General features: G+C 62.4%; 55 protein-coding genes and 1 tRNA gene (1 of these 56 only partly in view). 39 read left to right on the forward strand and 17 right to left on the reverse strand.

Annotated features, from left to right (window positions below):
• Nucleotides 1-279: 279 nt before the first annotated feature.
• The gene (aspS, locus tag NKI15_RS26920) at nt 280-2,067 is read right to left on the reverse strand and encodes an aspartate--tRNA ligase (protein WP_023682421.1); all 1,788 of its coding nucleotides are present in this window, start codon (nt 2,065-2,067) and stop codon (nt 280-282) included.
• A gap of 130 nt (nt 2,068-2,197) precedes the next feature.
• Complete coding sequence (locus tag NKI15_RS26925; RefSeq protein ID WP_023708788.1) at nt 2,198-2,956, reverse strand: DeoR/GlpR family DNA-binding transcription regulator; 759 nt, start codon at nt 2,954-2,956, stop codon at nt 2,198-2,200.
• Between the two features lie 112 nt (nt 2,957-3,068).
• On the opposite strand from NKI15_RS26925, the gene NKI15_RS26930 reads away from it, so the two are divergent.
• The 3 genes from NKI15_RS26930 (at nt 3,069) to rnd (ending at nt 6,850) form a co-directional block, all read left to right on the forward strand.
• Nucleotides 3,069-4,274 carry an MFS transporter gene (locus NKI15_RS26930; RefSeq protein ID WP_023708787.1) on the forward strand — a complete coding sequence of 402 codons (1,206 nt, stop codon included), beginning with the start codon at nt 3,069-3,071 and terminating at the stop codon, nt 4,272-4,274.
• A gap of 104 nt (nt 4,275-4,378) precedes the next feature.
• Nucleotides 4,379-5,623: an MFS transporter gene (locus tag NKI15_RS26935; protein WP_023673030.1), complete on the forward strand. Its 1,245-nt coding sequence runs from the start codon at nt 4,379-4,381 to the stop codon at nt 5,621-5,623.
• A gap of 75 nt (nt 5,624-5,698) precedes the next feature.
• Nucleotides 5,699-6,850, forward strand: a complete 1,152-nt coding sequence (gene rnd, locus NKI15_RS26940) for a ribonuclease D (RefSeq protein ID WP_023708785.1) — start codon at nt 5,699-5,701, stop codon at nt 6,848-6,850.
• Between the two features lie 63 nt (nt 6,851-6,913).
• Here the strand turns inward: rnd and NKI15_RS26945 are convergent, their stop codons facing one another.
• The 3 genes from NKI15_RS26945 to guaB are packed head-to-tail and all read right to left on the reverse strand — an operon-like array spanning nt 6,914 to nt 9,447.
• A complete protein-coding gene (locus NKI15_RS26945) occupies nt 6,914-7,333 on the reverse strand; it encodes an MAPEG family protein (protein ID WP_023708784.1) in 420 nt (139 codons plus the stop codon).
• Between the two features lie 22 nt (nt 7,334-7,355).
• On the reverse strand, nt 7,356-7,925 hold the full coding sequence (locus NKI15_RS26950; RefSeq protein ID WP_352515430.1) for a hypothetical protein: 570 nt from the start codon (nt 7,923-7,925) through the stop codon (nt 7,356-7,358).
• Nucleotides 7,926-7,944: 19 nt separating this feature from the next.
• The gene (gene guaB, locus NKI15_RS26955; RefSeq protein WP_023709518.1) at nt 7,945-9,447 is read right to left on the reverse strand and encodes an IMP dehydrogenase; all 1,503 of its coding nucleotides are present in this window, start codon (nt 9,445-9,447) and stop codon (nt 7,945-7,947) included.
• 680 nt (nt 9,448-10,127) lie between these two features.
• Between guaB and NKI15_RS26960 the strand changes: the two genes are divergently transcribed.
• The 3 genes from NKI15_RS26960 (at nt 10,128) to NKI15_RS26970 (ending at nt 11,044) form a co-directional block, all read left to right on the forward strand.
• Entirely contained in the window at nt 10,128-10,259 is a 132-nt protein-coding gene (locus NKI15_RS26960) for a hypothetical protein (protein WP_023705814.1), read from the forward strand.
• On the forward strand, nt 10,256-10,588 hold the full coding sequence (locus NKI15_RS26965) for a hypothetical protein (RefSeq protein ID WP_023705813.1): 333 nt from the start codon (nt 10,256-10,258) through the stop codon (nt 10,586-10,588). Before NKI15_RS26960 ends, NKI15_RS26965 begins: the two co-directional genes overlap by 4 nt.
• A 216-nt stretch (nt 10,589-10,804) precedes the next feature.
• On the forward strand, nt 10,805-11,044 hold the full coding sequence (locus tag NKI15_RS26970; protein WP_348524497.1) for a sunset domain-containing protein: 240 nt from the start codon (nt 10,805-10,807) through the stop codon (nt 11,042-11,044).
• Nucleotides 11,045-11,130: 86 nt separating this feature from the next.
• On the opposite strand, the gene NKI15_RS26975 is transcribed toward NKI15_RS26970, so the two are convergent.
• Complete coding sequence (locus tag NKI15_RS26975; RefSeq protein ID WP_352515432.1) at nt 11,131-12,159, reverse strand: DUF4238 domain-containing protein; 1,029 nt, start codon at nt 12,157-12,159, stop codon at nt 11,131-11,133.
• Between the two features lie 138 nt (nt 12,160-12,297).
• Here NKI15_RS26975 and NKI15_RS26980 point away from each other — a divergent pair, with 138 nt between their 5' ends.
• From NKI15_RS26980 to NKI15_RS27000, 5 genes are all read left to right on the forward strand, one after another.
• Nucleotides 12,298-13,059: a hypothetical protein gene (locus tag NKI15_RS26980; RefSeq protein ID WP_023724339.1), complete on the forward strand. Its 762-nt coding sequence runs from the start codon at nt 12,298-12,300 to the stop codon at nt 13,057-13,059.
• Between the two features lie 87 nt (nt 13,060-13,146).
• Nucleotides 13,147-14,148, forward strand: coding sequence for a hypothetical protein (locus tag NKI15_RS26985; protein ID WP_023705809.1), 1,002 nt, complete (start codon nt 13,147-13,149; stop codon nt 14,146-14,148).
• 473 nt (nt 14,149-14,621) lie between these two features.
• Nucleotides 14,622-16,043 (forward strand): MFS transporter, encoded by a 1,422-nt coding sequence (locus NKI15_RS26990; protein WP_023708778.1) that lies wholly within the window; start codon nt 14,622-14,624, stop codon nt 16,041-16,043.
• A gap of 250 nt (nt 16,044-16,293) precedes the next feature.
• Nucleotides 16,294-16,719: an IS110 family transposase gene (locus tag NKI15_RS26995; RefSeq protein WP_352887564.1), complete on the forward strand. Its 426-nt coding sequence runs from the start codon at nt 16,294-16,296 to the stop codon at nt 16,717-16,719.
• 30 nt (nt 16,720-16,749) lie between these two features.
• Nucleotides 16,750-17,220: an IS110 family transposase gene (locus NKI15_RS27000; protein WP_023709514.1), complete on the forward strand. Its 471-nt coding sequence runs from the start codon at nt 16,750-16,752 to the stop codon at nt 17,218-17,220.
• A 129-nt stretch (nt 17,221-17,349) separates the two neighbouring features.
• On the opposite strand, the gene NKI15_RS27005 is transcribed toward NKI15_RS27000, so the two are convergent.
• Nucleotides 17,350-18,072, reverse strand: coding sequence for an RlmE family RNA methyltransferase (locus NKI15_RS27005; RefSeq protein ID WP_023705807.1), 723 nt, complete (start codon nt 18,070-18,072; stop codon nt 17,350-17,352).
• The gene (locus NKI15_RS27010) at nt 18,069-19,412 is read right to left on the reverse strand and encodes a Ppx/GppA phosphatase family protein (protein WP_023705806.1); all 1,344 of its coding nucleotides are present in this window, start codon (nt 19,410-19,412) and stop codon (nt 18,069-18,071) included. The genes NKI15_RS27005 and NKI15_RS27010 overlap by 4 nt, the downstream gene beginning before the upstream one ends.
• Nucleotides 19,413-19,761: 349 nt before the next feature.
• Here NKI15_RS27010 and NKI15_RS27015 point away from each other — a divergent pair, with 349 nt between their 5' ends.
• From NKI15_RS27015 to NKI15_RS27050, 8 genes are all read left to right on the forward strand, one after another.
• Nucleotides 19,762-20,709 (forward strand): lysylphosphatidylglycerol synthase domain-containing protein, encoded by a 948-nt coding sequence (locus NKI15_RS27015; RefSeq protein ID WP_023705805.1) that lies wholly within the window; start codon nt 19,762-19,764, stop codon nt 20,707-20,709.
• A gap of 147 nt (nt 20,710-20,856) precedes the next feature.
• Nucleotides 20,857-20,930, forward strand: a tRNA-Gln gene (locus tag NKI15_RS27020).
• Nucleotides 20,931-20,939: 9 nt separating this feature from the next.
• Nucleotides 20,940-21,566: a hypothetical protein gene (locus NKI15_RS27025; RefSeq protein WP_031196890.1), complete on the forward strand. Its 627-nt coding sequence runs from the start codon at nt 20,940-20,942 to the stop codon at nt 21,564-21,566.
• A gap of 404 nt (nt 21,567-21,970) precedes the next feature.
• Nucleotides 21,971-22,474: a hypothetical protein gene (locus NKI15_RS27030; protein ID WP_023705804.1), complete on the forward strand. Its 504-nt coding sequence runs from the start codon at nt 21,971-21,973 to the stop codon at nt 22,472-22,474.
• Nucleotides 22,475-22,763: 289 nt separating this feature from the next.
• On the forward strand, nt 22,764-26,105 hold the full coding sequence (locus NKI15_RS27035) for a M10 family metallopeptidase C-terminal domain-containing protein (protein WP_352515338.1): 3,342 nt from the start codon (nt 22,764-22,766) through the stop codon (nt 26,103-26,105).
• Between the two features lie 74 nt (nt 26,106-26,179).
• Entirely contained in the window at nt 26,180-26,602 is a 423-nt protein-coding gene (locus NKI15_RS27040) for a hypothetical protein (protein WP_023682883.1), read from the forward strand.
• 35 nt (nt 26,603-26,637) lie between these two features.
• Nucleotides 26,638-28,374 carry a type I secretion system permease/ATPase gene (locus tag NKI15_RS27045; RefSeq protein WP_023698050.1) on the forward strand — a complete coding sequence of 579 codons (1,737 nt, stop codon included), beginning with the start codon at nt 26,638-26,640 and terminating at the stop codon, nt 28,372-28,374.
• Entirely contained in the window at nt 28,371-29,681 is a 1,311-nt protein-coding gene (locus NKI15_RS27050) for an HlyD family type I secretion periplasmic adaptor subunit (protein ID WP_023689671.1), read from the forward strand. The genes NKI15_RS27045 and NKI15_RS27050 overlap by 4 nt, the downstream gene beginning before the upstream one ends.
• A gap of 63 nt (nt 29,682-29,744) precedes the next feature.
• On the opposite strand, the gene NKI15_RS27055 is transcribed toward NKI15_RS27050, so the two are convergent.
• From NKI15_RS27055 to NKI15_RS27065, 3 genes are all read right to left on the reverse strand, one after another.
• Complete coding sequence (locus tag NKI15_RS27055) at nt 29,745-31,178, reverse strand: aldehyde dehydrogenase family protein (RefSeq protein WP_023705799.1); 1,434 nt, start codon at nt 31,176-31,178, stop codon at nt 29,745-29,747.
• A gap of 115 nt (nt 31,179-31,293) precedes the next feature.
• Nucleotides 31,294-31,677: an ACT domain-containing protein gene (locus NKI15_RS27060; RefSeq protein WP_023736418.1), complete on the reverse strand. Its 384-nt coding sequence runs from the start codon at nt 31,675-31,677 to the stop codon at nt 31,294-31,296.
• Between the two features lie 13 nt (nt 31,678-31,690).
• A complete protein-coding gene (locus tag NKI15_RS27065) occupies nt 31,691-32,158 on the reverse strand; it encodes a GNAT family N-acetyltransferase (RefSeq protein ID WP_352515336.1) in 468 nt (155 codons plus the stop codon).
• A 537-nt stretch (nt 32,159-32,695) separates the two neighbouring features.
• Here NKI15_RS27065 and NKI15_RS27070 point away from each other — a divergent pair.
• Nucleotides 32,696-35,626: an autotransporter domain-containing protein gene (locus tag NKI15_RS27070; protein ID WP_352515335.1), complete on the forward strand. Its 2,931-nt coding sequence runs from the start codon at nt 32,696-32,698 to the stop codon at nt 35,624-35,626.
• 246 nt (nt 35,627-35,872) lie between these two features.
• A complete protein-coding gene (locus tag NKI15_RS27075; RefSeq protein WP_502898724.1) occupies nt 35,873-36,907 on the forward strand; it encodes a YeiH family protein in 1,035 nt (344 codons plus the stop codon).
• On the opposite strand, the gene msrC is transcribed toward NKI15_RS27075, so the two are convergent.
• Nucleotides 36,904-37,401, reverse strand: coding sequence for a free L-methionine (R)-S-oxide reductase MsrC (msrC, locus tag NKI15_RS27080; RefSeq protein WP_352515333.1), 498 nt, complete (start codon nt 37,399-37,401; stop codon nt 36,904-36,906). The two genes, NKI15_RS27075 and msrC, sit on opposite strands and share 4 nt — an antisense overlap.
• A gap of 183 nt (nt 37,402-37,584) precedes the next feature.
• On the opposite strand from msrC, the gene NKI15_RS27085 reads away from it, so the two are divergent.
• The 7 genes from NKI15_RS27085 to NKI15_RS27115 all read left to right on the forward strand — a co-directional run bounded on the left by NKI15_RS27085 (nt 37,585) and on the right by NKI15_RS27115 (nt 45,240).
• Nucleotides 37,585-38,481, forward strand: coding sequence for a GlxA family transcriptional regulator (locus NKI15_RS27085; RefSeq protein ID WP_352515340.1), 897 nt, complete (start codon nt 37,585-37,587; stop codon nt 38,479-38,481).
• A 301-nt stretch (nt 38,482-38,782) separates the two neighbouring features.
• Nucleotides 38,783-40,087, forward strand: a complete 1,305-nt coding sequence (locus tag NKI15_RS27090) for a M24 family metallopeptidase (RefSeq protein WP_352515332.1) — start codon at nt 38,783-38,785, stop codon at nt 40,085-40,087.
• Nucleotides 40,088-40,469: 382 nt separating this feature from the next.
• The gene (locus tag NKI15_RS27095) at nt 40,470-41,147 is read left to right on the forward strand and encodes an isochorismatase family protein (RefSeq protein ID WP_023705793.1); all 678 of its coding nucleotides are present in this window, start codon (nt 40,470-40,472) and stop codon (nt 41,145-41,147) included.
• A gap of 3 nt (nt 41,148-41,150) precedes the next feature.
• Nucleotides 41,151-42,137 (forward strand): alpha/beta hydrolase, encoded by a 987-nt coding sequence (locus NKI15_RS27100; RefSeq protein ID WP_031196895.1) that lies wholly within the window; start codon nt 41,151-41,153, stop codon nt 42,135-42,137.
• Nucleotides 42,138-42,562: 425 nt separating this feature from the next.
• Nucleotides 42,563-44,203 (forward strand): ABC transporter substrate-binding protein, encoded by a 1,641-nt coding sequence (locus NKI15_RS27105; RefSeq protein ID WP_352887553.1) that lies wholly within the window; start codon nt 42,563-42,565, stop codon nt 44,201-44,203.
• A gap of 173 nt (nt 44,204-44,376) precedes the next feature.
• Nucleotides 44,377-44,781 (forward strand): hypothetical protein, encoded by a 405-nt coding sequence (locus tag NKI15_RS27110; RefSeq protein WP_023705790.1) that lies wholly within the window; start codon nt 44,377-44,379, stop codon nt 44,779-44,781.
• Nucleotides 44,782-44,847: 66 nt separating this feature from the next.
• A complete protein-coding gene (locus NKI15_RS27115) occupies nt 44,848-45,240 on the forward strand; it encodes a tetratricopeptide repeat protein (protein ID WP_023694387.1) in 393 nt (130 codons plus the stop codon).
• On the opposite strand, the gene NKI15_RS27120 is transcribed toward NKI15_RS27115, so the two are convergent.
• From NKI15_RS27120 to NKI15_RS27130, 3 genes are all read right to left on the reverse strand, one after another.
• Nucleotides 45,237-45,749 (reverse strand): hypothetical protein, encoded by a 513-nt coding sequence (locus NKI15_RS27120; RefSeq protein WP_050587714.1) that lies wholly within the window; start codon nt 45,747-45,749, stop codon nt 45,237-45,239. The two genes, NKI15_RS27115 and NKI15_RS27120, sit on opposite strands and share 4 nt — an antisense overlap.
• A 2-nt stretch (nt 45,750-45,751) precedes the next feature.
• Nucleotides 45,752-46,105: a hypothetical protein gene (locus NKI15_RS27125; RefSeq protein ID WP_023694389.1), complete on the reverse strand. Its 354-nt coding sequence runs from the start codon at nt 46,103-46,105 to the stop codon at nt 45,752-45,754.
• A gap of 77 nt (nt 46,106-46,182) precedes the next feature.
• Nucleotides 46,183-47,040, reverse strand: coding sequence for a hypothetical protein (locus NKI15_RS27130; RefSeq protein WP_023694390.1), 858 nt, complete (start codon nt 47,038-47,040; stop codon nt 46,183-46,185).
• Between the two features lie 143 nt (nt 47,041-47,183).
• Here NKI15_RS27130 and NKI15_RS27135 point away from each other — a divergent pair, with 143 nt between their 5' ends.
• The 8 genes from NKI15_RS27135 (at nt 47,184) to NKI15_RS27170 (ending at nt 53,898) form a co-directional block, all read left to right on the forward strand.
• Nucleotides 47,184-47,816 (forward strand): DUF4129 domain-containing protein, encoded by a 633-nt coding sequence (locus NKI15_RS27135; RefSeq protein WP_023734197.1) that lies wholly within the window; start codon nt 47,184-47,186, stop codon nt 47,814-47,816.
• Nucleotides 47,813-49,018, forward strand: a complete 1,206-nt coding sequence (locus NKI15_RS27140) for a DUF4350 domain-containing protein (protein ID WP_352515330.1) — start codon at nt 47,813-47,815, stop codon at nt 49,016-49,018. The genes NKI15_RS27135 and NKI15_RS27140 overlap by 4 nt, the downstream gene beginning before the upstream one ends.
• The gene (locus NKI15_RS27145; protein WP_023689653.1) at nt 49,005-49,961 is read left to right on the forward strand and encodes an AAA family ATPase; all 957 of its coding nucleotides are present in this window, start codon (nt 49,005-49,007) and stop codon (nt 49,959-49,961) included. The genes NKI15_RS27140 and NKI15_RS27145 overlap by 14 nt, the downstream gene beginning before the upstream one ends.
• Nucleotides 49,958-51,268 (forward strand): DUF58 domain-containing protein, encoded by a 1,311-nt coding sequence (locus NKI15_RS27150; RefSeq protein WP_023753709.1) that lies wholly within the window; start codon nt 49,958-49,960, stop codon nt 51,266-51,268. Before NKI15_RS27145 ends, NKI15_RS27150 begins: the two co-directional genes overlap by 4 nt.
• Nucleotides 51,265-52,284: a stage II sporulation protein M gene (locus tag NKI15_RS27155; RefSeq protein ID WP_023715249.1), complete on the forward strand. Its 1,020-nt coding sequence runs from the start codon at nt 51,265-51,267 to the stop codon at nt 52,282-52,284. Before NKI15_RS27150 ends, NKI15_RS27155 begins: the two co-directional genes overlap by 4 nt.
• On the forward strand, nt 52,271-53,137 hold the full coding sequence (locus tag NKI15_RS27160) for an RDD family protein (protein ID WP_023715248.1): 867 nt from the start codon (nt 52,271-52,273) through the stop codon (nt 53,135-53,137). The genes NKI15_RS27155 and NKI15_RS27160 overlap by 14 nt, the downstream gene beginning before the upstream one ends.
• A gap of 26 nt (nt 53,138-53,163) precedes the next feature.
• Complete coding sequence (locus NKI15_RS27165; RefSeq protein WP_155921574.1) at nt 53,164-53,598, forward strand: hypothetical protein; 435 nt, start codon at nt 53,164-53,166, stop codon at nt 53,596-53,598.
• 123 nt (nt 53,599-53,721) lie between these two features.
• A complete protein-coding gene (locus NKI15_RS27170) occupies nt 53,722-53,898 on the forward strand; it encodes a hypothetical protein (protein WP_023689648.1) in 177 nt (58 codons plus the stop codon).
• A 15-nt stretch (nt 53,899-53,913) separates the two neighbouring features.
• Here the strand turns inward: NKI15_RS27170 and NKI15_RS27175 are convergent, their stop codons facing one another.
• A complete protein-coding gene (locus NKI15_RS27175) occupies nt 53,914-54,600 on the reverse strand; it encodes a D-lyxose/D-mannose family sugar isomerase (protein WP_023689647.1) in 687 nt (228 codons plus the stop codon).
• A gap of 150 nt (nt 54,601-54,750) precedes the next feature.
• Between NKI15_RS27175 and NKI15_RS27180 the strand changes: the two genes are divergently transcribed.
• From NKI15_RS27180 to NKI15_RS27190, 3 genes are all read left to right on the forward strand, one after another.
• Nucleotides 54,751-55,809 (forward strand): D-TA family PLP-dependent enzyme, encoded by a 1,059-nt coding sequence (locus NKI15_RS27180; RefSeq protein WP_352515329.1) that lies wholly within the window; start codon nt 54,751-54,753, stop codon nt 55,807-55,809.
• 69 nt (nt 55,810-55,878) lie between these two features.
• Nucleotides 55,879-56,169: a type II toxin-antitoxin system RelE/ParE family toxin gene (locus NKI15_RS27185; protein ID WP_502898722.1), complete on the forward strand. Its 291-nt coding sequence runs from the start codon at nt 55,879-55,881 to the stop codon at nt 56,167-56,169.
• Nucleotides 56,170-56,174: 5 nt separating this feature from the next.
• Nucleotides 56,175-56,471: an addiction module antidote protein gene (locus NKI15_RS27190; protein ID WP_023672893.1), complete on the forward strand. Its 297-nt coding sequence runs from the start codon at nt 56,175-56,177 to the stop codon at nt 56,469-56,471.
• 1 nt (nt 56,472) lies between these two features.
• On the opposite strand, the gene NKI15_RS27195 is transcribed toward NKI15_RS27190, so the two are convergent.
• Nucleotides 56,473-57,171, reverse strand: partial view of a tetratricopeptide repeat-containing sulfotransferase family protein gene (locus tag NKI15_RS27195; RefSeq protein WP_352515328.1) — the 3' end only. It continues 936 nt past the right edge of the window; only the last 699 of its 1,635 coding nucleotides appear in the window; its start codon lies beyond the right edge, outside the window — the gene reads right to left on this strand; the stop codon is at nt 56,473-56,475.

Raw genomic sequence — 57,171 nt, forward strand, 5'->3', positions numbered from 1 at the left:
AACCAATCCGCTTGGCGCTGCGGCGGACGCATAGGGGGAGAGAAGTGTCACCTATGTATCCGGTTCAAAGTGTTACCCATCTATCGGCTGGACACCGGCAGGCGGATGAGGGGCGGCGCCAACGCCTGCAAATTGTAGTTCGATGCTGAACCGATTGTCAGAAGGCGCCAACTGCTAAGGCCGTTCGCCAATCGCCTGCATGCGTGCTGCCCCTCATTGTCCTGCCGGACATTTCTCCCCGTATAGAGACGGGGAGAAAGGGCAGCTTCAACGCTGCCGTCAGTCCTTCTTCACTGCCGCGACACGCAGCGACAGATCACGCAACTGCTGCGGCGAGGCTTCCGAAGGCGCGTTCATCAACAAATCGTAGGCCTGCTGGTTCATCGGGAACATGGTGATCTCTCGCAGGTTCTTGGCGCCGACCAGCAGCATGACGACACGGTCGACGCCGGCCGCCATGCCGCCATGCGGCGGGGCGCCATACTGGAAGGCGCGGTAAAGGCCACCAAAGCGTTCTTCCACCGTGGCGCGGTCGAGGCCAACCGTCTCGAACGCCTTGACCATGGTTTCCGGCAAATGGTTGCGGATACCGCCAGAGGCGATCTCGAAGCCGTTGCAGACCATGTCGTACTGGAAGGCCTTGATGCCGAGCAGGTCGTCGCCGTTGAGCGCGTCGATACCGCCTTGCGGCATCGAGAACGGGTTGTGGGCGAAGTCGATCTTCTTCTCCTCCTCGCTCCATTCGAAGAACGGGAAGTCGACGATCCAGCACAATTCGAAGCGCTCGCGGTCGACAAGGTTCAGTTCTTCGCCGGCACGCGTACGCGCGGCACCGGCGAAGGTGACGAACTTCTTCGGATCGCCGGCGACGAAGAAGGCGGCGTCGCCATCGGCAAGGCCGAGCTGCTGACGGATCGCCTCGGTGCGCTCCTCGCCGATGTTCTTGGCCAGCGGACCGGCGCCTTCAAGCTTGTCGCCTTCCTTGCGCCAGAAGATGTAACCCAGTCCCGGCTGGCCCTCGCCCTGCGCCCACGAGTTCATGCGGTCGCAGAAGGCGCGGCTGCCGCCGGTCTTGGCCGGAATGCCCCATACTTCGGCCTTCGGATCGTTGGCCAGGATGTTGGCGAAGACCTTGAAGCCGGAATCGCGGAAATGGTCGGAGACGGCCTGCATCTCGATCGGGTTGCGCAGGTCCGGCTTGTCGGAGCCGTATTTGCGCATCGCGACATCGTACGGGATGCGCTGGAATGTCTGCGTCACCGGCTTGCCGTTGGCGAAAGTCTCGAAGACGCCCCGCATCACCGGTTCCATGGTCGACAGCACGTCGTCCTGCTCGACGAAGCTCATTTCGAGGTCGAGTTGGTAGAATTCGCCGGGCAGACGGTCGGCGCGCGGGTCCTCGTCGCGGAAGCAGGGCGCGATCTGGAAATAGCGGTCGAAGCCCGAAACCATGATCAGCTGCTTGTACTGCTGCGGCGCCTGCGGCAGCGCGTAAAAGGTGCCGGGATGGATGCGCGACGGCACCAGGAAGTCGCGCGCACCTTCCGGCGACGAGGCCGTCAGGATCGGCGTCGAGAATTCGGTGAAGCCGACATCGGTCATACGCTTGCGCATCTCGGCGATGATTTTCGTGCGCGCCACGATGTTCCTGTGCAGCGTCTCGCGGCGCAGGTCCAGGAAACGGTACTTCAGGCGGATGTCTTCGGGATAGTCGGGCTCGCCGAACACCGGCAGCGGCAATTCCTTGGCTGCCGACAGCACCTCGATCTCGCGCGCAAAAATCTCGATCTCGCCGGTCGGCAGGTTGGCGTTGGTGGTGTCCGGCAGGCGCGCCTTGACCTCGCCGTCGACGCGGATCACCCATTCGCCACGCAGCGTCTCGGCCACCTTGAAGGCGGGCGAATCCGGATCGGCGACGATCTGGGTCAGGCCGTAATGGTCGCGCAGATCGATGAACAGCAGGCCGCCATGATCGCGCACGCGATGCACCCAGCCCGACAGGCGAACCGAAGAGCCGACATCGCTCTTTCTCAACTGGGCACAGGTGTGGCTGCGGTAACGATGCATTGTCATGTCAAAATTCCGGGGTGCTGGGTTGTGGCCCGAGCATCAAAGCACGGTCCAAAATTTGCGCGAAAAGCGCATGGGAGGCCGGATTTGTCAAGGCAAGCCGGGCGATCGGGCGCAGGCCCATTGTTCAAGCGAAGTGGATTTCGGCGCCCTGGCGTTCGAAGTCGGCGAGGATCGCGGCCGGCGCGGTCTTTTCGACCACGAGGTGGCGGATCGCCTCTGGCCTGGCGACCCGGTAGGGTGCGGCTGTGGCTAGCTTGTCGTTGGTTACAGCGATGACGATGCCTGCGCTGTTCTTGGCCATCGCCCGCTTTACCTCGGCCTCAGCCGAATCGAAGGCCGTGACGCCGCGCGACGCATCGAGGCCGCAGGATCCGAGAACAAACAGGTCCGCGCCAAGTTGCGCGACAGCGGCAAGCGTGTCGGCGCCGACGCAGGCGCCGAGATGGCGGTCGAACCGCCCGCCCAGCACAATCAGTTCGACCAAAGCGTGGTCTGACAGGACGGAGGCAATTTCGAGCGAATTGGTGGCGACGGTCAGATCGATGTCGCGCGGGATGGCCCTGGCGACCGCGGCATTGGTCGAGCCGCTGTCGATGAACAGGGTCTGTCCGCGCGAAAGCAGTGCCGCGGTCGCGCGGGCCAGCCGCGTCTTTTCTTCGACCGCATGGCCGGCGCGCAGGCCGACCGGCGTGGCCGCGAAGGGTGCGGCCGCGACCGCGCCGCCATAGACGCGGCGGCACTGCCCGGCCTTGGCCAACTCCCTGAGGTCGCGCCGAACCGTGTCTTCCGAAACGCCGAAGCGGCCTGCCAGCTCGCCGGCCAGCACCCTTCCCTCGACGGCCAGGCGATCGCGAATAATTTGATGCCGCTCATCGGTCAGCATTGCATGATCCCGTTTTTTTCCATGCACGTTCTTGCACGATTTGCATGTTTGTGCAAGATGTAGGCATATCAAACAGTGACAACCGTCGACTCTCTTCCCCGAAAGCATCGTCATGACCTTTGGCCTCCGCCTCGCTCCGCAACACCGGGTCTACGCCGGCTTTGCGATCTATTCGTTCGCCATGGGCCAAATCTTCCCGCGGCTGCCCGACATCAAGCACGCCATGGGCATCGGGGACGGCACGCTCGGGCTAAGCCTGATCGGGACGCCGATCGGCACCTTGACCGCGCTGACGCTGGCGGCGCCGATCCTGGAGCGCATCGGCTTCCGCCGCGCGCTGCTCGGGCTGGTGCCGCTTTTGTCGGTTGTCTTTGCCATTGCCGTGCATGCGCCTGGGCCGCTTGCGCTGTTCCTGATGCTGTTTCCGGTCGGCCTGATGATCGGCAGCGTCGAGATCATTCTCAATGTCGAGGCCGATAGAACCGAATTCCTGCTCAAGCGCCGGATCATGAACCGGGCGCATTCGTTCTGGAGCATCGGCTTTTTCGGCGCCGGCCTGTTCGGCGCCGCGCTTGCGCATCTCGGCATTTCGCCGCAACTGCACCTGGCGATTGTCGTACCGATGGTGGCGACAGGAATCGCGCTGTTTCTCGGCGGTTACGAACCGGCGCCGAGCCGCTTCGCTGGCAATGACGAGACGGCGCCAAGGCTGGCGCGGCCGACGCTGCCGATCCTCGTCCTCGTCGCGGTGACACTGTCGGCGATGCTGATGGAAGGCGCCAGCATCGACTGGTCGGCAATCTACATGCGCACCGTGTTCGATGCGGGCCCTTTCGTCGCCGGCTTCACCGTGGCGCTGTTTGCATTCTCGCAAGCGAGCACGCGCTTCTTTGCCGACTCCTTTGTCGACCGCCACTCGCCGAGCGTCGTGGCGCGGGTGCTGCTGGCGACGATGGCGGTGGGCGTGCTGCTCGTCTTCTTCTCGCCTGCCCCGCTCGTATCGATGCTGGGCTTTGCGCTACTTGGCATCGGCAGCAGCGTGCTCTTTCCGCTGGCGATCTCGGCGGCAGCCCAGCGGACGGACCGCTCCGCGACGATCAATGTCGCGGCGCTGTCGCAGATTTCCTTCGTCGCCTTCCTGCTCGGCCCGCCGCTGCTCGGTTTCGTCTCCGACCATTGGGGCATCCGCTCGGCCTTCGGTATCGGCATCCCGTTCATCATGCTCAGCCTGCTGACCGCCGGCTCGCTTGGCCGAAGGGCTGCCCGGGGCGAGCCTGCGCCGGCGAGCGAAGCTTTGGCGAGGGCCGACGGAGCTTGAACGGCCGCACTTGAAGCCACACACCTGTTGGCGGCGGGACAAGCCACTGGCATTGGCCACACCGATGGTTCAGAACTGTGGAGCCACCTAAGCAACGGTTCCGTATGTCCTCCATCCGCCCGCTGATCCCGCTCCTCATCGCCGCCGGCATCCTGCTTGGCGGCAACGGGCTGCAGGGCACGCTGATCGCGTTGCGCGGCGCGCAGGAAGGGTTTTCGGCCTCCGACATCGGCCTGATGGGCACGTTCTATTTCGCCGGCTTCCTGTTGGGGTGCCTGGCCGTCACCCGTATCCTCAAGGCAGTCGGCCATGTCCGGACGTTTTCAGCGCTCGCCGCCATCGCCGCTGCCAGTACGCTGCTCCTGGTGCTGGTGATCGATCCGGTGATGTGGTGCGCGGTGCGCTTTGCCGGCGGTTTCTGTTTTGCCGGCCTGTTCACCGTCATGGAAGCCTGGCTGAACTCCGGCGTCGAAAACAAGGATCGTGCGCGGGTGCTCGCCGTCTACCGCATGGTCGATATCGGCTCGGTAACCGGCGCGCAGTTCCTGATCCCGATCTTCGGCCCCGGCGGCTTTGCCATCTTCGCCATCATGTCGATGATGATCACGCTGTCGCTGGTTCCGGTGTCGCTCGGCGACCGCTCCAACCCGACGCCGCCGGAAGACGTCAAGCTCGATCTCGCCCGCGTCTGGCGGATTTCGCCGCTCGGCTGCTTCGGCTGCATCTGCGTCGGCGTCACCAACAGCGCGTTCCGCACGCTGTCGCCAGTCTATGCCGAGCAGATCGGCATGTCGGTGGCCGATGTCGTCACCTTCGTCAGCGTCGGCATCTTCGGCGGCGCCCTCATCCAGTATCCGCTGGGCTACCTCTCCGACCGCTGGGATCGGCGCGCGGTGCTTTTGGCCACGACATGCGGCGCCATGTTCGCCGCGCTGGCGCTGGTCTTCGTCGCCGGCGCCGATCCGACCCTCAATTTGATTATCGTCTTCATCTTCGGCAGCTTCGCCATGCCGCTCTATTCGCTGTCGGCGGCGCATTCCAACGACCGCGCCGACAAGGGCGAGTTCGTGCTGATCAACGCCGCCTTGATGCTGTTCTATTCCTTCGGCGCCATTGGTGGCCCCTTCGCGGCGTCCGCAGTGATGCAACATTTCGGACCGGGCGCCCTGTTTGTCTTCAGCGCAGTCGTCTACGCCACCCTCATCGCCGTCATTCTCTACCGCATGCAGGTGCGCGGCAGCGTGCCGGCGGGCAAGCGCAGCCGCTTCACGGCGCTGCTGCGCACATCAACCGTCTTCGCGCGGCTGGCGCGCAGGAATGGCGATTCCGACGGATCGGCTGATACTTGACCGAAGGGCGGCTTGACGAAAGCGCCCATGGCTGAAATTGAAAGAGAACCTTACCCGTTACTAAAAAGCGATTTGATGCACGTCATCACCACCCAAAATGAGCTCGAGTCCGTTCTCGCCGCTTTTGAAAAGTCGGATTTCGTCACCGTCGACACCGAATTCATCCGCGAAACGACATTCTGGCCGATTCTGTGCCTGATCCAGATGGCGGCGCCAGGCGTCACCGCGCTGATCGACCCGCTGGCGCCCGACATCAACCTCGCCCCGTTCTTCCGGCTGATGGCCAATGAAGCGGTGGTCAAGGTTTTCCATGCCGCGCGCCAGGACATTGAAATCATCGTCCATCTCGGCGATCTGGTGCCGCATCCGGTGTTCGACACCCAGGTCGCGGCCATGGTCTGCGGCTTCGGCGACAGCGTCTCCTACGATCAGCTGGTGCAGCGCATCACCGGCGCACGGCTCGACAAATCCTCGCGTTTCACCGACTGGCGCCACCGGCCGCTGTCGGACAAGCAGCTCGATTATGCGCTGGCCGACGTCACCCATCTGATCGACGTCTACAAGCACCTCAGCGCCGAACTGGAGCGGGAAAACCGCGCCCATTGGCTGAACGAGGAAATGGAGGTGCTGACTTCGCGCGAGACCTACGATCCGCACCCCGAGGATGCCTGGAAGCGGCTGAAGATGCGGCTGCGCAAGCCGCAGGAGCTGGCGATCGTGCAGACGGTGGCGGCATGGCGCGAACGCGAGGCGCGCGAGCGTGACGTGCCGCGCGGCCGGGTGCTCAAGGACGACGCCATATACGAGGTCGCCCAGCAGGCGCCGCGCGATGCGGCAGCCCTTGGCAAGCTGCGCACCACGCCGAAAGGCTGGGAACGGTCATCGACGGCAACGGCGCTGCTCGGCGCGGTCAACACGGCGCTCGCTTTGCCCCGCGAAGAAATGCCGAAGCTGCCCAAGAGCTTTCAGCCGCCCGAGGGCTCCAATGCCGCCTCCGAGCTGTTGAAAGTGCTGTTGCGGATCGTCGCCGAGAAGGAAGGCGTCGCCTCGAAAGTGCTGGCGTCCAGCGACGACATCGACCGCATCGCCGCCGAAGGCGAAGCCGCAGACGTGCCGGCGCTGCAGGGATGGCGGCGTACGGTGTTCGGCGAAGCCGCGCTGAAGCTGGTGCGCGGCGAAATCGGCATCAAGTTCGACAAGCGCAAGATCGCGGTGTTCGATTTGTAGACCCCCACCCCGCTCCGCTCCGCGGAGCGACCCTCCCCACAAGGGGGAGGGTAAACAACTGCCCTACACCGCTCCGAGCAGGTGTAGCGCGAACCAGATCCATGCCAGCAAGAGAATGATCGCGCCGACGTAGAAGGCGCAGCTGCGAAACCGCAGATTGTTGCTGGTGAGGTGGACCCAGGCGTGGCCATAGCGGGAAATCACGAAAATCCACATCAAGGCCAGGGTCAGATAATTGACGCCATTGGTCGCGTGCAGCGCCAGACACAGCACATAGAACAGCACCGGCAGTTCGAACTGGTTGATGAGATTGTTGGCAACCGTGACGCTCGACCCGGGCTCGGTCGTGCGCACCTTGTATTGACCGACCTTGGCCTCGCCCGATTTGACCGCGCCGTAGCGGCGCCGGCCCATCACGACATAGACGATATAGACGAGCAACACCTGCGCCAGCATCGGCCAGAAAATCGCGGTCTGGCTCATGGCGTTGCCCCTGCTCTGTCGTTCATGCCTGTGGACGCCGCTGGGCGGCAAGGATCAAAAACGCGATGACGATGACGGGGATCGCCAGCAGCGCGAATTTGGTGACGATCAGCGACGAGGCGAAAGACAGAGAATCCGGGTTGGCCGACAGCGCATCGGACAGAAGCCGCGCCACCGCAATGTTCTGGGCGTAGTCGGCGCATGTGTAAGGCAGCACGATGACCAGCGCGAACAGCGCCTGAAGCTGCACCGGCATGGCACGAAAATTCTTCAGCCGCCGCCCGGTTGCCAGGATCAGGCTGACCATGGTCAGCGACAGCAGCGCCGGGAAGAGAAGGTCGAAAGTCAAATAGTGCCAGACCAGGATGATCTCACTGCCGCGTCGGCCGAGTGCCGTCAGCCAGGCCATGCCCTCGTCGGGCGTGAACCCGCCAAGGCGCACGTCGAGCGACGGCAGGCCGCCGCTCAGCCGGCGGAAATAGAAGAATTCCAGCAGCGTCATGGTCATGAAAACCGCCGCGGCGGCAAAGCACAGCGCGCCGGCATGGCGCGCCAGCCGCAGCACGATCGTCGCCTGGTGGCGCCAGAGCATGTACCGCTCTGGCTGCCGGTCAGGCTCCGCCAGGATAGTTCGGGCTTTCGCGGGTAATCGTGACGTCATGGGCGTGGCTTTCACGAAGTCCGGCGTTGGATATGCGCACAAAGGTGGCGCGTTCGCGAAAATCGGCAAGGTCGCGGCCACCGACATAACCCATAGCGGCTTTTAGCCCGCCCGCAAGCTGGTGCAGCACGCCAGACACAGGTCCCTTGTAGGGCACCTGCCCTTCAATGCCTTCCGGGACCAGTTTCAGCGTGTCGCGAACCTCGGCCTGGAAGTAGCGATCGGCCGAGCCGCGCGCCATGGCGCCGACAGAGCCCATGCCGCGATAGGCCTTGAAGGAGCGGCCCTGATGCAGATAGACCTCGCCCGGGCTTTCGTCGGTGCCGGCCAGCAGCGAACCGATCATGGCCGCACTGGCGCCGGCGGCAAGCGCCTTGGCCAGGTCACCCGAATATTTGATGCCGCCGTCGGCGATGACCGACACGCCTGATCTATGCGCCGTCTCGACCGCCGACATGATCGCCGAAAGCTGCGGCACGCCGACGCCGGCGACGATGCGCGTGGTGCAGATCGAGCCCGGGCCGATGCCGACCTTGACGGCATCGGCGCCGGCGTCGATCAGCGCCTGCGTGCCTTCGGCGGTGGCGACGTTGCCGGCCAGGATGCGGACGGAATTGGAAAGCTTCTTGGCCCGCGTCACCGCATCGAGCACGCGCTGCGAATGGCCATGCGCGGTGTCGATGACCAGGAGGTCGACACCGGCATCGATCAACCGCTCGGCGCGCTCGAAGCCGTCATCGCCGACGCTGGTGGCGGCCGCCGCCCGCAGGCGCCCCTGCGCATCCTTGGTGGCGTGCGGGTTGAGCTGCGACTTCTCGATGTCCTTGACGGTGATCAGGCCGACGCAATTGCCTTGCTTGTCCACGACGACGAGCTTTTCGATGCGGTGCTGGTGCAGCAGCCGCTTGGCCTCGTCCTGGTCGACATTCTCCTTGACCGTGATCAGGTTCTCACGGGTCATCAATTCGTAGACTTTCTGCCCCGGATCGGAGGCGAAGCGCACGTCACGGTTGGTCAGGATGCCGACCAGGCGGCCGATCTTCTGGCCGCCGGTGCCGCCATTCTCGACCACCGGAATGCCCGAGATGGAATAGGTGCGCATCAGCGCCAGCGCGTCGGCGAGCGTGGCGTCGGGGCCGATGGTGACCGGATTGATGACCATGCCCGATTCGAACTTCTTGACCTGACGCACCTGCTCGGCCTGTTCGGCCGGCGAGAAATTGCGGTGGATGACGCCGATGCCGCCGGCCTGCGCCATGGCGATGGCGAGCCGCGCCTCGGTGACGGTGTCCATGGCGGCCGACAGGATCGGCACGTTGAGGTCGATGTCGGTGGCGATGCGGGTGCGGATGTCGGTCTCACCGGGCATGACCTCGGAATGACCGGGCTGCAACAGCACGTCGTCAAAGGTCAGCGCCAGCGCGCCGGTGGACGTTTCGATGATTTTTGCCATGGCCAGTCCTCGGATACGAAAAGCGCTGGGGGAATACAAAAAAGCGCTGGACCGAAATGGACAGCGCCGACTCGTTTCTTCCCTTTCAGGATTGGCGCTGGCTGGTAACACGTCGCGGCGCCGATGAAAAGCCGGTGATTGCATGTCACCGCAAAGTGTTGGGGTTGCCCCGGAACGCCGTGTTAAGTCAGCGCATTAAAGCTGGCCAGCGTGACCCGAATGCCATCCATCCTCCTACGACCTCGCCTATCGCGCAGGGCGAACCCCTGGCCTCGCCGACGGTCTCGAAGGGTATCGCCGCCCCCCTGCCGCCTTATGTGCCCGCCGCCCCTCGCCGGTCGCCGTAACTTATGGCCCGGCATTATGAACTGTGCCCTACCGGCGCGCAAAGCCTAGCAAATGCGCCTGAGTATATGTTTGCGATAAACGTGTCTCGCGCTCTGCCGCAGTAACGGAAACGTGATCGAAGCAATTGGCGTCTGTTCATGCGAGTTCGTTCAGCTCGTTCGGCCGGAGTGGTTTCGGAGCAGTTCGTGCCTGTGCATGACGGGGTTTGATTATTGTAGCCGGGTATCACGGCAGTTTCCCTGTTGACATGTCGTAAGGGCTCAGCGTCTATCTTAGCAGTTCCTTTTAGAACTTTTCTCAATGGCGAGATCTGTCTTGAAAGGAGCGCTCCCATGATAATCACCCTCGACCTAGGCCAGGTGCTCACCCTGACCGCAAGCGCGTTCGGCGTCGTTGCCGGCGTGATCGCTTTTGCCCGCTTCATCAAATGGTGGTGGCACAAACCGCTGGACCCGGGCGAATGATCGATCTCTTCACAGGCTCCGGCGGGCTGCTTGACCGGGTCGCCGTTCCGGACCGCAAAATTCGCCAAACACATGGTTGCAGGGTTTCGATGGCGCGCCTATGTCCCCTTAGGCAGGCGCCGCTTAGCGAGGTACACGCCAAAATGACGATTATGAAGGACGTTCCAGCTTATCCCAAGAAGACATTCGAAGACGGCTATGTCGATGGATTCCAGTCGTTGAAGCCCGACGTCGTTCCCACAGTCCCAAGGCCCTACGAAGCTCCACTCGGCACTACTCCGTATCAATGGGGCTTCAGGCTTGGGCAGGACGGTGCGCGCGCAGCTTAAGTCTGCGCCCCGCTGTGATGAATGAACCCCACCCGTATGGTAGGCGCGAAGCAGTGGACTTCGATCCCCGTTAGTCGCATTCTGCCCGTGGGGAAAGGGTTATGGGGCTCCACCGTCACACGGCTTCTCGGCCTACGAAGGCATAGACGCTCGTTGCTGGAACAGCGGGCGCTAATCCCGGTCCTGTTGTGCGGTGTTGCCGCTGCCAGCTATTTCATGCCGCAGAGCGAACAGCATCCCCTTCCGACCGTGCATCGGCAGGGGGATTCCAGGGCGCTTGCCCCGGCCGGTTGCAACATCAACGGCAATATCAGCGCCGTGACTGGCGAACGCATCTACCACATGCCAGGGCAGCGATATTACAACGAGACGGTCGTCAACTCGGCAAAGGGCGAGCGCTGGTTCTGCTCTCAATGGGAAGCGTGGTGGGCCGGCTGGCGGAAGTCAAAGGTGTGACGGGAAACTGACTTAAGGCACCGAGGAAAAATCGCTTCACAACGAATCTGAGCGATCTCGTCACGGCGAACATCACACCTGGCGATTTATTTTTCCTGCCACACACTAGTTGTTATTTCAGCCACATCTGCGTCGCCAATCAATTCACCTGCGCTATTGATTTCCTTCAAGGCACGATCAGCGAGAGCAGCCGAGAAAACGTCTGCATAGAACTGTCGTCCGGAAGTCGATATCGAAGCCGTTACGATCTCTTCCGGGGTCATCGTAGGGACAGCTATCCCTCGCATTCCAACAACCGCCAACGATGGACTTATTGGAAGATAAGCCTCTCGCCAGTCGTTTGAGGCGCCGACAAAAGTGGAGATCTTTTTTTCTCGATCTACGCAGAAAACGCCGGCGTCACCTAACACAAAATTCTTATCAGGATTTTGAACGATAGCCCAAGATTCCGGCCTTCTGGGTTCGGGACACACCCCACCTGAGTCAAGGAATCTTTGCAAGCTCGTGTTGTGGCTATTATCGAACGTGTCTGTGTTAACATGAGCCGCAAACGCCTGGAACATCATTTGCATAACACCGCCCAACTGGTTCCGATCTATATTTTCCAGAATATATTTTTTTAGGATTTCATTTTGCTCTGGAGTCTGTTGCGGTAGCGCTTCCGCTATTGCTTCGCCAACTTTCAGATCGATATTTCTGGTTAGATAACCGGCAGCGTCAACACCCAGAGCCGTATCGGCCATCAAACTGGCCGTCTTGTGGATGCCACTGCGCATTCGATCCCTCATTGCGCGAGTACGAAAAGCCAGCAGCCAAAACAAATTTCCCATTTCATGTTCAAATTTGACCGGCAGATTAGAACCGGAAAGGATTGCGGCATACATCGCGCCGTTCTTGCTTTCGCTAACCGCAAAAGCGTCCTCCAGTCGATCGTCCTCTTTGCCATAAAATTGATGGGATGACGCTACCTTCTTTATATTCCTGCAATCAGGTTCTTCTTTTTGATCGTAGACCCAAACGAAATATTTGCCCGGCTTCCGAGGAGGTGGAGCAGAACGAAAATGCCGAAGCTGGAATTCTGAAATAAAATGATTGTTGTCTTTCTTCTTATTCATGGAGCAGCCATCTGTTTCAACTTTTTGTGGACCCAAGTATATCCGATTTAATAGGGAGCGAGTCTAGTCGGCTAGTTGGAACAGCTAGCACGGGCTGCAGAGAACTGGTAGCTGATCAAGCAAGGCAGGGGGGATCAAATGACACAAACTGAGGCGGCAGAATCGGCAAAAACGTCTGGCTGGGTGAAGCTCGGATTCTTGTTCACCGGCCTTTACGTCGCTTTAGTCGCTTGGACGGTGGGGGCCAGCGATTTCGTCAAGTTCAGCGCGCCGATGGAGCTTCACGACCTCGCCGATGCGCTGGCCGGAATCTTCGCGCCATTGGCGTTCCTTTGGCTGTTCGTAGCCACGATGGTTCAGTCGCAAGAGCTTTCCCTGCAACGCCGAGAGCTGCAGCTTACTCGGCGCGAATTCGAACAGAACCGGCAGGTAGCCAAGGAGCAGGCGGAGGAAGCACGCAATCAAGCCAAATTCATCGGAACGCAAACTGAGATGATGGTTTGGGCGGAAAACGACAAACACTTGAAAGTGGTTCTTGATGGCATCACAACCCTAGTGTCGCAGGGGAGTAGACAGCAAATAGTAATAAGAACCGGCCAAGGCGAGTCAAAACTCGTGCGAGGCCCATTTGATCGAGCAGCTTTTATAGGCGATGTGATTGAGTCCTTTAGTTCTTCCGTTGAAGCCGTCCGTAACGCCCTCGAGCAATTTCCTGGACGGAAGGCCACTTTTGGTCAGATCGTCCTGCTCCGAGAAATTGCAACCCTGCTCGCTGAAGTCAGGAGCATTATGCCAGGGACCTCGCCGAAGCAGAAAGCCGAGTTGGCGCAACTAGGATTTGAAAGGTTTGAAGCGGCCACTGCCTATTTGCTTGAAGTCTGCAAGCCCAGGGATGAATGAGGCCCAATGAGGTCACGGTGGCATGCTGATGCTTTATTTCTTTTTCAATTTGTATAAGCATGTTGAGCACGCCACGGGGGCATTGTTATGGCATTGTTTGATGCAATCAAATACGTCGGCTCAGGGCTAACGCTGATCGCCTTTATCGTCGCCGCCCTTACCTATGCATATCAACAGAAGTTGAAAAGTCGGGAAAAGAAACTTCTAGCTGTCCCTGCAAAGGACCGCTTAGCGGCCGCCAGTGATGCTGCCGAATACATTCGTATCGATCTTGCAAAAATTCCGCCGAACGATCGCGCCAAGATTGTGCTTGAGCAGCTTGCGTTGAAGGCGCAGCAGCAACGCCAGTATTTCATTGGTTTTATGTTTCTTGCGCTCTTAATAGGCATAGGAACGATAGTCGCAACAATGAGCCTTCCCCCAACCAAACCGCTCATAGGTGAGGGCGCGCGCTCGGGCGGATGGGCTTACGTTGGTTACTTGGACAAGAGCAAGAAGGTTTGGGCCGTCGGCCCGTTTGTCAACATTGCAAGCTACAGTGGGTCCCCAGATCGAACCTATCCCATACGCATCGGGGACGTAGTCCGTCCTCGCAAGAATTTGCCCCAAGTGATAGTCGGCTACGCCTCAACAGGGACGGCCAACGACCAGAAAGCTCCGCCAAGTTTGACTAACACGATCGACCCCAAGCGCGACTATACAGGGTCCTTATATTTGTCTACCAATACATACTTGGTAAACGATGTCCAAGTCTGGTCGAATCCGGACGCAGACTCTGTCGTTTGGCTCAGCCTTACGCCCGGCGATCCAGATCCAGAAAGGACACAGCCGCCGAAAGCTGAAGATCCCCCCAAACCGCCCTCGACTACCACGACAGTCACGTATCAGGTTTGCACGGGTGAATATGAGAGAAACTGCGGAGGACCTCACAGCGCATACCTTTATTGTGACGTGAGTGTTGAAGCGTGGGCGGCAAAGCAGTGTCAATCGCTCGCAGGCGAGGTCCAAGCGGTTGCGAAAGTATCGGTGCATGGCGGGAATAAGTGTGGCTATGGGATGTTTACAGTGATCTGTTCCGTTACCAAATAAGGTAGGCTCATTCGGCAAACAACGCATGATCGCTATCGGCTCAACCGCTCGACCGTTGCAATGATCGCCTCCGCCAATGCCTCACCTTCGTTGATAGGCTCGGGCCGTACAGACCAAGCCAGTTCCAATACAGGATGCGGTCATGGAACAGACCTGCTCGATCGCCGTGCGAGCCAGTTTTGGGGCCGCGCGTTCGCCGGTCGCATCTGTGAAATCGTCCACGTAGATGCTTCCGTGCCCCTATGGCAAATGACCTCGATCTACGATTCTAATCATGGCCGATGACTTCAAACCTGGGCGACGACAGGATTTAGCCGGTTTTGCGGGTTGGCAGCACGGAGCCGCAACGGCGCGGGTCGCACAAAAGTGACAGCAAATTAATGCGACATACGGGTAAAGGCGTGATAACCGCCCTTTCGTGTCGGCTTGCCCCCCAGACCGCACGCACATTTTGACCAGTTCGGACGCGTTCGTTGAACCGCATCATTCCGCTCATTCTGGCGGTCGCCTTGTTCATGGAAAACATGGATTCGACCGTCATTGCGACATCGCTGCCGGCGATTGCCGTCGACATCCACACCAGCCCGATCGCGCTCAAGCTGGCGCTGACCGCCTATCTGGTGTCGCTGGCGATCTTCATTCCGATCAGCGGCTGGATGGCCGACCGGTTCGGCGCCAAGAACGTGTTTCGCGCAGCGATTGGCGTGTTCATCGTCGGCTCGGTCGCCTGCGCCATCTCCAATTCGCTGCCGGCCTTCGTCGTCTCGCGCTTCCTGCAAGGCATAGGCGGCGCCATGATGACGCCGGTCGGCCGCCTGGTGCTGGTGCGCGCGACGCCGAAAAGCGAGCTGGTTGCCGCCATGTCATGGCTGACGGTGCCGGCACTGGTCGGGCCGCTTGTCGGCCCACCGATCGGCGGCTTCATCACCACCTATTTCACCTGGCACTGGATCTTCCTCATCAACGTGCCGATCGGCCTGATCGGCATCTGGCTGGCAACGCGCTTCCTGCCGCAGACCGACTCGATGGAGACGCCACCGCTCGATTTCGTCGGCTTCGTGCTGAGCGGACTGGCGGCCTCCGGCGTCGTCTTCGGCCTGTCGGTGGTCAGCCTTCCCTATCTGCCGCCGGCGACCGGCCTCATCACCGTGGCGGTTGGGCTGGTGTCCGGCGTGCTCTATCTCCTGCATGCGCGCAGGGCGCAAAATCCATTGCTGGCGCTGGAACTGTTCCGCAACCAGGTGTTCCGCTCCTCCGTGCTCGGCGGTTCGCTGTTTCGCATCGGCATCGGCGCGGTGCCTTTCCTGCTGCCGCTGATGTTCCAGATCGGCTTCGGGCTGACGCCTTTCCAGTCGGGCATGATCACCTTCGTCTCGGCCATCGGCGCCATCGGCATGAAGTTCGTCACAGCTCTGATCTTCCGGCTCGCCGGCTTCCGCCGGGTGCTGATCTGGGGCTCGCTGATCGCCGCCGCATCGATCGCCATCTACGGGCTGTTCACGCCGGACACGCCTTACGCGCTGATGCTGGCCATGTTGCTGGTCGGCGGCTTCATCCGCTCGATGTTCTTCACCGGCGTCAACGCGCTCTCCTATGCCGAGGTGTCGGCCGAAGACACCAGCAAGGCGACGCCGATCGCGGCGGTGTTCCAGCAGCTATCGATCGCGCTCGGCGTGGCGCTTGCCGGCGGCATTCTGGAAGTCTCGACTTCGATCCATGGCGGACCGCTGGTGCTCTCCGACTTTCACATCGCCTTCTTCATCGTGGCGGCGGTGTCGGCGGCAGCGTCCGTGTCATTCATGCGGCTGGCGCCGGATGCCGGCAATGCCGTGTCGGGACATGGCCGGCTGACGACGCCGAAGACGCTGGAGCCGGTGAGCACGGCTGGGAAGTAAGGGGCGAGCGCCCCTCATCACTTCGTTCATCCTAGGGCGAAGCGACTCAAAGCGTCGCGCAGACCCGAGGATCCTGTGTGTTGTTCCCATGCTATGTTTGGGGTGGGAAGGAGACCGACAGGATCCTGGTCGTCCTTTTTGAGGACAGGCCGTGGCATGGCTCGGTCCCTTCCCACCGGTGAACCATCAACCTGAACAGTTGCACGGGGCTGTTCCAAGCAGACCCCGCACCACAGGAAGAGGCGTGGACATGATAATGCAGAACTATGTCGGCTGCGACATCTCAAAGCAGTGGTTGGACTTTTTTTTTGATGAGGCAAGCGGTCAATACCATCGCATCGACAATCAGGCCGATGCGATCGCTGCCTATGTGGCAGGCCTGCATCCCAGTCGAGACTTCGTCGTCATGGAGGCGACAGGGGTTCATGACCGCCTGCTGCGTCATGCGCTGGCCAAGGCCGGCGTGCCGTTCTCGCGGCACAATCCGGCGCACACCCACCACTATGCGAAGTCGACGAGACGGCGCGCCAAGACCGACCGTCTCGATGCCAGGATGCTGAGCGACTATGGCCGCCGCTATCACCCGGAAGCCGAGCCGGCACCGCGCGAAGAAGGCGAACACCTTCAATCGCTTGCCCGCCTTCGCGACCAATGGTCGAGATCAGGGCAACGTTGAAGAAACAGCGCAGCGAAGCCTTCGGCGCGATTGTTCATCGCCGAAATCGAAGAGCTGATCGCTACCTTCAATGTCCGCATCAAGGGTATCGAGGGGCAGATCGCCCAAGCCATTACCCAAGCCGAGGACATGGCCCGCGACAACGCGCTGATGATCTCCGTACCCGGCGTCTCCAAGATCACTTCGTTCTCGCTGGCGCACCTGCCCGAGCTCGGCCAACGCTCACCCAAGTCGATCGCGGCACTCGCCGGCCTTGCTCCCTTCGACAACAAGAGCGGCAAGCTCAATCGCAGGAGCCAGATCCAGGGTGGTCGATCACGCGTACGTCGCGCACTCTACATGGCAGCGCTCGGCGCCATCCGGGCTTGTGAGCGCTTCAGAACTTTCTACACCGCCATCGCAGCCCGCTCAGGTTCCAAGAAACTCGCCATCATCGCCGTCGCAAGAAAGCTTCTCGTCGTCCTCAACGCCATCATTCGCGATAAAAAAGCATTCGCATGAACACAGTTGCCATTCCGTGATCTTGATCGAAGGATGCAGCGGCACAGAATTCTGCAGCGTTTTCAACGCGTTAACGTCACGGCATGGATCCTAGGGTCTGCGCTGCGTCGCTTCGCTCCTTGCTTCGCCCTAGGATGACGATGCCACTGGTGGCTCTCTGCCCTTAAAATCCTTCGCCAGCAAATACAGTTCCACCGACTCATCCCGCGACGCCGGCGGCTTCACGTGGTGCACCGAGCGGAAGTTCTTCTTGAGCATCGACAGCAGCTCGTTTTCGGCGCCGCCTTGAAACGTCTTGGCCAAAAAGTGCCCGCCCGGCTTCAGCACCGACAGCGCGAAATCGGCGGCCACCTCGCACAGATGCATGGTGCGGATGTGGTCGGTTCGCTTGTGGCCGGTGGTCGGCGCGGCCATGTCGGACAACACGATATCGGGGTCGCCGCCCAGCGCCTCGGCGAGCTTTTGCGGCGCTTCCGGGTCGAGGAAATCCATCAGCAGCACCGGCGCACCCGGCACCGCATCCATTTCGAGATAGTCGATGCCGATGACATGTGGATTATCAGCCGTCGATTTCGTCCTCGCGGCCGCCACCTGGCACCAGCCGCCGGGGGCCGCACCGAGATCGATGACCTTCATGCCGGGTTTCAGCAGATGATGCTTGTCATCGATCTCGATCAGCTTGTAGGCCGCGCGCGAGCGATAGCCGTCGGCCTTGGAGCGCTGGACATAGGGATCATTGATGTGGCGCTGCAGCCAGCGGCGCGACGATTCCTTCAGGCCGCTCTTCTTCTTGATCCGCGTCTTGAGGACACGAATGCTGGCGGAGCCCGGCTTTTCCGGCTTCTTGGTCACTGTCGGCCTCGCCCACTGTTGCGCCAGACGCCGTCATCGGCCATCAGCTCGCTCAAAATGCCTTCGCGTAAGCCCCGGTCGGCGACGCGCAGCCGCTCCGACGGCCACACCGCACGGATGGCTTCCAGGATAGCACAGCCGGCCAGCACCAGGTCGGCACGGTCGGCGCCGATGCACGGGTTGGCGCAGCGCTGCTGGAAATCCCAGCCAACCAGTTTTTCGACCATGCGGTCGACGCTGTCGCGGTCCATCCACAGCCCATCGACGCGGCGGCGGTCGTAGCGTTCGAGATCGAGATGGACGCCGGCCAGCGTCGTCACCGTGCCGGATGTGCCCAGCAGATGGAATTTCGGACTGGCCAGCACATGGCTCAGCCGGTCGCGGCCGTCGAAGGACTTTAGCCGCACCGCGACATCATCGACCATGGCGGCAAAGATCTCGCGCGTCACCGTGCGGCCGCCAAAGCGCTCGGCCAGCGAGACAACGCCGACCGGCAGCGACGTCCACGACACGATATGGTTGGCCAGCCGCGGCGAGCGCTGGCCGATGAGGTCGATCAGCGCGATTTCGGACGAGCCACCGCCAATGTCGAACAGCACCACGCCTTGCGTGTCGCGCTCGACCAGCGAGCCGCAGCCGGATACAGCAAGCCGCGCCTCGGTCTGGCGATCGATGATTTCCAACTTCAACCCCGCCTCTCGTTCGACGCGCTGCAGGAATTCGACGCCATTATCGGCGGTGCGGCAAGCCTCGGTGGCGATCAGCCGGGCTTTCCTGATCTTGCGGTTGCGCAATTTGTCGCCGCAGATTTTCAGCGCCTCGACGGCGCGGTCCATCGCCGCCTGGCTAAGGTGCCCATTGGCGGTCAGCCCCTCGCCCAGCCTGACGATGCGCGAGAAGGCGTCGATGACGCGGAACTGGCCATGGCGTTGCGGCACCGCGACCAGCAGCCGGCAATTGTTGGTGCCGAGATCGAGCGCGGCAAACACCGGCAGTTCCTGCATCGGCGGCCGATGCATGGGCTGTTCCGGTCGGGGTTGTGGGGCCGAGGGCAAAGGCACGGGCGCTGGAGCGGCCGGGCCGACGGAGGCCGGCGCACCGACCGCCGCGGCCGTTGCGAGAGGGCTGTCGTCGCGCGCAAAAACCTTGCGCCCACGCCGGCGCTTGCGCCGCTTTCTCGCCTTGCCGCGCTGATGCTGGGCGTCGCCGGCCTGTCCGTTGCCGGACTGGGGCCCCGCCTGGCGGGGCCGCCCGGCGGATGGGCTTGGCCCGCCTGATGGCGGCGAAGCCCTGGACACGCCCACTTCCGGCGCGCCAGCGCCGGTGTCGTGGTCTTCCACTTCAGTTCCTTCCGGCGCCGCGCGAACCGGAAAACCGGACGCAGCAGGCGCTTCAATCTTTTAAGTTGCCGCCAGAGTAGCAGCGCCGGACCGGATCACCAAGAGCAAGGACTCAAATTTTGCCGGCTGCGTCCTGCCAGATCCCCGCTGCTTTGCAGCGTCCCGGCGTTCGCTAGCCTTTCATCTTGCCACTGGCACGACGAATTCGCCGTTGGCGAACCGGCTGCTCACCCTTGCCGGTTGAATAGCCGGCTTCAATGAGGCATTTCTGAAATGAGGGGGAATTGGTGAATCGCGGACGTTTTAACGCCCGCCTGGGCGATGGGCAGCAACACATGACGACAACTCCATGAATTGGGGGGCCACGAATTGGAAGCGCTATCTGTGGCCGGTCATCGGTGTCGCGGCGGTCATCGGGTCGCTGTTGTTGCTGTGGCATGAACTGCGCGGCATCTCGATCGACGATGTCTGGGACGGCATATCCGCCATCCCGACGCGCGGCTGGATGCTTGCGGCACTGAGCTCGGTGGTCGCCTATGCCTCGCTCGCCGGCTATGACCACATCGCGCTCTTGCATATCGGCAGACGAGTGTCGTGGCTGTTCGTCACCTTCTGCTCCTTCACCACCTACGCGCTGTCGCACAATATCGGCGGCTCGGTGTTTTCGGGCGCCGTGATCCGCTACCGCGCCTACGGCACCAGGGGGCTGACCGGCCAGGATGTCGGCATTCTGGTGGCGATCTGCTGGATCACCTTCGTGCTCTCCAGCATTCTGGTCGGCGGCCTGGTGCTGGTTTTCGAGCCTGCAATCATCGACCGCTTTTCCGGCGCCCCGCACCACGGCCTGGCGATCGCCGCCGGCATCGCTTTGCTGATCCTGGTCGGCGCCTACATCTTCGGCAGTTGGCTGCATCTGAAGCCGCTGAAAATCGCCGGCTTCCAGCTGCACTATCCGGCGCTGCCGATCGTGGCGCGGCAATTGCTGATCGGCCCGATCGAGCTTCTGGCAGCAGCGGCGATCATCTTCTTTGCCCTGCCCGTTGCCGGCAATCCCGGCTATTTCGCTATCCTCGGCGTGTTCCTGGTGTCGTTCTCGGTAGCGCAGATCTCGCACGCGCCGGGCGGGCTCGGCGTGTTCGAGGTCGTGTTCCTCGCCGGCCTGTCTGATATGGACCCGGTCGGCGTGCTGGCGGCACTTCTGGTGTTCCGGCTGTTCTACCTGATCATCCCGTTGCTGATCGCGCTCGGCGTGGTGCTGTTCTTCGAACATTCGCAATACAGCCGGACGGAGAGCTGAGGATCATTGGGTGCGGCGCGCCACCCGGGCGTAATTGCCCCTATGAAACGCTGTGATTGAAACGCAGCTTAGGCTTGACTATTTTCCGGCGCCGGCTACAAGGCACGCGCGGCTGCTTCGGCGGCCCACCAGCGCGACAGCGCCTGCTGGGGAATAGGTTAACGGTAGACCCACGGACTCTGACTCCGTTAGTCCTGGTTCGAATCCAGGTTCCCCAGCCAAGGCACGTCATGCCCACTGACAGCCAGTACATCCTCGAACGCATCCGCCAGGGATGCGTGGAGTTGTCCGATGACGAGTTCGCCATCGACAGGCTGGCAAAATATGTCGGCAACGGGAGAATCCGCTGGCATGTCGAGTTCCGTGGGCATCGCATCGAGCTGACAACCGGCCAGATCAAGAAGCAGCCTACCTTTCGCAGGAAAATCCTCGAACAGGCCGGCGTTCTGCCGCCGCAGCGTGCCGGGGCCGATTACCGGCGATGGGCACTCGATCTCAGGCGGAATGCCATCGAGCTTCCCTGGCGCGACAGGCCGGTCGATGCCGGTTTTGCCATCGACAGGCTGACCAGCCACGGCGATGGGCGCTGGACGGTGCAATATCAGGGCAAGGCGATAAAATTCACGACGACGAAACTGCGCCGGCAACTCAGTTTCCGCAAACGCATGCTGGCCAAGGCTAAGGTGCTGCCGCCGGAATTGGCCCCGCCTGCCTATCGCAAGTGGATGGACTCGCTCATGCAAAACGCCACAGAGGCGGTACCGCAGGCCGGCGAAGCTTCGGCGACGGAGAAGAGTTGGCTTGACGACCTGCCGGAGCTGGCCGGCTGGGAAGATGAAGCGCCGCCCGAGAATTGATTGGGTTCCAATGATCATGAAATCGGGCGATGCTTCTCCGGAACTGCGCGATTGGGCAGCGGACGTTCTGGGGATACATACCGATATCCAAATGCCGGCCAAAACCGCCCAGCGGTAACCCTCCCGCCAGGCCTGATATTTCCCCGGCAGGAACTTGGTCGCCGCCGAAGTCAGCGGCCGGCGCCGCTCATCAAGAGATTGCCTGAGGAGGCGCCGGCCAGGCGGGCATTGGGGTACCCGCCGACGCTACATTAGCATTAACGCATAGATTTGGTATGGCGCGAACGCGGAAGGGCGGCTGCCTTCACAGCAGCATTCCGCAATTTTTCCCAAGACCCCCAACCCGCAACGCTGCGATGGTTGGAACGCCCAGCGTTTCGGCGTGGCTTGCCCTGGAGACAATCATGACGACGTTTCTCGCCGCTCTCGCATCCGAAGGTCCCCCAGCCGACCGGGCGAAAGACATGGACCTGTATGGATGGTTGATTGGCAGTTGGGACATGGAGACGCTCCACCACCGCAACGACGGCACAATTCAGAAATGGGATGGCGAGTGTCACTTTGGTTGGGTGCTCGAAGGCCGCGCCATTCAGGACATCTGGATCAGGCCCAGGCGCCCTGCCCCGTCCACCATGTATGGCACGACCTTGCGCGTCTTCGATCCCGGGATCGGTGGCTGGCATATCATCTGGAGCGATCCGCCCAACCAGGATTACTCGCGCCAGATCGGGCGGGCCGAAGGCAAGGACATCGTCCAGATGGGCGCCGACTCGCGCGGCCTGCAGGCGCGGTGGCGGTTCACCGAGATCACCGCCGCCAGCTTTCACTGGATCGGCGAGGAGAGACGAGCGGAGAGCGACCCCTGGCGCGTGACATATGAGCATTTCGCGCGCCGAACGGGATCCTGAAGCACGCCTGTGCATTCAGCCCCTCGTGCCTACGGGCGAGGTACGACCATAGATTAGCGATAGCTCAATTAACACCAAACCAGTATCTCAAATCGCCGGTACAAGCGCGCCCAAGAACCTTCATATGTACCGAGCGCGAACTGAGGCTAGACAAGTGAAGATTCCAATAGCATTGTTGGCACTGGGACGGGGCTCGACCGGCAAGCGCAAACGATGCTTGTCGGTGGTTGGCAACTGCTAAACCGTACAGCCGCAATTGCCACGGCTGCGAGACCAAGGAGTCCCAAGGATGCCGAACCCAAGCCAAACCAGCGATCAATGGTGGGTCAACGACCAGACGCCGGACAACCCGTACGGCAAAAGCGAAGATTACGGGGCCTTCCTCACCTACCTTGGAGCGCTGGACCGGTCGATAACGCCGGCGATCGCGGCGGGAACGCTGAGGATCAATGTCTCCGAGCTCAATGACCATCCCGAATACAAGGCCGCCGCGATCGGCGCCTTGCAGATGTGGGCCAGTGTCACCCCTTTGAAGTTCGAAATCGTCGACAATGCACCATACAACAGCGCAACGGACTGGATGCAGGTTGTCAGCCCCGAACTGGGCGAAGAGGACGACGGCAGCGCCTATTCCAACGACCGCTATGTCAGCATCGGCCAGCGTTTCCACGACACCGAGGTCAACAAGACGGATATTGGCGGCTATGTCTTCGATTCCTTCATCCATGAATTCGGTCATGAGTTCGGCCTGAACCACCCCGGGCTCTACAATTACAGCGGCCCCGGCGGCGTACAGATCAATTATCTGAACAATGCGACCTGGACCTACGACCGTCAGCAATACAGCGTCATGTCCTATTTCGACGGGATCGATGTCGGTGAAACCAGCCGCTGGTCGGCGTCAACGCCGATGATGGCCGACATCGAGGCAGTCATCCGCCGCTTTTTCTCCACCGTCGACGAGAACGGCGTGCGCACCTATCAGCATATCGACCTCAACACGGGCGACAACGTCTACGGCTTCGGCAGTGCCGTGGACGGCTACCGGCTGACCTCCTCGGGCATGCAGCACGATATCGGTTTTGTCATCCATGACACCGGAGGAACCGACACGATCGACTTCTCCGGCTCGACGGCCGGCACGATCCTCGATCTGCGCGCCGGGCAGTTCTCCAGCGTCAACGGCCATAGCAACAATGTGTCGATCTTTGCCGGGCACAACGCCGACGGCACCGACTATTACATCGAGAACGGCATCGGCAGCAGCTATGACGACGTCCTGATCGGCAATGACGGAGCCAACGTGCTGGATGGCCGCGGCGGCGGCGACCGCATGGCCGGCAATGGCGGCGACGACACCTACTTCGTCGATTCTCTCGACGACATCGTGCGCGAGGAAGCGAATGGCGGGAATGACACGGTCGTTCTGCTGAACCGGAACTTGAATATCCGGAAAATCGCCAACGTCGAACACATCATCTACGCCGACGAGTCGACACTCCAGCCTGGAGACGGCGGCACCGAAACCGCACCGACCATCGGCGACAACACGATGACCAGCGTCATCTTCGGCGACAATGGCAACAATACGCTCGACGGCGGCGCCGGCGACGACACGATCTTCGGTCAGGGCGGCGATGATCTCATCATCGGCGGCCGCGACTCGCTCGCCAGCCGCGACATCAACAACACCATCGATGTCGCCGACCTTCCAGACCAGACCGAGAGCGACGACGGCAATGACACGCTCTATGGCGGCCGCGGCAACGATACGATCCTCGGCGGCCAGGGCAACGACATCCTCGACGGCGGCGACGGCGACGATACGCTGAGCGGCCAGGATGGCGTCGATATATTCAGGGGTGGCGCCGGCGTCGACACGGTCGACTTCAGCAAGGAGAGCCCCTTCCAGCTGCTCGTCAACCTCGAGACGAACGTGGCCAGCGGCGGAACCGCTACGGGCGACACCTTCTACAGCATCGAAAACCTGATCGGCTCCGATGACCGCATCGACCGTTTCATCGGTACGTCGGCGGCCAATCATTTCTGGGGCCGGGGCGGCGGCGACTATTTCAACGGCGGCGGCGGCAACGACATACTGGATGGCGGCAATGACGGCGACATCCTGTACGGTGAAGCCGGCAACGACACGATCATCGGCGGCGCCGGCCAGGACTATCTGGATGGCGGCGCCGGCATCGATACGATCGTCTACGAAGGCAGCTCCGCCGGCGTGACGATCGACCTCGCCAATGGCACGGCCAATGGCGGCGACGGCGATGGCCCGGTGCAGATCGTCGGGCGGGGCACCGTTATCCGGCACGACATCCTGGTCGGCTTCGAAAACGCCGTCGGGTCGTTCTTCGACGACCATCTCATCGGCAACGCCCAGGCCAACAAACTTTCCGGCGGCGCCGGCAACGACACGCTGACCGGCGGTGGCGGCGCCGATATATTGAATGGCGGCGCCGGCAGCGACACGGCGGACTACGCCGACGCGGCCAGCGGGCAAAACCTCAAACTGGGTGGCGGCAAATCCGGCGGCGACACCTATATCTCGATCGAAAATCTGGCTGGCTCGGGCTTCAACGATCACCTGACCGGCGATGGCGCGGCCAATGTGCTGACCGGCCAGGGCGGCGCCGACAAGATCGACGGCGGCGGCGGCGATGACACCCTGCTCGGCGATTTCGCCTATCAGGGCGATGCTCCGCCACGCCCGGGCATGGGCACCGGCTACGCCACGCTCGGACCGGACGCGACCAACAATTCGGTCTCGACCGCCTTCGACATCTCGAACAACTTCTCGCTGACCGCCGACCCCGACATCTTCGATTCGACGACCACCCTTCACACCACCGTCAATGCCACCGGAAACGGCTTGGGCGGATATTACAGCATCAACCTGGCGGCCGGCACGATCATCACCATCGACATCGATGGCATTGCCGACCCCAATGTCCATGACAGCATCGTCAGGGTGCTGGACAGCGATGGCAATATCGTCGCCCAGAACGACGATGGCGGCAACGACCCCGGCTCCAACAACGGCCGCGATTCGAGCACCAGCTTCATCGTTCAGGAAACCGGAACCTACTATATTGTGGAGGGCGAATGGTCGGACTCCGCTCCTGGCGATGGCTGGGTGGAATCCGTGCCGGAGGGCTCGACTTACAAGCTGAACGTATCGGTCGAATTCCCGCCGGCACCAGCTCAGCCGGGCGTTGCGGGCGCCGATACGCTCAACGGCGGCGGCGGCAGCGACCTTTTGGATGGCGGGCTGGCTGCCGATACGCTGACCGGCGGCGCCAGCGACGACTATTTCCGCTTCTCGACAGAACTCGGGAACGGCAATATCGACTGGATCAAGGACTTCAAGGTCGCCGACGATACGATCCTGCTGGACAACCTCATCTTTGCCAGCGTTGGCGGCGACGGCGCCCTCGCTTTGGGCTCATTCTACAAGAGCGCAGCCGGTGCTGCTCATGATGCCGACGACCGCATCATCTACGACACCGACAGTGGAATATTGTCTTACGACGCCGATGGTTCCGGACAGGGAGCAGCCGTTCAGTTTGCACACCTGAACACAAATCTGGATCTTTCGGCTGCAGACTTCATTGTCATCTAACGCGTTGCCGGGGGAGGGGTGCCGTCAGGCTCCCCTCCCGCATACCCCAGCGCAGTGAAAAGGGAGAGGACGCGATGACCGACCGCCGCACAGTGTTAATGGCCGCCGGAGTTGCGGCAGTCGCCGCGGCCACCGGGGCAGCGGCAGCGCAATCGCCAGATATTCGCGCGCCAGATATTCGCGCAACAGATATTCGCGGCGCCGTCACCTTTGTGGGCGGCAAGGCTATCCCGGAAGGTCATCTTGAGATCTATCTTGAGGATCCCGCCATTCAGGACAGTGGGCGACGCCGCGCCGCCAAAACCAGCCTCAAGAGCGAGGGCGGCTCAAAGACCATAGAATTTTCCTTGCCCCTGCCCGCAAGCTCGACCGCTTCACCAACGCTGCAGGTCGTTGCGCGCCTGGAGCGTGCGGACGGCTGGCTGGTGGCGCGGGGCAGCGCGCAGTTCCAGGCCGGCTTGCCCGTCCATGTCACACTCAAGGCAGTTATCTATTGAAGGGACGAGATGCCATATCCTGATTGCGAGCCTGCATGCAGCTGACGCCATCGACGCCGCTTACGCTGGTCGGAATCCTGGCGTCCTTTCGACGTGCGTTTTCGGGCATCGTCCTGATGAGCGGGGTCGTCAACGTGCTGACCCTGACCGGCTCGTTCTTCATGTTGCAAGTCTATGACCGCGTCGTTCCGGGTCGCAGCGTGCCGACGCTGGTCGGCCTGGCGGTGCTTGCGGGAACATTGTTCGTGTTTCAGGGAGTGCTGGAGCTGATCCGCTCTCGCCTCATGGTGCGGCTGGGACAGGGGTTGGACGCAAAGCTGAGCCCGTCGGTCTATTCGGCGCTGATGCGCCTGCCGCTGCGCGCCAAGCCTTCCGGCGACGGGCTGCAACCCCTACGGGATCTCGATCAGGTCCGCTCCTTTATCGGCAGTGCCGGACCGACCGCTTTGTTCGACCTGCCATGGATGCCGCTCTATATCGGCATCTGTTTCATTTTTCATTTCTGGATCGGCGTTACCGCGCTTGCCGGCGCCGTTGTCCTGTTTGCACTGACGCTTCTGGCCGAATTCCGGACCCGCGGCCCGACAAGGATCGCCGGACAGCACGCGGCCGTTCGCAGCACGTTGGCCGAGGCGACAAGGCGCAATGCCGAAGCCATGCAGGCCATGGGTTTTGGCGGGCGTATCGCCGAGCGGTGGTCTGCCGTCAATGCCGAGTACCTGAACGCCCATGCGGCGGCCAGCGATGTCGCGGGAACGCTTGGCACGATTTCCAAGATCCTGCGGTTGATGCTGCAATCGGCAATGCTGGCGATCGGCGCTTATCTGGTCATCCAGCAAGAGGCGACCGGCGGCATCATGATCGCAAGCTCGATCATGATGGGCAGGGCGCTGGCTCCGATCGAACTGGCGATAGCGCATTGGAAGGGCTTCATTTCAGCGCGGCAAAGCTGGGCACGCCTGAAGCAGCTTCTGTCCGCGCTGCCGGAAGGCGCAACCGGCGTGACCCTGCCCGCGCCTGTCAGCGCGCTGGCGGTCGAGAATGTCAGTGTCGCCCCGCCGGGCGAACGCACGCCGGTGGTGTGGGATGCAAGTTTTTCACTGGCCAGGGGAGCAGGCCTGGGGGTCATCGGCCCGAGTGCTTCCGGCAAATCATCGCTGGTGCGTACGCTTGCAGGTGTCTGGCTTCCGGCGCGCGGCGCGGTGCGGCTGGACGGCGCGACGCTTGACCAGTGGCCGGCCGACGAGCTGGGTAAACATATCGGCTATCTGCCGCAGGATGTGCAGTTGTTCGACGGCACGATTGCGCAGAACATCGCCCGCTTCGACCCGGATGCGTCGTCCGACATGGTGCTTGCGGCAGCCAAGGCCGCCGGCGTGCATGATCTCGTCGTGCATCTGGCCGACGGTTACGACACAAAGGTTGGCGAAGCCGGCGCCTCGCTGTCGGCGGGGCAACGCCAGCGTGTCGCCCTTGCCCGCTCTCTTTATGGCGATCCCTTCCTAGTCATCCTGGACGAGCCGAATTCCAATCTCGACTCAGAGGGTGAAGTGGCCTTGTCCGCCGCCATCCAGGGCATCAGGGACCGCGGCGGCATCGTTATCGTCGTCGCGCACCGGTCCAGTGTGCTGGCCAATGTCGACACCGTGCTGGTGATGGCCAATGGCCATGTGCAGGCCTTCGGTCCGAAGGATGAGGTGCTGAACAAGGTCTTCCGATCGGCGGCACCGCTCAAGGTCGTTGCCGCCACGGAGAGAGGCGTTCCTGCATGAGCGAGGACAGATCCGCTTTGCATCATCGGCAGGTCCGCCGCTATCTCGTGGCTGGCGTTGCTACCTGTCTGCTGCTTGTCGGAGGTGTTGGCGGCCTGGCGGCAGTGACCAAGATGTCGGGTGCGGTGATCGCAGCTGGCCGGCTGGTGGTCGATTCCAATGTAAAGAAAGTTCAGCATCCGACGGGCGGCGTGGTCGGCGAGATCAGGGTGCGTGAAGGCGACCGGGTCAAGGCGGGCGATATTCTGGTGCGGCTGGATGAAACGACAACACGCGCCAATCTGGCGATCGTCTCAAAAGGTCTGGATGAGTTTTATGCACGGTTGGCGCGCCTGGAGGCGGAGCGTGACGGCAAGGACACGATCAGCTTTCCGGACGTTTTGACATCGCGGCGCGACGAAGCCGGTGTCGCCGCATCGATGGCCGGAGAACAATCGCTGTTCGATTTCCGGCACCAGGCGCGGTCTGGCCAGCGATCGCAATTGCGCGAACGGATCGCGCAGTTGAAGCAGGAGAGTGCCGGCCTGACCGAGCAGCTGCAGGCGAAACGCCGCGAGATCGAGCTGATCCAGATCGAGCTGGAAGGTGTGCGGTCGCTCTGGCATCGCAAGCTGATAGGAATCGACCGCATGACGTCGCTGGAACGGGACGCGGTGCGGCTCGAAGGCGAGCATGGCCAGTTGACCGCGGGAATTGCCCAGGTGAAAGGCAAGGCGTCCGAGATCGAACTGCAGATCATCCAGATCGACCAGGATCTTCGCAGCGAGGTCGCGACCGATTTACGCGATACCCAGGGAAAGATCTCCGAGTTCGTCGAACGCAAGGTAGCGGCCGAGGACCAGTTGAAGCGCATCGATCTGCGCAGCCCGCAGGATGGCGTGGTGCTGCAGTTGGCGGTGCATACGATCGGCGGGGTCATCACCCCCGGCGAACAGGTGATGCAGATCGTACCGGTGACGGACGACCTGACCGTTGAAGCGCATATCGCACCGCAGGATATCGACCAGGTGACGATGGGCCAGAATGCGATTTTGCGCCTGTCGGCCTTCAATCGGCAAACCACGCCGGAGCTGACCGGGACGCTGTCGCGGATCTCGGCGGATCTCACCATCGAAGAGCGCACCGGAGCAGCCTTCTATGTGGCGCGGGTGACGCTGCCCAAAACCGAGGTCGCCAAGCTGCGCGGGCTGGCGCTGGCGCCAGGCATGCCGGCCGAAGTGTTCTTCCCGACGGGCGACCGGACGATGCTTTCCTATCTGGTGAAGCCGCTGTCGGATCAGATCCAGAAAGCTTTCCGGGAAGAGTGAAGCCGCACCTTTGAGAGCTGAAGCCTCGGGACCGGCTGGTTGCCGGTCCCCAAGGGGTAGCCCCTACTCCGCTGCCTTATACCCCGCGATGCCCTTGATCTCGAGGAAATCCTCCAGCCCGTATTCGGCGTATTCGCGGCCGTTGCCGGATTGCTTGTAGCCGCCGAATGGCAGGCCGGCGTCCCATTGCGGATAGTTGATGTAGACAGTGCCGGTGCGCATGCGGGCGGCGACTTCGCGGGCCTTCTCGATATCCTTGGCCTGGATGTAGGACGCCAGCCCATAGACAGTGTCGTTGGCGGTGCCGATCGCCTCTTCCACTGTGTCGTAAGGCATGATCGCCAGCACCGGCCCGAAGATTTCCTCGCGCGCGATGCGCATGTCTGATGTGACGTCGGCGAACACGGTGGGGCGGACATAGTAGCCGCGGTTGAGCTCGGCCGGACGCCCCGGTCCACCCGCGACCAGCGTGGCGCCTTCATCTATGCCGGCCTGGATCAGGTCCTGGATCTTGTCGAACTGGATCTGGCTGACCACCGGGCCGAGCTTGGTGCCGGCCGCATCGGCCGGGCCGACGGTCAATTTTTCGGCCGCCGTCTTGGCGTAGCCGGTCGCCTCGTCATGGCGGTCGCGCGGCACGAACATGCGGGTCGGCGCGTTGCAGGACTGGCCCGAGTTGCTGAAGCAGCCGGCGACGCCCTTGCTGACGGCCTTTTCGAGATCGACATCGGGAAACAAGATGTTGGCCGACTTGCCGCCGAGTTCCTGATGCACGCGCTTGACCGTGTCGGCGGCCGCCTTGGCGACCAGGATGCCGGCGCGGGTCGACCCGGTGAACGACATCATGTCGACATCGGGATGGCTGGACAGCGCCTGGCCGACGCCCGGGCCGTCGCCGTTGACGAGGTTGAAGACGCCCTTGGGAACGCCTGCCTCGTCGATGATTTCGGCAAAGATGATGGCGTCGAGCGGGGCGATTTCCGAGGGCTTCAGAACCATGGTGCAGCCGGCGGCAAGGGCGGGGCCGACCTTGCAGGTGATCTGGTTCAGCGGCCAGTTCCACGGCGTGATCAGGCCGACGACCCCGATCGGCTCCTTGACGATCAGCGACGAGCCCTTGACGTGGCGGAATTCGAACGACTTCAGCACCTCGGCCATCTTCCGCAGATGTGCCAGGCCAATGCCGACCTGGCTGTCGAGTGCCATCTGGCGCGGCGCGCCCATCTCGCGCGATACGGCCAGCGCCAGATCGGCGCTGCGCTTCTTGTAGACCTCGATTATGCGGTTGAGGATATCGAGGCGCTCCTCGACCGAAGTGAAGCCGAATGTCTCGAAGGCGCGCTTGGCGGCCGCAACCGCCTTGTCGACATCGGCCTTTGAGCCGAGCGAAATCTGCGCGAAAGCATCTTCGTTTGACGGGTCGATGACGTCGAGTGTGCTGGGCACGACAGGATCGACCCACACGCCGTCGATATAGAACTGCAGATTGTGTGACACGGGCTTCTCCTCGGGGGATTCTGAATTGATGGGGGCGATCGCCAGATCGTCGTATCGGGGATAACGATGGGGCAAGAGCGATGTCAAACGCAAGGGCGGGCGATTGAGCCTACGGCTACAGAAGCGTGTGCCCCGCCGCGACCAAAAGCCCCCTTGCCGCGGCTTCATCCTTGGCTTTGACGAGCAGATGGTCACCATCGAAGGTGGATACCAGAAAAATGCCGAGTTCGCTTTCCGACAATGGCTTTATCACCGACACGACGATGCCGGTTTCGTCGAAGGCAAAGGGACCTTGGAGTTTCAGGGCGACCCAGTCCCTGTCATGCTTCACCCCGTCCGGCACCCGATCCTGCAGGCAGACGACCGAAAGCTCGTCCTCTGTCCTGGTGATGCTGACGAAGCCCGGCCCGTCCGCCCAGCCGGGAATGCTGTCTTTTGCTTCGAGGCGCGAAACCGCATACCGCCCCGTGAGCGGCTTCAACCGGACCCTGACTGCCATCCGATCCTCCCTGTTATCGGCCACCCAGTTTCTTGCTCATATAGACCGTCATGCCGTTCATGAACGGCTCCTCCCGGTCGATCGTATAGCCATGCCGTTTGTACAACAACACATTGGCCATGAAGGCGCCGTTGGTCAGCAGGCGCAGCTCGAAGCAGCTGGCCTCCAGCGCCTTCTGCTCCGCCCGTTCCAGCAACAGCCGGCCGATGCCCCTGCCCTGCGCCTGTGGCGCGACGCAGACATTCTCGATCCAGAGATGATCGTCGGCCGGCATGGTCTCGATCATGCCGACGATGCGGCCATTTTCGATGGCGAGATCGAACGGATGTTCGGCGACCGCCTTGTCATAGTCGGCGCGCATCGGCAGCGGCTCGCGGCCGATCAGAGGCACCCATTTGGCATAGGCGGCACGCACAATGTCCCTGATGGCGGCAGCGTCCGCCGGTTGGGCCGGCCGAAACAGGATGGAAGAATTGGACATGGCAAAGGCTCCAGACATGAAAACCCCGCCGGCAGACGTCGCGGGCGGGGCTGGAACGAACGAACCGGAATTTTATTGGGCCGGTCCTTTTCGTCGCGCAAACAGCTTGCCGCGCTGCGTGGTGCAGGAACGGCGTCGCTTGGCGATGGCGAACGAGAAAACGAACATGACGCCACGCTGGAGCAGGAAGCGCGGCGCTGTCAAGATTTTGGCGTTGGCCCAGCCTCCGAGTTGACCCGCGCGGCTAGAGCGGGCGGCGCCGGCAAGGCCATAAGTGTACTGCCAGGCAACGCCAGTCTTCACCTTGCGCGGTGGTTGCTCGCCTAAACTGCTGCGCCGTCGAGTAGGGCTCTCGTACGCGTACAAAAAAACAGCAACAGCTAATATTGTTGGACATTCAACCTACCATTGGTTCAAATTTCTATTTGATCTAATCTTGGCATCATAATATAAGCGGAGAAGCACTGGACGGGCTGACGGGGGGGCGCCATGCATCGAGGGCTGGCAAAGCGTACAATCTCACGTTTGTTAGGCGCGATGACGGTCGTCTACGCGCTCGCGGGCACGACGTCAGCGCTCGGGCAGTCTTGTAGTCCCACACAGACAGCTCATGCTTTTAGCTTTACTGGCGGCGACCAGTCCATCTCGGTTCCTGGCAACACCCATTCCGCCACAGTATACCTCAAGGGAGCGCAAGGCGGGGTTGGCAAGAGCGGCGCCGGCACCATCGGGGGCAGCCCATTGAGCCCAGGCGGCGCCGGCGGGCTCGGCGGCCAGGTGAGCGGTTCCTTGACTGTCGCGACGGGTGACATCCTTTCTGTCGGCGTTGGCGGCCGTGGCTCGCTCGCGGTCAATCCCGGTGGCGCGAGCGGTACTCCCGACGGCGGCAATGGTGGCGGGGCGACCGACCTGCGGCTGGGCGGAACCCGCCTGGCAATTGCTGGCGGCGGTGGCGGCGGTGGCAACGGGGGCTGGCACACTACAAATTCGATAGCTGGTGGCGCCGGTGGCAAGAGCGGGGGATCCGGCTCGGCAGGAACCGATGTTTCGGGCGGCCTTGGCCCCTTTGGCGGTGAAGGTGGCACTGTAGGTGCCGGTGGCGCGATCGGCGCTGGGTGCGATAGTTTTCCTGGCACGGCCGGTCAGACAAATGGCCAAGGCGGAACTGCACGAAATTTCTCAGGGTCTTTCCTGGGCGCCGGATATGCTGGTGGCGGCGGTGGCGGGGCTACTGTCGGCGGCGGTGGTGGCGGCGCAGGCGTCGGCACGACCTCGTGCCAGCAGAACTGGAACGGCGCCGGCGGCGGCGGCGGCGGCGGATCATCGGATGCCGGCTCGCTGCAATCGGCTGCGGTGGCGGAAGGCGTCAATTCAGGCGATGGGTCCGCATTGATCTGTTTTGATGAGCCGCTCTATGTGATCAGCGGCACGGCGAGCGGTCAGACCGGGACGGTGAGTTTGAAATTGACATCAAGCTCGCCGGCAGGGACGCAAACCAGGGACGTGAATGTCGGCGATACCACCTTTGCCTTTGCGGATGGCCTGCTGACCGGCTCCAACTGGAGCGTTGAGGTTACTGCCAAGCCGGCCGACCAGACATGCACGGTCACGACGGCCTCGGGCACGGTGGCGGGAGCCGACGTGACCAATCTTGTCCTGTCCTGCACCACGGTGACGGTGGAGTTTTCGCCGGCAACATTGCCGAATGCACATATTGGCACGCCGTACAGCCAGACCATCACCGCAAGCAGCCCCAATGGCGGCGCCGCACCCTACACCTTCACCGTGGTTTCCGGCTCGGTGCCTCCCGGCCTCGCACTCTCGCCTGGGGGTACACTGGCTGGCACACCCACTGTCGCGGCCAATTACGATTTTACGGTGCGGGCCACGGACAGCAACGGCTTTACCGGCCAACGTGACTACACTGTGGTCGTCGAGATCCACTTGCCGTCGGCACAGGACCACACGCTGGACGTGATGGCCGGAACGACCGGGTCCCTCGACCTGACGCAAGGGGCTACGAATGGGCCGTTTACCAGCGCCACGATTGCCTCGCCGCCGCCGAGCGAAGCGGGCACGGCTTCCATTGTGCCCGATGGCGGCGCTTATATCCTGCAGTTTGCCGCGGCAGCCACCTTTGCCGGCACAACCAGCCTGACCTACACGCTCTCGAATGCCGACGGAACGTCACCTCCGGCAACCGTGACCATCAACGTCACGGCACGGCCCGACCCCTCCCGCGATCCGGAAGTGATCGGCCTGATTCGGGCACAGGTGGAGGCGGCAAAGCACTTCGCCGACATTCAGATCCAGGGATTTGGACAGAGGCTGGAACAGCTCCACAATGAGGGCGACCAGCGCCACAATTCGATAGGCCTCAGCGTTGCCGTCCAGCAATCGTCGGACAATCCCGACGCATACGCTCAGCAGCAGAATGCGGCGAACGATCCGGCGCTCGCCGCAATCGCCACGGCATCGTCGCAGTCCACTTACGGAGCGCCCAATCCGGAGCGCATTCAGCCCAACGCCAACGCAAAGCAGGACAGGACCTCGACCGGCGCGTCGCCGATCAAGACCGGACAGTCTTCAACTGGCACGGACGTGGACACCCAGACGTCGTCACTGCCGGCCGAGAACCCATTTGGCGAACTGGCCTTCTGGAGCGGCGGCTACGTCAATTTCGGCACCGATGACGATGGAGCCATCAAGCTCGACCATACGCTGGTCGGCGTGAGCGTCGGTGCCGACTACCGCTTTTCCCCGACCTTCACCGCCGGTCTCGGGTTTGGCTATGGCCATGACGTCACCGACGTCGGGAGCAACGGCACCGAAAGCCGCGCCCATGCCATCTCGGTCGCCGCCTATAGCAGCTACCGCCCGGCGCCAGGTTTTTTTGTCGATGGCCTTGCCGGCTATGGCGCCCTCAATTTCGACAGTGAGCGCTATGTGACCGATACCGGCGATTTCGCGTCTGGAACGCGCGACGGAAGCCAGGTCTTCGGGTCGCTGACGGCGGGCTACGAATTTCGCCGGCCGGACTCTCTGATATCACCCTATGGACGTCTGTCGGGGTCCCACTCCACGCTTGGCGGCTTCACCGAGACGGGTGGCGACATCTATAATCTGACCTTCGGCAAGCAGACCGTCGACACGCTGTCGGGCACCCTTGGCCTGCGCATCGAGAACAACATTCCTACCAGCTGGGGTCTGCTCACACCGCGCGCGCGCTTTGAGTATACGCACGACTTTGCCGGCTCCAGCCGCGTCAGCCTCGGCTATGCCGATATCGGCACCACGCCCTACGCGCTGGACGCAGATGCCTTTTCCAACGACTATTTGTCAATCGGGCTCGGCGTCGATGCGCAAATCGGCGGTATTGCCTTCGGGCTGAACTACAGCACCGCGGTCGGCAGCAACGGCGACAGCCAGGACCATACGATCGCCGCGCGAATTGGGATGAAATACTAGGGCATGATCCCAAAAAGTGGGGTTAGATCGTGATGGGAATTCATCATGATCTAGGGCGGCTCCAGGTTTCGCCCGGCCGCTCTCTCATTCTGACCTCGGCCGCCCTAAACGTTCACAAAAATCGATCATTCCAACAAGAACAATTCGTTGGAAAGATCGATTCTGGAATGACATTCTCCTGAGGTACTTGCCTGGAGAATTGCATTGTCTGCCGCCGCCCAGCTAGCGAACGATATTCCGATCAGCATGATTTCCGCCGACCTGGCCGTGGGCCGGAAGCGGCTCGATTCCGTGTGGAATGGCGTCATCCCCGGTATCGTGCTGGTGGCGATGATCACGGGGGTGGCCTTCTCGGCTCATAATGTCTCCGGCTTCGCGCTGTTCAGCCCGATGATCCTCGCCGTCGTCGCCGGCCTGATCTATTCCAACGTGCTCGGCACCCCCGCCCACGCCAAGGCCGGCATCGCCTTCTCGCAGAAGCGCCTGCTGCGCTTTGCCATCGTGCTGCTCGGCTTTCAGCTGACGCTCGGCCAGGTCGTCTCCATCGGCGCCGGCGGCGTCGGCATCGTGGCGCTGACCCTTGGAGCGACCTTCGTCTTCACCATCACGCTTGGCCGGCTGATCGGCGTCGACGCCAAGCTGGCGCAGCTGATTGCCGCCGGCACCTCGATCTGCGGCGCTTCGGCGATCGTTGCCACCAACATCGTCACCGATGCGCGTGACGAGGACGTCACTTATGCCGTCGCCTCGATCACGCTGTTCGGCACCGTCGCCATGCTCGGCTTTCCGCTGCTGGCGCCGGCGCTCGGCCTCGACCAGCACGCATTCGGCCTGTGGGCCGGCGCCTCGATCCACGAGGTGGCACAGGTCATCGGCGCCGGCTTCCAGAACGGCGCCCAGTCCGGCGAGATCGCCACCGTCGCCAAGCTGACCCGCGTCGCCATGCTGGCGCCGATGGTCATCGCGCTCGGCCTGATGGCGCGCCGCAAGAGCAATGGCGATCGCCCAAGCGACCAATCCGGTGCGCGGCCGCCGATGCCGTGGTTCGTCGCCGCTTTCATCGCCGTCGTGGCGCTGAACAGCCTGGTTGCCGTGCCGGCCGAAGTGAAGTCGGCCATGGCGTTCGCCACCACCATCATGCTGACCATGGGGCTCGCCGCCATGGGTCTGCAGGCCAACATTTCGCAGCTGCGCTCGCGCGGCCTTCGCCCGCTGGCGCTCGCCTCCTGCGCCTTCCTGTTCATCGGCTGCTTCAGCCTGATGCTGGTGAAGTTCGCTTAATCCTCGAACGAACTCGCCGCGACATAGATCGCGGCCAGCGCCTCGATGCCGGCCTGGTCGTCCTTGTCGAAGCGGCCGGGCGTCGGGCTGTCGAGGTCGATCAGGCCGAAGACGCCGTCATTGTCCCTCAGCAGCACGACGAGTTCCGAGCGCGAGTCGGCGTCGCAAGCGATGTGGCCGGCAAATTCATGCACATCCTTGACCAGCATCGACATTTCGAGATCGATGGCGGTGCCGCACACGCCCTTGCCGACGGCGATGCGCACGCAGGCCGGCTTGCCCTGGAACGGTCCAAGCACCAGCTCCTCGTCCGACGCCAGGAAATAGAAGCCGGCCCAGTTGAGATCGGGCACCATCTGGAAGATCAGCGCCGATGTGTTGGCGGCGTTGGCGACAGAGTCGCTCTCGCCTTCCAGCAGCGCCTTCAACTGGGTGGCCAGTTCGCGGTAGAAGGCTGGCTTGTTGGTGCTGTCGATGCTCTGGGCCGCAAACATGGCGTCGTCTCCATTGCCGGCGGGCCAAAAAGCCCGCTACATTTCCTGTCTGCCACCAATGACGCTCCCGGGAAATACACAATTGTGAATACCGACCGTGCCAGCCAAACACACGACCGGGCGCAACCCGCAGCGAGCGAAGGTCCCCTCACCTTCGCCGTGCTGGTCTTTCCCGGCTTTCCGATGATGGCGTTCAGTTCGGTGATCGAGCCATTGCGCGCCGCCAACGTGCTGGCCAAACGCGATTGTTACCGCTGGGTGATCGTCGGCGCCGACCAGGGCACGGTCGAGGCATCCAATGGGGTTGTCATACAACCGGGATTCGCAGCGTTCGGCGCGCCGAAGGTCGACCGCATCGTCGTCTGCTCCGGCGGCAATGCGGACTTGCTTGTCGCGGACGATGCGGTTGCCTGGATCCGCAGGAGCCTGCGCGCCGGCGCCCATATCGGCGCGGTGGCCGACGCTGCCTTCTTCCTCGCACGGGCCGGCCTGCTCGACGGCCATGCCTGCACCTTGCACTGGACCAGCCAGGCGGCATTCACCGAGGCCTTCCCGGATATCGAGCTCCGGCGCGATCTCTACGTCATCGACCGCAAGCGCTTCACCTCGGCCGGTGGCGTCGGCAGCCTCGACATGATGCTGGAGATCATCACCAACGATTATGGCGGCGAGCTCGCGGCGGGCGTTGCCGAATGGTTCGTGCACAGCCCCTTGCGTTCGAGCGTCGACCGCAAGCTGATGCCGCTCAGGCTGCGCACCGGCGTCCAGAACGAACTGGTGCTGTCGGCCATCGCCATCATGGAGGATGCGGTCGAGGAGCGGCTTGGGATGACGGAACTGGCGGCAAGGCTCGGCGTCTCCTCCGACAAGTTGGAGCGCAATTTCCGCGCCCAGCTCAGCATTTCGCCCAATGGATATTACCGGCGGCTCCGGCTGCGGCGCGCCGCCGACCTGTTGGCCCATTCGACGCTGATGGTGCGAGACGTGGCGCTGGCCTGCGGCTTTGCTTCGATGTCAAGTTTTGCCCGAGCGTTTCGCGAGGAGCATGGGCACGCGCCGAAGGCGATGCGGCGGCATTAGGGACGCTTATCGGCCACGCCGAGTTCCCGCCCACCCCCCCTCTGCCCTGCCGGGCATCTCCCCCGCAAGGGGGGAGATTGGGAGCTCGGCGGTTTTCGCAAATCACCAACGCTGGGGTGCTGACGCGGCCAGCGAAGCTGCTAATCTCCCCCCTTGCGGGGGAGATGGCCGGCAGGCCAGAGGGGGGTGTGACGGATCGTTGCCGAACGACTTCTACTGCGGCATTTCGCACGACATCTGCGGATTCTCGCACAGACATTCTGCGGTTCGTAGCTATGTTCAGGCCTTCAGGAGGCGCACCATGAGCATCGTCGTTTTCGACCCGGACAGCACCGAGGATGTGGATTTCAAGGACCGCATGCGCCACCCGGTCGCGGCCGACTCCGCCGGCGGCATGTGGCTGTCGGATACCGAGCCGTCCTTCATCGATGCCGACGCCTTGCGCAAAGGGCGGCTGGCGAAACTGCGCGGCTGGATGCGCGAGGCGGGCTATGGGGGCGTCGTTTTGTTCGACCCCTACAACCAGCGCTACGCCACCGGCTCGCGCAACATGTTCGGCTATTTCCTGCGCAACTCGACGCGGTATTTCTTCATCCCCACCGACGGGCCGATCGTGCTGTTCGAGTACCCGCAGAGCTACCATGTCTCGATGGTGCTCGACACGATCGACGAGGCGCGGCCGTCCAAGCTGGTATGGTCTTCGGTGTCGGGCCGCGACGACGAAACCGCCGGCCCCTTCGCCGACGAGATCGCCGAGCTTTTGACGAAGCACGGCGGCGGCTCGATGAAGCTCGGGCTCGACCGCTGCAGCCATTTGCAGGCGCTGGCGCTGGAAAAGCGCGGCTGCGACGTCAGGGATTGTCAGGGCGAAATCCTGGCGGTGCGGGCGGTCAAGACGCCCGAGGAAGTCAAATGCCTGCAGGTGTCGATGGCGGGTGCGGAAGCCGCCGTCTACGCCGTGCGCGAGGCGATGAAACCCGGCGTCTCCGAAAATGAGCTGTTCGCCATCATGTATGGCGAGGTTATCCGCCAGGGCGGCGAGTTCATCGAGACGCGGCTCCTCACCTCGGGACAGCGCACCAATCCGTGGTTCAACGAGGCCAGCGGCCGCAAGATCCGGCCGGGCGAGCTTCTGGCGCTCGATACCGATACGATCGGCTGCTATGGCTATTATTCCGATTTTTCGCGCACCTTCCGCTGCGGGCCGGGCAAGCCGACCGGCTATCAGAAATCGCTCTACCGCATGGCGCACGACCAGGTTCAGCACAACATTTCGATTGTCAAACCTGGCATGGCGTTTCGCGAGATCGCCGAAAGAGCGTGGAAAATCCCGGACCGTTTCGTCGACCAGCGCTATACCTCGGTGATGCATGGCGTGGGCATGCATGGCGAGACGCCGTTCATCGCGCATGCCATGGACTATGAGACCTATGGCCGCGACGGTGTTGTCGTGCCTGGCATGGTGGTGAGCGTGGAAAGCTATATCGGCGAGAAAGGCGGCCGCGAGGGCGTCAAGCTGGAGGACGAAATCCTGATAACCGACACCGGCACCGAGCTTCTGTCGCGCTTTCCCTACGAGGATGAGTTTCTGGAGAAGCAGGTTTGATGGTCGTTTCGCATCCCTTGGCAACCAGCGCGAACGCCAATCCGGTCGTCATCCTAGGGCGAAGCAAGGAGCGCAGCGACGCGGCGCAGACCCTAGGATCCATGCCGGGACTCATCCGCGCCGCAACGGTGCAAGTTCTGCTCCGCCGCATTCCTTGGCCAATGTCACGGCATGGACTCCAGAGCGCCGCAACGGTGCAGATCCTGCACAGTTGCACTCCACGGTCGACGTCACGGAACGGATCCCAGGGTCTCCGCGACGCCGCTGCGCGGCTGCTTCGCCCTGGGAGGACGAAGTTCGGAGGACGCCGACCAATCTCCACCGCTTGCGCTGCCCTTGCGAGAAGAGCGGCGGCGTTGGTCGCGAACCAAGGCCTATCCGCATGAAAAGCCCCATCTCCATCAAACGCGGCACGGTCGCCGCGGCGTTCATCGACCTCCAGGAAGAGCATCGGCAGGACAAGCGCTATCTGGTCGAAGGTTATGGCGAGGTGCTGGCCAACGTCCAACGCCTGCAGGCGGCGGCGCGGCGCAACTTCGTGCCGCTCTACCACTGGGCCTATATCGTCGATGCCGCCAAGGCGCATCCCTTCCATCCGCTCGACGCCGACGGCAAGTCCGCCTTTTCCGACAAGAGCGATCCTCTGACGGAAATCTGCCCGGAAGTGGCGCCCGCGGCCGGCGAGACGATGCTGGTCAAGACGCAGGCCAGCGCCTTCGGCGGCGGGCCTGCCGCAACCGAACTCAAGGCGCGCGGCATCGAATGGCTGATCGTCGCCGGCGTCTGGACCGAGGCCTGCATCGACGCCACCGTGAAGGACGCGGTGGCATCCGGCTTTCGCGTGCTTCTGGTCAAGGATGCCTGCGGCAGCGGCAGTGCCGCCATGCACCAGACCGCCATCCTCAACCTTGCCAACCGGCTCTATGGCGGCGCCGTCACCAACACGATAGACGCGTGCCGGCTGATGGCGGGCGACACCATCGATGCATGGCAGGTCGAAGGCTCGGTACCGCTGCGCTTCACGTTTGAAAACGCCGAACGGCTCTACGGCGAGCTCTGAGAGATGGGCACGGTCCACAAGCTCAAGACCGCCAGGCGGGGGAAATACGCCACCCTGCTCGATCCGGCGCTGTGGGAGTATATCGACCTGGTCAATGACTGGTTCCCGCCAGAAATCGCCGAACTTCCGATCGCCGAGCAAAGGTCGGTCTATGATGCGATGTGCCGCGCCTTCCATCAGGGTTATCCCAAAGGGGTTTCGGCCAGCGGCGGCATCATCGCCGCAGATGCAGGGCACGCCATCCCGATCCGCTACTATCGGATGGCGGGCAAGCCCGTGCGCGCCGTCATCGTCTACTATCATGGCGGCGGCTTTGTGCTTGGCGGGCTCGACAGCCATGACGACATCTGCGCCGAGATCTGCGCCGGCACCGGTTTCGACGTTGTCTCGGCCGACTACCGGTTGGCGCCGGAACATCCCCACCCGGCCGCCTTCGACGACGCGCTGACCGTGTTCGAATGGGCGGCGGTGACAACGGACCTTCCGATCGTGCTCGTCGGCGAAAGCGCCGGCGGCAACCTTGCCGCCGCGGTCGCGCACGCGTCTCGCCGCCACCTGCGCCGGGCGGCCGGCCAGGTGCTGATCTATCCCGGCCTCGGCGGCGACGAGAGTGCCGGCTCGTATGTCGAACATGCCGAGGCACCGTTGCTGACGCTGCGCGACATCGCGTTCTACCGCACCATTCGCGCTGCCCCGGCACAGTCGCCCGACGACCCGACTTTTTCTCCGCTGAAAGACAACGACTTCTCCGGCCTGCCGCCGACTGTCATCATCACTGCCCAGTGCGATCCGCTGTCGTCGGACGGCGAGACCTATCGCGACCGCGTCGTTGCCGCCGGCGGCCGCGCCTGGTGGTATGAGGAGAACCGCCTCGTGCACAGTTTTCTGCGCGCCCGCAAAAATGTTCCGCGCGCCGGCGAGGCGTTCGTGTGCACGCTTGCAGCCATCGCCGCCGTCGCCGTGCTCGGCAAGAACGACTGGCCATATTGAGGCGGCGAAGCGCTGATCTCCCCCTCGTGGGCAGGCAATCGCATATGAGATTTTTGCGAAGAGGACCCCACCCTAGTCCTCCCCACAAGGGAGGGAACGCTGCCGCCCGCTATATTGCGGCGCTCAACGTGGCCAATCTGCCGAGTTCGGCGCTGCCGAAGTCTCCCTCCCCCTTGTGGGGAGGGATTAAGCGTGGGGGTATTCGTAGAGCGCAAAGCGCCGAAATCCATATGCGATTGCCGCGCCCACAAGGTGGAGATTGTCTGCACTCCCACTGCGGAGTGGCGCACAAGAATTGCGGAAAAGCGAACATTTCCCGGGGTCGGCCCGCTTTATCATCACCTGCTCAGGCAACGGCGCCCGATGATCGCATCCGCCCCAGCGGAGGCGGACCGTCGGGGCGCCCAACAAAAGAGGGAACGACGATGAAATTCATGCTGACCGACCGCAATTTGCACCCGCAGGCCAAACCCGTCGCCCAAGATTTCACAAAGGGCGGCGTCAACCGGCGCGAATATCTCGCCATCATGGCCGGCTTCGGCGTCAGCGCGGCCGGAGCACTGGCATTGGGCGGCCTCAGCGCGTCGCCCGCCCGGGCAGAGGAGCCGAAGCGCGGCGGCACCTTGCGCGTCGCCATGAACGTCAAGGGTTTCAAGGATCCGCGCACCTTCGACGGTGTCGAGATGTCCAATGTGGCGCGCCACTGCAACGAATATCTGGTGCGCTGGAACCGCGACTTCACCTTCGAGCCGTGGCTGCTCGAAAGCTGGGAAACCAGCGACGACGCCAGGACGCTGACGCTGCATGTGCGCAAGGGCATCGCCTGGTCGAATGGCGACGTCTTCAACGCCGATGACGTCATCCACAATCTCAACCGCTGGTGCGACGCTTCCGTCCCCGGCAATTCGGTCGCCGCGCGCATGGGCGCGCTGGTCAATGCCGACACCAAGAAGCCGGTCGATGGCGGCATCGAGAAGGTCGACGATTTCACCGTAAAGCTCAATCTGCCGAAACCCGACATTTCGCTGATCGCAGGGATGGCCGACTATCCCGCGCTGATCATGCACCGCTCCTATGAGGGCGGCGACGATCCGATGAAGGCGCTCGCAATCACCACCGGCCCTTGCGAACTGGTCAGCTGGAATGCCGAGTCCAGTGCGGAGGTGAAGCGCAAGGACAAGCCCTGGTGGAAGGGCGACTTCTACCTCGACGGCATCAAATGGGTCGATTACGGCTCCGACCCCAACGCGATGCTGTCGGCGTTCGAATCCGGCGAGATCGACACCGACCACGAGACCGCCTCCGACGCCGTGTCGCAGACCGAGCAGATGGGCTTGCTGAATTCCGAGATCGCCACCGGATCGACCATCGTTGCCCGTTTCAATGTCGGCAACGCGCCCTATGACGACGTCAAGGTGCGCCGCGCCGCCCAGCTTGCCGTCGACAATTCCGCCGTGCTGGCGCTGGGCCTCGGCGGTCGCGGCAAGCCCGCCGACAACCACCATGTCGGTCCGATGCATCCTGAGTTTGCCGATATCGGTCCGGCCAAGCGAGATATGGATCAGGCGAAGAAACTGCTCGCCGAGGCCGGCAAGACGGACCACGAATTCGAGCTGATCTCGGTCGATATCGAATGGCAAAAGAGCACCGGCGACGCGATCGCCGCGCAGATGCGCGAGGCCGGCCTGAAGATCAAGCGCACCGTGCTGCCGGCGGCGACCTTCTGGAACGACTGGAGCAAATACCCCTTCTCCACCACCGAATGGCTGGGCCGCCCGCTCGGCGTCCAGGTGCTGGCGCTCGCCTATAAATCGGGCGCCGCCTGGAACGAAAGCGCCTATGCCGACAAGGAATTCGACACGCTTCTCGACAAGGCGCTGGCAACGCCGGACGCCGCCCAGCGCAAGGAGATCATGGCCAGGATCGAGCAGAATCTGCGCGATGCCGGCATCATCATCCAGCCCTACTGGCGCTCGGTCTACCGCACCTATCGCAAAGGCGTGCAGGGCTGCGAACAGCACCAGTCGCTGGAGCAGCATTTTGAGAAGGTGTGGCTGGAGGGGTGATCGTTCGGGGACGCCGCATACCGGCTGGCACCTGAGCGGTATGTCGCTCAGGTAAATACCTGCAGCGCACTCCGAGCATTTACGACGGTGTCTGTCTTGACGCGGCGATCGTGGATCGGTCTGGTGTGTCGACGAGGCCCCGCTGTGGGCTCGCGTCATTCCGGAGAATACACATGCGCGCCCGTTGGGCTTTCATTCTTGCACCCATTATTCCGGCGATCCTGCCCGGCTACAATTGGCATGCGAACCACCCTGAGACGGGGCCATTGTCGGGCTTCATCTTCGTAACCCTTGTTTTCTATGTTGTGGAGGCGATGGTAGGAATTCCGGCCTTCTATGTCCTCACCCGACGGCGCTGGCAGTTTTTTTGGGTATACGTCGTCGTTGGCTTTCTGGCAGTTTTTGTTCCAGCGTTTGTCTTCGGCCTCATTAAGTGGAGTCCTCCATTGGGAATCGGCGGAGTTCTCTATGCATGCTCCTTCATAGGGATACTCGGTGGCGCTACAGGGCTGATCTTCTGGCTTTTGGTGCGCCCAGACAAGGACCCTGTCGAACAGATTGCTTCGCACTTTACCTAGGTCAGCACCCCAAGATTGAGTTCAAGGCCTGATAGACTTTGGCCGCGATATTTTGCACGAGAACGCATGGACCACTTCGACCTCGGCACCTATCGCCGTCCAATCTCCACCGCCTCGGCCGAGACGCAGCGCTGGTTCGATATCGGGCTGAACTGGTGCTACGGCTTCAACCATGAGGAAGGCATAAAGTGCTTCGAGAAGGCGCTGGCGACAGATCCTGATTGCGCCTTCGTGCATTGGGGCATCGCCTATGCCGCCGGGCCTTTTTACAACCTCACCTGGAACGAGCACGGCAAGGACGAGCAGACCGTGCGGCCAAACGCTGCTTCGACCATGTCCAGCTCGCGCGCGATGTGGCGATCACCTCGTCGTGCCTGTGTCGGACGAGCGCGGAGGCGGGCCAAGCTGTTGTCACTGAAATCCCGCCGCCCGACCAGCCGAGTCGGCTTCGCCTTCTAAGAGAAAATCTCCGCCAGTTCGTCTACGCTGGTGCCTTCCCTAACCTGGCGCAGTTCAACATAGGCGGCCGCAATGGCCACCGATGCCACCGTGGACACGACCGTCACGATAAGGACGCTTCCGAAAGCGCCGAAAATCAGGGCGACCGTCGAGAGGCCGCTGAAGAAAGCGAAAATCAGGCCGATCAGCAGGGCAAACATCATCTGGAAGGCAAGCGCCGCCAAAAACAGGATCAGCAAGACACCGAACATCGGCCAGCGGCTGCCCTTGGTCAGAGCACGGCTGCGCGACATCGCGCCAAACACGCCAAGCCGCTCCTGCATCAGCACCGGCACGGAAACCGATATGCCGAGCAGCCACCTGACGCCGGCAACGAGCAACACCACGAAGGCAATGATCGCTCCGAAGATCGGCACCAACATTCCGGCGATGCCCATCACGATGAGGCCAAGGATCATGGCCAAAAAGACAATCAGCCCCACCCCCAGCGTCGGCAATATGCTGCGCAAGGCTATCTGGATGCAGTAGCGATCACCGGGCGCTTGCCGTTCAGGTCCTCTATCGTCGCTTGCACCAGCGAGGACTGGAACAACAGCGCGCAAACGAAATAGATCAGGCTTAAAACGAGCGATAAGAACGAGCTGCTCATAATGACCCACTTCGCGCCGAGTGGAGGTGTGGCGATGTAGCCGTTGGGGCCGCCATTCCAGTGGTTCGACAGATTGAGCGCAACTGCTGGGAGGACCAGGAAAAGCGCCGCCAAAGCAATCATCAGACCGGGATTGCGGTCGATCACGGCGAAGGTGTTGTTGAAAACCCTGCCGATCTGGAACTTCTCAAGCCGCGCCGCCGCCGTCGATGCCACGATTACCCCTTCCGGCCCGAGCTAGATCCCGGCCAATCGCGCCAACATGACTGGCTGTTCTCGGGCCAAAACCTTCGTTACGAGAATATCTGCGCCAGTTCGTCGACGCTGGTGCCTTCCTTGACCTGGCGCAGCTCGACATAGGTGACGGCAATCGCCACCGAAATCACCGCCGAAACGATTGTCGACAGCAGGCTGCTTCCGATGGCGGCGGCAATGAGTCCGGTCGTGCTGATCCCGCCGCTCGCAATAGCAGCCTGAAACAGCAAGGTGAAAACCACTTGTAGCCCTATCGCAACAATGCCGAGGACCAGAAACAGCGCGAATATCCGCCAGCGGCTTCCCTTCGTCAGCGCCCTGCTTCGCGAAATCGAGGCGAAGACGCCAGGCCTTTCCTGAACTGCGACGGGCACAGCCACCGATATGCTGATCAGCCACATGGCTATGGGGATGAGCGACAGAAGTGCAATCACACCGCCGACGATGGGGATGGCCATGGTGATGACCGTTAATATCATCGCCACCAGAAACATTGCCACGATGATCACAAGACCAATTCCGAGCGTGGGGAGGAAGCTGCGCAGGGCTATCTGAATGCAATCGCCAATCGACGGGCGCTTGCCGTTCAAATCTTCGATTGTCGCTCGTACCAGCGCCGCCTGCGCCAGAAAGGCCAAGATCAGGAGCACCAGGCCGGCAATCATCGAAACGGCACCATAGCCCGCCATCGCCGATTGCTCGAAGCTCGCCCCAGGTACTGCTATCTTTGCAATCTGACTAAAGCTCCAGATGTTGTACAGCAGCGCAGGCAGCGTCGAAAAAAGGCCGACGATGGCGGCAAGTGGGACGAAGCTGCGTCCGATTACCGAAAACGTATTGCTGAAAGCCCTGCCGACGCTGAACCGTTCCGGCCGCTCGCTCGCGATTGACGTCATGTTACATTCCCCCCGACTAATGGATACCCGAAATCAGAAAGTATAAATCACCGTATTGATACTTGCGGTTGCCGCCGCTTGCAATTGCCTTGGCGCATTGCCAGTGTCGGCTCGCGAACCGCAGGTTGCAGGGGGGCGAGAAGGTGACTGCTGCACAGCCGGACGCTGCGCAAGCCGAATGGCTGGCCAAACTGCACAAGCAGTTGCTGTCGGACGATTCGATCCAGTTCGACCTGCCGGCCTACAGACCACCCGAGACACCCGAATGGCTGAAACCGCTGGGCGAGTTCCTGAAATGGCTCGGCCCGTACATGATCTACCTGTTCTGGGGCGCGGTGATCACAGGTGCCGCAATCATTCTGCTGCTGATTTTGCTTGAGGTGAAAGGCGTCGCCTGGCGCCTGCCTTGGTGGCGCAAAAAGAGCGTGACCGAGGCGGAAGCGACATGGCACCCCGACGTTGGCGCCGCGCAGGTCCTGCTGTCGGAAGCCGATGCGCTCGCCGCCCGGGGCAATTACGACGAGGCGGTGCATCTCCTGCTTCGCCGCAGCGTTGCCGACATTGCCGGCCGCCTGCCCGACTTCCTTCGCCCGTCGCTGACCGCGCGCGATATCGCGGGAGCGGCGTCGCTGCCAACGCGGGCGCGCAGCGCCTTTACCCAGATCGCGCGCATCGTCGAGGCCGCTCTGTTCGCGCGCCGGCCGGTCGGGCCGGAGGGCTGGCAGGAGGCGCGCAGCGCCTATGAGCGATTCGTCTTCAGGGATGCCTGGACGTGAGTGACGCGACAGCCGACATCGCCCAGCAGGAACCGTTCAGCCGCAGGACGCTGTTCTGGGGCATTTTCGCCAGCCTGCTCGCGGCCGCGGGCTTCTTCCTGTTGTCCACCTATGCGCCCGACTTTCGCCAGCCGAGCGCCGGTGGCGCAACGCCGCTGTCGAAGAGCGGCATCGGCTATGCCGGCCTGGCGCAATGGCTGAAGCTGACCGGCAAGGCGCCCGATATGGCGCGGTCCGACAGCGATCTCGAGACCGAGATGCTGCTGATCGTCACCATTTCGCCCGACAGCGACCCAGATGCGCTCGCCAACATCATCAAGCTTCGCAAGGGCCTGGATACGCTGTTCGTTCTGCCCAAATGGGCGACCTTGCCGCTGGCCTCGCACGAAGGCTGGGAGATGAAGATCCAGCGACTGCCGGATGTGGTGGTCAACGATTGGCTCGGCCGCATCGCCAAGGCCAAGCTCGGCGAAGGCGAAAGCACGGCCAAGCAACTCGACGTCTCAGGGCAAATGGTCAGCGTTCCCGACCAGTTGCAATGGGTGGCCGACGAACACCCGCTGATTGCCGCCGGCAACGGCAAGGCCGTGCTGACCGAGGTCGAAGACGAGCGGTTCTACATTCTGACGGACCCCGATCTCATCAACAACGCTGGCTTGAAAGATCCCGACAAGGCGGCGGCGGCGCTCAAGCTGATCGAGCTCCTCCAGCCCGAAGAGGGTGCCGTCATGTTCGACCTGACGCTGCATGGCGTCGGGCGAAAATACGATCTCGCCAAGCTTCTGGTCGAACCGCCTTTCCTGGCGCTGACGCTGACCATCCTGGCGGCGGCGGCACTTGCCTTCCTGCATGGCCTTGGCCGGTTCGGGCCGCCACGGGCCGATCAGCGCGCCATCGCCTTCGGCAAACGCGCGCTGGTCGACACCACGGCGATGCTGTTGCGCCGCGCCGGCCGGCTGGAAGAACTGGGCGACCGCTATGGAGCACTGGCACGCGTACGCGCCGGCGCGCTGCTCGGCGCGCCGCACGGTTTGCAGGGCGAAGCGCTCGACCGCTGGCTCGATTCCCGCGATAAGGACGAAGCCGGCGGGTTCACGACCCGCCTGCAAGCTGCGAACGCGGCAAAGACCCTGACACAAATGCATGATGCAGCCGAAAAGCTGCACGACTGGACGGCAAGGAGGCTCGGTGAACGTCGATGATGTGAAGGCCCTGGCGACACAGATCAGGGAAGAGGTGGCCAAGGCCATCACCGGGCAACACGATACGGTCGATCTGATGCTGACGGCATTGTTCGCCGGCGGGCATATATTGCTTGAGGGACCACCGGGCACGGCCAAGACCATGACGGCGCGCTGCTTCGCCCAGGCGCTGGGCGTCGCCTATGGCCGCATCCAGTTCACGCCCGACCTGATGCCCGGCGATATCGTCGGCTCCAACATCTACAATTTCCAGTCCGGGCAATTCACGCTGACGCGTGGTCCGATCTTCTGCGACCTGCTCCTCGCCGACGAAATCAACCGCACGCCGCCCAAGACCCAGGCCGCCCTTCTGGAGGCGATGCAGGAGCATGCCGTCACCTTCGACGGCACCACCCATGCGCTCGGCCCGAACTTCATGGTGGTGGCGACGCAGAACCCGATCGAACATCAGGGCGTCTATCCCCTGCCCGAGGCGCAGCTCGACCGTTTCCTGTTCAAGCACCGGGTGAGCTACCCCGGCCCCGAAGAGGAAAAGACGATCATCATCCACCACGGCGGCGGCACCGCCTCGCACGACATCAAGCAGTACGGCATCACCGCCCAGGCCGACCGCAAGACGCTGGAAAAGGCGCTGGCGACCGTCGGCGAGGTCACGCTGGTCGACGATGTCGTCGACTATATTGCAAGGCTGGTGCGGGCTACGCGCGAAAGCCCCGATCTCGAAGTCGGCGCCAGCCCGCGCGCGGGCGCCATGCTGGCGAGAGCCGCGCGCGCCCGGGCGGCGCTCGACGGACGCGCCTATGTCATCCCCGACGACGTCAAGGCGCTTGCGGTGCCGGCGCTGCGCCACCGGGTGATCCTGTCGCCTGCGGCGCAGATCGACGGCCGCCTGGTCGAGCAGATCGTCACCGACCTCGTCGACCAGACGGAAGCGCCACGTTGATCTATCCGAGCGGCCGGGCAGTCTGGGCAGGTGCGGCCGGTGCAATACCGGCCTTCCTGATCGCGCTCGCGCTGCCGTCTCTGTGGTATCTCGGTCTTTTGTGGATTTGCGTGCTGCTTGCTTTCCTGGCCGTGGACGCGGCCGCCGGGCGCGGTCGGGCTTCTCTGAACGCCAGCATCCATGCACCGCCGCAGGTCAGCGTCGGCAGCCAGTTCACCGTCCACGTCACGGCCAGGCTTGGCGGGCGTCCGCGCGCGGTGCAGGCGCGTCTCGGCCATGATGCGCGGCTAGAGCCGCTGGGCGGCACCGGCGGGGCATTGACTGCTGAGGCCGGCAGCGCATCGCTCGACCTCAAATTCCAGGCGCTGCGGCGCGGCATGGCCAGGTTCGACCGCCTGTGGGTGCGCTGGCGCGGGCCGTTCGGGCTGGTCTGGAACCAGGTCGTGCTGCCGATGGACAGCAAGGTGGCGGTGCTGCCCGACGTCAGCAGCGCCCGCGACGAGGCGATCACGCTTTTGCAGCGACAGGCGCTGCCCGACGGCCATGCGCAGCGCCGAGCCGGCCAGGGCCGCGAATTCGAGGCGCTCAAGGATTACCAGCCCGGCATGGGCCGGCGCATGATCGACTGGAAGCGCAGCGCCCGCCACGGCAGGCTTCTGGCGCGCGAATTCCGCATCGAGGAGAACAACAACATCGTGCTGGCCATCGATAGCGGCCGCTTGATGTGCGAGCCCGTCGACGGCGTGCCGAAGGTCGACCGCGCCGTCACCGCCGCTTTGCTGTCGGCGTTCATTGCGCTGAAGGGCGGCGACATGGTCAGCCTGTTCGGCTTCGACGCGCGACCGCGCGTTTCCAGCGGCGCCGTGCGCGGCTCGGCCAGCTTCGCCATGATCCAGAAGCGGGCGGCGGAGATCGACTATTCTACCGAAGAGACCAATTTCACCCTGGCGCTGACGACGCTGGCGGCGCGGCTCGACCGGCGCTCGCTGGTGATCATCTTCACCGATTTTGTCGATCCGATCAGCGCCGAACTGATGCTGCGCACCGTAGGCCGGCTCACCGAACGGCATCTGGTGCTGTTCATGATGATGAAGGATGTCGAGCTGGAGACACTGGCCGACATGCCGCCGGACACGCCGGAGGATGTGGCGCGCTCCGTCGTCGCCGGCGGGCTGCTGCGCGAAAGGCAGGTCGTCATCGGCAGGCTCAGGCTGCTCGGCGCGCATGTCATCGAAGCCGACCACCAGAGGCTCGGACCGGCGCTGGTCGAGCGCTATCTCGAGTTCAAGCGGGAGGATCTGTTGTGAACGCGCTGGTCGGCAAGGATGCCGTGCGCCAGTCGCTGGCGAGCTTCCGTTCGGAGCGCGAGGCCGACTGGAAGGCGTTCGAGGCGCTGCTCGCCCGGGTCGAGAAACGCGCGCCGCGCACGCTCTCGGAAGACGAGTTGCTGTCGCTGCCGCTGCTCTACCGCTCGGCGCTGTCCTCGCTCTCGGTGGCGCGGGCGACCTCGCTCGACAATGCCTTGGTCGGCTATCTCGAGGCGCTGTGCCTGCGCGGCTATTTCTACCTCTATGGCGCACGCCGAGGGTTGCGGCAGCGCATCGGCGATTTCTTCCTGCATGACTGGCCGCATGCCATTCGCGATTTGTGGCGCGAGACCTTGCTGTCGGTCGTCCTGACCTTTGTCGGTCTCGGCGCCGGCTACTGGCTGGTGGCGAAGGACAAGGGCTGGTTCGACGCCATCATTCCGCCGAGCCTGGCCGGCGGGCGCAACCCGGATGCATCGGCGGAAGTGCTGCGGCAGGTGCTTTATGACGGCGCCGACAGCAATTTCCTGTCGGGCTTCGCCGCCTATCTGTTCACGCACAATGTCCAGGTGGCGATCCTGGCCTTCGCGCTCGGCTTTGCCTTCGCGGTGCCGAGCGTGCTCCTGATCCTGATGAATGGCTGCCTGCTCGGCGCGATGTTCCAAATCTATGTCGCCAAGGGGCTTGGCATCGAGCTGGGCGGATGGCTGTCCATCCACGGCACCACCGAGATGTTCGCGATCGCCTTGGCGGGCGCCGCTGGCATGCGTATCGGCACGCGTATCGCCTTCCCCGGTGAACTGACGCGGATGACGGCCGCAGCCGATGCCGGGCGCGTGGCGGCAACCACCATGGTCGGGGTGACGATCATGCTTTTGTTCGCCGGCCTGCTCGAAGGCATCGGCAGGCAGGTGATCACCAGCGACGTCACACGCTATGCCATTGGCGGCGGCATGCTGACGCTGTGGCTCTGTTATTTCTATTTGTTCAGGGTGGTGCGGCATGGCGACCGTTAGGCGCGCCGCCGTCTCGACGATACGGCCGCTGATCACGCCCGAAGGCGTCGATCTCCGGATAAAGCTCGCCGATGCCGGCACCCGCGCCGCCGCCTTCCTGCTCGACTTTGTCATCATCGTCGTCGCCGCAATCGTGATCACGATCGTCGCGCTGCTGGGCGTGGGCGGCCTCGGCGGCGAGGAAGCGCAGCCGCTGTTTGTCGTCTGGATCATCCTGATCTTCTTCCTGCGCAACGCCTATTTCATCGTCTTCGAGGCCGGCCGCCGCGCCGCCACGCCCGGCAAGCGGATGCTCGGCATCCGGGTGGCATCGCGCAGCGGCGCCGGCCTATCGGTCGATCAGGTCATCGCCCGCAATCTGATGCGCGAGATCGAGATCTTCCTGCCGCTGTCGATCATCCTCGGCCGCAGCGAGATGGGGCTCGCCGACACGCTGTCGACGATCTTCGGGCTGGTGTGGACGCTGCTGTTTGCGCTCTTCCCGCTGTTCAACCGCGACCGCATGCGCATCGGCGACCTTTTGGCCGGAACGTGGGTTGTCGAGGCGCCGAAACTGGCGCTGGTCGAAGACCTGTCGCAACGCCAGGACACCACCACCCGCGCATTCCGCTTCACCCAGGCGCAGCTCGATGCCTATGGCATCGCCGAACTGCACAAGCTGGAGGAAGTGCTGCGCCGCGACGACTATTTCGCGCTGAAAGCCGTGGCCGAAACGATCGGACGCAAGATCGGCATGACGATCGAGCCGGTCGATTCCAGGGCCTTCCTCACCGCCTATTATGGCGAGCTGCGGGCACAGCTCGAACGCAAGCTGCTGTTGGGCAACCGCAAGGCGGATAAGTATCAGCGGTGAGCTGTGCCTCAGATGGGAGTCGATACATGAGACATTGCTTCCTGAACATAGTTGATAAAAGTGTGTTTGCAATTCCGATGGCTACCACCCGCGACGGCTGGGAGAAGTTCGCAGGTCCCGTCATTTTGATTGGCGAGCTACCTTCGGTCTCCGACAAAGAGATCGGTCTAGCAACACTCAACGCGCTTGGTGCTTATGCCAGCGATGTGCCCGACGACATCGTACACACGGTTCTTCTTGACAGCTCGGCTTCGCGGTTCGGCTTCAAGTCGTACAACTCCCTCCTTCGGAAATCCCGTCAGATGTCGGTCGACCAGGGAAGGGACGACAAATTCACACTTACCCCCTATGCCAAAGTCAACAGAGAGAGTGCCGTGCCGCTGGACACGATCTTGTCTTCAACAGATACGCCAGAGGATCTCGGGCGTGCTGTTCGAGAGTGCATTTCGCTTTGTCGTTAACAGCGTCGAGTAATCGGTCACCATGAACACCTCTCCATCCGAGCTCGAACTCCAGGAAATGGAGGCGCGCGTGCTGCCGCAGCTCAGCCCGGCCCATGGAAATCATGGGTCGAGGGTCGGGATTTGCTGAGCAGATCGAATTTCATTCAAACCGACGAAGGCGCGGATCGCGGCGACGATATCGAAATGGCCAGCGCCACGGCCGAAGACCAGGATTTCATGGCTGCGGCGCGGCAGGACATGCCTCGCCTGATCGCCGAAGTGCGCAGGCTGGGCGCACTTCTCAATCAAACGAAGTAAAAGCGGCGAGGCCGCCTACCCCACCCACTTTTCATAGTCGGACACCAGCAGGTGCACCGGCGCAATGTCCTCGTGGATGTTGGAGAAGCGGCCGATCGGTTCGCGGAAGACGTTGTCGGTAAGGTCGTCATTGACGGTCGAGACCTCGCCGATCAGCACATCCTTGCCCTCGGCCCAGAAGGCGTGCCAGACGCCGGGCAGCAGCGTCACGCTCTGGCCCGGGTCGAGCTTCAGGAGCCCGCCTGCCGGCAGCCTGTGGATGGTGCCGTCGACCGGCACCGTCACTTCGGCCTTCGGATCGATGCCGCCGTCGCGATCGTGCATGAACAGTTCCAGCACGAGCTTACCGCCGCCGCGGTTGATGATGTCCTCGGCCTTGATGTTGTGGCGGTGCATCGGCGACAGCTGATCCTTGCGCGAGATCATGATCTTCTCGGCATAAAGCATGCCCATGCCCTTCTTCATGTCGGCATAGACGCCGTTGCGAACGGTGAACAGGAACAGGCCGAGTTCGTCGAATTTTTCCTGGCCGTAATCGGTGATGTCCCAACCGAGCCGCGAGGTGAAAATGGCGGCGGAGTCGGCCTTGCGCGCCTTCATCTCTTCCGGGCTCCAGTAGGCGAAGGGCGGCATGATGTAGCCGAACGAGCGGATGAAGGCGTCTGCATCGCGGATGATGTCGTTGACGGTGGAGCGTTTCATGATCGTGATCCCTTCGCGTCGCGTTCCCTGGAGTTATCTGAAGCGCATAGCCGAACAGCGCTGCGGTGTCGACGCAAACTGCGTGCTGGCCCCATGACATCCGTGCGGATCGGGGCCATAAGTCAGCCAGATTTCCCAGGGTGATATTTCATGCAAGGCATAGACGACCTCGACACGCCGGCGATCCTCATCGACGCAGCCCGCGCCGAAGCCAACATCACACGAGCGCAGGCGCATGCCGACCGCCACGGGCTGAAACTCAGGCCGCACATCAAGACGCACAAGCTGCCTTATTGGGCGAAGAAGCAGGTGGCGGCCGGCGCGGTCGGCATCACCTGCCAGAAGATCGGCGAAGCCGAGGTGATGGCCGATGCCGGGCTGACCGATATTTTTCTGCCCTACAACATCCTTGGCCGCGCCAAGCTGGAGCGCCTCAAGGCGCTGCATGGCCGTGTGACACTGTCAGTGACGGTGGACAGCCTCGAAACGCTGGATGGGCTCGCCGCCACCTTCACCGATACCTGGCACCCCCTGCCCGTCCTGGTCGAATGCGACACCGGCATGGGCCGTTGCGGCGTGCAGAGCGCCGCCGAGGCGCTGGCACTGGCGAAGTTGATCGACCAAGCCAAGGGGCTCACCTTCGGCGGGCTGATGACCTACCCCGCGGCCGGCCGCGCCGCCGAGGCTGAATCCTGGCTGGCCGGCGCCAAACAAACGCTCGCGGCCTCGGGTCTCGCCTGTGATCGCATTTCAAGCGGCGGCACGCCTGATATGTGGCGCTCCGGCGAGGACAGCGTCGTTACCGAATACCGCCCCGGCACCTACATCTACCTCGACCGCTACCAGGCCGCCAAAGGCGTCGGCACGCTCGACGATTGTGCGCTGACGGTGCTCGCCACCGTGGTCAGCCATCCGACGCCGGCCCGCGCCATCCTCGACAGCGGCAGCAAGGCGCTGTCCAGCGACACGCTGGGGCTCGCCGATTTTGGCGAGCTGCTCGGCATGCCCGGCGCCCGCGTCACCAGCTTGAGCGAGGAACATGGCACGGTCACGCTTGGAAATGGTGCGAAGCTTCGCATTGGCGAGCGCGTGCGCGTGGTGCCTGATCATTGCTGCGTCGTGACCAACCTGTTCGACCAGGTGCATCTGATCGACGGTGACAAGGTGCTGGAAACGCTGAAGGTGGAAGCGCGTGGGCGGATGGGGTGAGGCTTTTCGTTTTGGAGGCTCGCCCTATTTCGACATTGACGAATTGTAATTTATAACTTACTAGTCACCATGGCAATCCTGAAGCAGACAGCCACCTTTCGGAGGTGGCACCAAAAGCTGAAAGACGGAAGAGCCAAGGCGGCCATTGCCGTTCGGCTGCAACGTTTGATTGTAGGAAATCCCGGCGACGTGGCCCCAGTGGGTGAAGGCATCAGTGAATTGCGCATTCACTGTGGGCCCGGCTATCGCGTTTATTTCACAAGCGCGGTGAAACGGTCATCCTGCTCCTGTGCGGCGGGGATAAAAGTTAACAAGAAACCGACATACGGACAGCAAGCGCCTGGCCGTAGAATGGAGTGACGACAATGGTTGAAAAAATCTATGATTTCGATCCCGCCGAAATGCTCGATTCCGATACGGCAATCGAGGCGTTTCTGGCAGAGGCAATGGAAACCGGAGACGCCAAATTCGTCGCGTCCGCCCTCGGTGTCGTTGCCCGCGCCAAGGGGATGAGCAACATTGCCAGAAAGACCGGCTTGGCTCGCGAGCATCTTTATACCTCGCTCAGCGAAAACGGTAATCCTACGCTGGAAACCACACTGGCGGTCATGAAAGCATTCGGCTTTCATTTGGCCCCAAAGCACGATGCAACTCAGGTCTAATCTACGCCAGCGCGCGTCGAGCGCGAGGTTGTTCGGGCCAACTGAAATCAGACTGATAAACCGGACCCAGCGCCGCCTTCAGCGGATCCAGCGCGTCGCCATACAGCTTCCAGCGCTCGACCGAGGATGAATAGATCGGCTGGCGCACCTGCCAGCGGCTCGGCGTCCGCACCGTGCGCTCGGTTTCGTTGAAACGCAAGCAGGCATCGTCCCACTCGATGCCGAGGAATCCGATCAATCCGCGGGCGCGATTTTCGAAATCGGCGACCGTTTCTTCGTAGGGCATGTCGTGGATATCCAGCGGGATGACCTTGGCCCAATGGCGCATCAGGCGGTCATACTGCCGGTAATACTGCCCAAGCTTGGTCAGATCGGCATTATAGCCGTGCGCCTCGGAAAAATTATGCATGAAACAGGACGCGCAATTGTCCATCGGGTCACGCCGGCAATGGATGATGCGGGCATTCGGCAAGATCAGGCTGATGAAGGCCAGCAGCTCGAAATTGTGCGGCATCTTGTCGACGACAAGCCGCACCGTGTTGTTGCGCTTTTTGAGATCGTCGAGATATTTCGATCCAAGCTCCTTGGCCTTGGCTGCAGTGAGCGCCGCCATGGCCTTGGTGAAAATGGCTGGGTCGAGCTTGTCGAACCCAAGTTCGCCGGCAAGTGAACGAATGGTCGACAACTCCCCGGCGCCATG

Source organism: Mesorhizobium sp. M0862 (genome assembly GCF_040319795.1).
Lineage (GTDB): Bacteria > Pseudomonadota > Alphaproteobacteria > Rhizobiales > Rhizobiaceae > Mesorhizobium.

Bases quoted from the DNA above. Each gene is read 5' to 3' on its own strand.
- NKI15_RS27015 (WP_023705805.1), top strand. From the start codon at position 19,762: ATGAATTGGGGGGCCACGAATTGGAAGCGCTATCTGTGGCCGGTCATC.
- NKI15_RS26925 (WP_023708788.1), bottom strand. From the start codon at position 2,956: ATGCTGACCGATGAGCGGCATCAAATTATTCGCGATCGCCTGGCCGTC.
- NKI15_RS27070 (WP_352515335.1), top strand. From the start codon at position 32,696: ATGACGGTCGTCTACGCGCTCGCGGGCACGACGTCAGCGCTCGGGCAG.
- NKI15_RS27095 (WP_023705793.1), top strand. From the start codon at position 40,470: ATGAAAAGCCCCATCTCCATCAAACGCGGCACGGTCGCCGCGGCGTTC.
- NKI15_RS27190 (WP_023672893.1), top strand. From the start codon at position 56,175: ATGGTTGAAAAAATCTATGATTTCGATCCCGCCGAAATGCTCGATTCC.
- NKI15_RS27175 (WP_023689647.1), bottom strand. From the start codon at position 54,600: ATGAAACGCTCCACCGTCAACGACATCATCCGCGATGCAGACGCCTTC.
- NKI15_RS26980 (WP_023724339.1), top strand. From the start codon at position 12,298: ATGACACAAACTGAGGCGGCAGAATCGGCAAAAACGTCTGGCTGGGTG.
- NKI15_RS26935 (WP_023673030.1), top strand. From the start codon at position 4,379: ATGTCCTCCATCCGCCCGCTGATCCCGCTCCTCATCGCCGCCGGCATC.
- NKI15_RS27030 (WP_023705804.1), top strand. From the start codon at position 21,971: ATGACGACGTTTCTCGCCGCTCTCGCATCCGAAGGTCCCCCAGCCGAC.
- aspS (WP_023682421.1), bottom strand. From the start codon at position 2,067: ATGCATCGTTACCGCAGCCACACCTGTGCCCAGTTGAGAAAGAGCGAT.
- guaB (WP_023709518.1), bottom strand. From the start codon at position 9,447: ATGGCAAAAATCATCGAAACGTCCACCGGCGCGCTGGCGCTGACCTTT.
- NKI15_RS26945 (WP_023708784.1), bottom strand. From the start codon at position 7,333: ATGAGCCAGACCGCGATTTTCTGGCCGATGCTGGCGCAGGTGTTGCTC.
- NKI15_RS27090 (WP_352515332.1), top strand. From the start codon at position 38,783: ATGAGCATCGTCGTTTTCGACCCGGACAGCACCGAGGATGTGGATTTC.
- NKI15_RS27050 (WP_023689671.1), top strand. From the start codon at position 28,371: ATGAGCGAGGACAGATCCGCTTTGCATCATCGGCAGGTCCGCCGCTAT.
- NKI15_RS26960 (WP_023705814.1), top strand. From the start codon at position 10,128: ATGATAATCACCCTCGACCTAGGCCAGGTGCTCACCCTGACCGCAAGC.
- NKI15_RS27060 (WP_023736418.1), bottom strand. From the start codon at position 31,677: ATGGCAGTCAGGGTCCGGTTGAAGCCGCTCACGGGGCGGTATGCGGTT.
- NKI15_RS27025 (WP_031196890.1), top strand. From the start codon at position 20,940: ATGCCCACTGACAGCCAGTACATCCTCGAACGCATCCGCCAGGGATGC.
- NKI15_RS26930 (WP_023708787.1), top strand. From the start codon at position 3,069: ATGACCTTTGGCCTCCGCCTCGCTCCGCAACACCGGGTCTACGCCGGC.
- NKI15_RS27085 (WP_352515340.1), top strand. From the start codon at position 37,585: ATGATGGCGTTCAGTTCGGTGATCGAGCCATTGCGCGCCGCCAACGTG.
- NKI15_RS27115 (WP_023694387.1), top strand. From the start codon at position 44,848: ATGGACCACTTCGACCTCGGCACCTATCGCCGTCCAATCTCCACCGCC.
- NKI15_RS27075 (WP_502898724.1), top strand. From the start codon at position 35,873: ATGATTTCCGCCGACCTGGCCGTGGGCCGGAAGCGGCTCGATTCCGTG.
- NKI15_RS27185 (WP_502898722.1), top strand. From the start codon at position 55,879: ATGGCAATCCTGAAGCAGACAGCCACCTTTCGGAGGTGGCACCAAAAG.
- msrC (WP_352515333.1), bottom strand. From the start codon at position 37,401: ATGTTTGCGGCCCAGAGCATCGACAGCACCAACAAGCCAGCCTTCTAC.
- NKI15_RS26970 (WP_348524497.1), top strand. From the start codon at position 10,805: ATGCCGCAGAGCGAACAGCATCCCCTTCCGACCGTGCATCGGCAGGGG.
- NKI15_RS27165 (WP_155921574.1), top strand. From the start codon at position 53,164: ATGAGACATTGCTTCCTGAACATAGTTGATAAAAGTGTGTTTGCAATT.
- NKI15_RS26950 (WP_352515430.1), bottom strand. From the start codon at position 7,925: ATGCTCTGGCGCCACCAGGCGACGATCGTGCTGCGGCTGGCGCGCCAT.
- NKI15_RS26975 (WP_352515432.1), bottom strand. From the start codon at position 12,159: ATGAATAAGAAGAAAGACAACAATCATTTTATTTCAGAATTCCAGCTT.
- NKI15_RS26985 (WP_023705809.1), top strand. From the start codon at position 13,147: ATGGCATTGTTTGATGCAATCAAATACGTCGGCTCAGGGCTAACGCTG.
- rnd (WP_023708785.1), top strand. From the start codon at position 5,699: ATGCACGTCATCACCACCCAAAATGAGCTCGAGTCCGTTCTCGCCGCT.
- NKI15_RS27130 (WP_023694390.1), bottom strand. From the start codon at position 47,040: ATGACGTCAATCGCGAGCGAGCGGCCGGAACGGTTCAGCGTCGGCAGG.
- NKI15_RS27160 (WP_023715248.1), top strand. From the start codon at position 52,271: ATGGCGACCGTTAGGCGCGCCGCCGTCTCGACGATACGGCCGCTGATC.
- NKI15_RS27180 (WP_352515329.1), top strand. From the start codon at position 54,751: ATGCAAGGCATAGACGACCTCGACACGCCGGCGATCCTCATCGACGCA.
- NKI15_RS27045 (WP_023698050.1), top strand. From the start codon at position 26,638: ATGCAGCTGACGCCATCGACGCCGCTTACGCTGGTCGGAATCCTGGCG.
- NKI15_RS27105 (WP_352887553.1), top strand. From the start codon at position 42,563: ATGAAATTCATGCTGACCGACCGCAATTTGCACCCGCAGGCCAAACCC.
- NKI15_RS26995 (WP_352887564.1), top strand. From the start codon at position 16,294: ATGATAATGCAGAACTATGTCGGCTGCGACATCTCAAAGCAGTGGTTG.
- NKI15_RS27040 (WP_023682883.1), top strand. From the start codon at position 26,180: ATGACCGACCGCCGCACAGTGTTAATGGCCGCCGGAGTTGCGGCAGTC.
- NKI15_RS27035 (WP_352515338.1), top strand. From the start codon at position 22,764: ATGCCGAACCCAAGCCAAACCAGCGATCAATGGTGGGTCAACGACCAG.
- NKI15_RS27100 (WP_031196895.1), top strand. From the start codon at position 41,151: ATGGGCACGGTCCACAAGCTCAAGACCGCCAGGCGGGGGAAATACGCC.
- NKI15_RS27065 (WP_352515336.1), bottom strand. From the start codon at position 32,158: ATGTCCAATTCTTCCATCCTGTTTCGGCCGGCCCAACCGGCGGACGCT.
- NKI15_RS26965 (WP_023705813.1), top strand. From the start codon at position 10,256: ATGATCGATCTCTTCACAGGCTCCGGCGGGCTGCTTGACCGGGTCGCC.
- NKI15_RS27110 (WP_023705790.1), top strand. From the start codon at position 44,377: ATGCGCGCCCGTTGGGCTTTCATTCTTGCACCCATTATTCCGGCGATC.